This window comes from Pseudarthrobacter arbutini (assembly GCF_054510915.1).
Genome location: NZ_JBTNDQ010000002.1, coordinates 170,803 through 228,095, shown reverse-complemented (window position 1 = coordinate 228,095; position 57,293 = coordinate 170,803). Strand labels below are relative to the sequence as shown.

General features: G+C 66.1%; 52 protein-coding genes and 1 pseudogene (2 of these 53 only partly in view). 36 read left to right on the top strand and 17 right to left on the bottom strand.

The features are described 5' to 3' along the window. Together ACX80V_RS03115 and xylA are read right to left on the bottom strand one after the other, a co-directional pair. On the bottom strand, nt 1–741 hold the 5' end (the start) of the coding sequence (locus tag ACX80V_RS03115) for a xylulokinase (RefSeq protein ID WP_485842054.1). Its footprint begins 852 nt before the window's first position; 741 of the gene's 1,593 nt are visible here — the first part of the coding sequence; the start codon lies at nt 739–741; its stop codon lies off the left edge, out of view. A 19-nt stretch (nt 742–760) separates the two neighbouring features. Continuing rightward, complete coding sequence (gene xylA / locus ACX80V_RS03110) at nt 761–1,951, bottom strand: xylose isomerase (protein WP_485841896.1); 1,191 nt, start codon at nt 1,949–1,951, stop codon at nt 761–763. A gap of 239 nt (nt 1,952–2,190) precedes the next feature. Here xylA and ACX80V_RS03105 point away from each other — a divergent pair, with 239 nt between their 5' ends. From ACX80V_RS03105 to ACX80V_RS03075, 7 genes are all read left to right on the top strand, one after another. Next, entirely contained in the window at nt 2,191–3,465 is a 1,275-nt protein-coding gene (locus ACX80V_RS03105) for an FAD-binding protein (protein ID WP_485841895.1), read from the top strand. Nucleotides 3,466–3,476: 11 nt separating this feature from the next. After that, complete coding sequence (locus ACX80V_RS03100; RefSeq protein ID WP_485841894.1) at nt 3,477–4,697, top strand: ROK family transcriptional regulator; 1,221 nt, start codon at nt 3,477–3,479, stop codon at nt 4,695–4,697. A gap of 108 nt (nt 4,698–4,805) precedes the next feature. Beyond that, nucleotides 4,806–5,819, top strand: coding sequence for a LacI family DNA-binding transcriptional regulator (locus ACX80V_RS03095; RefSeq protein WP_485841893.1), 1,014 nt, complete (start codon nt 4,806–4,808; stop codon nt 5,817–5,819). A 107-nt stretch (nt 5,820–5,926) separates the two neighbouring features. Further along, the gene (gene araB, locus ACX80V_RS03090) at nt 5,927–7,684 is read left to right on the top strand and encodes a ribulokinase (RefSeq protein ID WP_485841892.1); all 1,758 of its coding nucleotides are present in this window, start codon (nt 5,927–5,929) and stop codon (nt 7,682–7,684) included. Beyond that, nucleotides 7,681–8,385, top strand: coding sequence for an L-ribulose-5-phosphate 4-epimerase (locus ACX80V_RS03085; protein ID WP_485841891.1), 705 nt, complete (start codon nt 7,681–7,683; stop codon nt 8,383–8,385). The genes araB and ACX80V_RS03085 overlap by 4 nt, the downstream gene beginning before the upstream one ends. A 45-nt stretch (nt 8,386–8,430) precedes the next feature. Beyond that, nucleotides 8,431–9,951 (top strand): L-arabinose isomerase, encoded by a 1,521-nt coding sequence (gene araA / locus ACX80V_RS03080; RefSeq protein ID WP_485841890.1) that lies wholly within the window; start codon nt 8,431–8,433, stop codon nt 9,949–9,951. Further along, nucleotides 9,948–10,850 carry an aldose 1-epimerase family protein gene (locus tag ACX80V_RS03075; protein WP_485841889.1) on the top strand — a complete coding sequence of 301 codons (903 nt, stop codon included), beginning with the start codon at nt 9,948–9,950 and terminating at the stop codon, nt 10,848–10,850. The genes araA and ACX80V_RS03075 overlap by 4 nt, the downstream gene beginning before the upstream one ends. A 117-nt stretch (nt 10,851–10,967) precedes the next feature. Here the strand turns inward: ACX80V_RS03075 and ACX80V_RS03070 are convergent, their stop codons facing one another. Further along, a complete protein-coding gene (locus ACX80V_RS03070) occupies nt 10,968–11,594 on the bottom strand; it encodes an RraA family protein (RefSeq protein WP_485841888.1) in 627 nt (208 codons plus the stop codon). Nucleotides 11,595–11,627: 33 nt separating this feature from the next. On the opposite strand from ACX80V_RS03070, the pseudogene ACX80V_RS03065 reads away from it, so the two are divergent. After that, nucleotides 11,628–12,356 (top strand): annotated as a pseudogene (locus ACX80V_RS03065) (M20/M25/M40 family metallo-hydrolase); the annotation flags it as partial. A gap of 103 nt (nt 12,357–12,459) precedes the next feature. Then, the gene (locus ACX80V_RS03060; protein WP_485841887.1) at nt 12,460–13,410 is read left to right on the top strand and encodes a tetratricopeptide repeat protein; all 951 of its coding nucleotides are present in this window, start codon (nt 12,460–12,462) and stop codon (nt 13,408–13,410) included. Nucleotides 13,411–13,781: 371 nt separating this feature from the next. Here ACX80V_RS03060 and ACX80V_RS03055 read toward each other — a convergent pair whose 3' ends face one another. After that, the gene (locus ACX80V_RS03055; RefSeq protein WP_485841886.1) at nt 13,782–13,925 is read right to left on the bottom strand and encodes a triose-phosphate isomerase; all 144 of its coding nucleotides are present in this window, start codon (nt 13,923–13,925) and stop codon (nt 13,782–13,784) included. A 7-nt stretch (nt 13,926–13,932) separates the two neighbouring features. Here ACX80V_RS03055 and ACX80V_RS03050 point away from each other — a divergent pair, with 7 nt between their 5' ends. The 4 genes from ACX80V_RS03050 (at nt 13,933) to ACX80V_RS03035 (ending at nt 18,273) form a co-directional block, all read left to right on the top strand. Next, nucleotides 13,933–14,871, top strand: a complete 939-nt coding sequence (locus tag ACX80V_RS03050; protein WP_485841885.1) for a DUF5605 domain-containing protein — start codon at nt 13,933–13,935, stop codon at nt 14,869–14,871. A gap of 72 nt (nt 14,872–14,943) precedes the next feature. Beyond that, nucleotides 14,944–16,389, top strand: a complete 1,446-nt coding sequence (locus ACX80V_RS03045) for a short-chain fatty acid transporter (protein WP_083510516.1) — start codon at nt 14,944–14,946, stop codon at nt 16,387–16,389. A 287-nt stretch (nt 16,390–16,676) separates the two neighbouring features. Beyond that, on the top strand, nt 16,677–17,666 hold the full coding sequence (locus tag ACX80V_RS03040) for a hypothetical protein (protein ID WP_485841884.1): 990 nt from the start codon (nt 16,677–16,679) through the stop codon (nt 17,664–17,666). 7 nt (nt 17,667–17,673) lie between these two features. Further along, nucleotides 17,674–18,273, top strand: a complete 600-nt coding sequence (locus ACX80V_RS03035) for a DUF4389 domain-containing protein (protein WP_485841883.1) — start codon at nt 17,674–17,676, stop codon at nt 18,271–18,273. A 4-nt stretch (nt 18,274–18,277) separates the two neighbouring features. On the opposite strand, the gene rsgA is transcribed toward ACX80V_RS03035, so the two are convergent. Both rsgA and ACX80V_RS03025 read right to left on the bottom strand, forming a co-directional pair. Next, nucleotides 18,278–19,468, bottom strand: coding sequence for a ribosome small subunit-dependent GTPase A (gene rsgA / locus ACX80V_RS03030; protein ID WP_485841882.1), 1,191 nt, complete (start codon nt 19,466–19,468; stop codon nt 18,278–18,280). 290 nt (nt 19,469–19,758) lie between these two features. Beyond that, on the bottom strand, nt 19,759–20,298 hold the full coding sequence (locus tag ACX80V_RS03025; protein WP_485841881.1) for a dihydrofolate reductase family protein: 540 nt from the start codon (nt 20,296–20,298) through the stop codon (nt 19,759–19,761). 154 nt (nt 20,299–20,452) lie between these two features. Between ACX80V_RS03025 and ACX80V_RS03020 the strand changes: the two genes are divergently transcribed. Next, nucleotides 20,453–20,575 (top strand): hypothetical protein, encoded by a 123-nt coding sequence (locus ACX80V_RS03020; protein ID WP_485841880.1) that lies wholly within the window; start codon nt 20,453–20,455, stop codon nt 20,573–20,575. A gap of 5 nt (nt 20,576–20,580) precedes the next feature. Here ACX80V_RS03020 and ACX80V_RS03015 read toward each other — a convergent pair whose 3' ends face one another. Together ACX80V_RS03015 and ACX80V_RS03010 are read right to left on the bottom strand one after the other, a co-directional pair. Continuing rightward, nucleotides 20,581–21,165 (bottom strand): histidine phosphatase family protein, encoded by a 585-nt coding sequence (locus ACX80V_RS03015; protein WP_485841879.1) that lies wholly within the window; start codon nt 21,163–21,165, stop codon nt 20,581–20,583. A 63-nt stretch (nt 21,166–21,228) separates the two neighbouring features. Then, a complete protein-coding gene (locus ACX80V_RS03010) occupies nt 21,229–22,044 on the bottom strand; it encodes an alpha/beta fold hydrolase (protein ID WP_485841878.1) in 816 nt (271 codons plus the stop codon). A 353-nt stretch (nt 22,045–22,397) separates the two neighbouring features. Here ACX80V_RS03010 and ACX80V_RS03005 point away from each other — a divergent pair, with 353 nt between their 5' ends. Beyond that, nucleotides 22,398–23,333 (top strand): 5'-3' exonuclease, encoded by a 936-nt coding sequence (locus ACX80V_RS03005; RefSeq protein ID WP_485841877.1) that lies wholly within the window; start codon nt 22,398–22,400, stop codon nt 23,331–23,333. Between the two features lie 200 nt (nt 23,334–23,533). Continuing rightward, complete coding sequence (locus ACX80V_RS03000; RefSeq protein WP_485841876.1) at nt 23,534–23,680, top strand: hypothetical protein; 147 nt, start codon at nt 23,534–23,536, stop codon at nt 23,678–23,680. A 5-nt stretch (nt 23,681–23,685) separates the two neighbouring features. Here the strand turns inward: ACX80V_RS03000 and ACX80V_RS02995 are convergent, their stop codons facing one another. Further along, nucleotides 23,686–25,026 (bottom strand): HNH endonuclease signature motif containing protein, encoded by a 1,341-nt coding sequence (locus ACX80V_RS02995; protein ID WP_485841875.1) that lies wholly within the window; start codon nt 25,024–25,026, stop codon nt 23,686–23,688. A gap of 151 nt (nt 25,027–25,177) precedes the next feature. Then, complete coding sequence (locus ACX80V_RS02990) at nt 25,178–25,756, bottom strand: hypothetical protein (RefSeq protein WP_485841874.1); 579 nt, start codon at nt 25,754–25,756, stop codon at nt 25,178–25,180. A gap of 162 nt (nt 25,757–25,918) precedes the next feature. Here ACX80V_RS02990 and ACX80V_RS02985 point away from each other — a divergent pair, with 162 nt between their 5' ends. From ACX80V_RS02985 to ACX80V_RS02975, 3 genes are all read left to right on the top strand, one after another. Next, a complete protein-coding gene (locus ACX80V_RS02985; RefSeq protein WP_485841873.1) occupies nt 25,919–28,078 on the top strand; it encodes an elongation factor G-like protein EF-G2 in 2,160 nt (719 codons plus the stop codon). A gap of 38 nt (nt 28,079–28,116) precedes the next feature. Beyond that, nucleotides 28,117–29,373 carry an MFS transporter gene (locus ACX80V_RS02980; RefSeq protein ID WP_485841872.1) on the top strand — a complete coding sequence of 419 codons (1,257 nt, stop codon included), beginning with the start codon at nt 28,117–28,119 and terminating at the stop codon, nt 29,371–29,373. Between the two features lie 104 nt (nt 29,374–29,477). After that, on the top strand, nt 29,478–31,349 hold the full coding sequence (locus tag ACX80V_RS02975; protein WP_485841871.1) for a gamma-glutamyltransferase family protein: 1,872 nt from the start codon (nt 29,478–29,480) through the stop codon (nt 31,347–31,349). Between the two features lie 48 nt (nt 31,350–31,397). On the opposite strand, the gene ACX80V_RS02970 is transcribed toward ACX80V_RS02975, so the two are convergent. After that, on the bottom strand, nt 31,398–31,658 hold the full coding sequence (locus ACX80V_RS02970) for a hypothetical protein (RefSeq protein WP_485842053.1): 261 nt from the start codon (nt 31,656–31,658) through the stop codon (nt 31,398–31,400). Nucleotides 31,659–31,753: 95 nt separating this feature from the next. Here ACX80V_RS02970 and ACX80V_RS02965 point away from each other — a divergent pair, with 95 nt between their 5' ends. Then, on the top strand, nt 31,754–34,534 hold the full coding sequence (locus ACX80V_RS02965) for an ATP-dependent RNA helicase (protein ID WP_485841870.1): 2,781 nt from the start codon (nt 31,754–31,756) through the stop codon (nt 34,532–34,534). Between the two features lie 165 nt (nt 34,535–34,699). Further along, complete coding sequence (locus ACX80V_RS02960) at nt 34,700–34,843, top strand: hypothetical protein (RefSeq protein WP_485842061.1); 144 nt, start codon at nt 34,700–34,702, stop codon at nt 34,841–34,843. A 27-nt stretch (nt 34,844–34,870) separates the two neighbouring features. Here ACX80V_RS02960 and ACX80V_RS02955 read toward each other — a convergent pair whose 3' ends face one another. Then, nucleotides 34,871–35,548 (bottom strand): alpha/beta hydrolase family protein, encoded by a 678-nt coding sequence (locus tag ACX80V_RS02955; RefSeq protein ID WP_485841869.1) that lies wholly within the window; start codon nt 35,546–35,548, stop codon nt 34,871–34,873. Nucleotides 35,549–35,627: 79 nt separating this feature from the next. On the opposite strand from ACX80V_RS02955, the gene ligD reads away from it, so the two are divergent. Next, complete coding sequence (gene ligD, locus ACX80V_RS02950) at nt 35,628–36,650, top strand: non-homologous end-joining DNA ligase (RefSeq protein WP_485841868.1); 1,023 nt, start codon at nt 35,628–35,630, stop codon at nt 36,648–36,650. A gap of 17 nt (nt 36,651–36,667) precedes the next feature. Here ligD and ACX80V_RS02945 read toward each other — a convergent pair whose 3' ends face one another. Then, nucleotides 36,668–37,288, bottom strand: coding sequence for an L-threonylcarbamoyladenylate synthase (locus ACX80V_RS02945; RefSeq protein WP_058932553.1), 621 nt, complete (start codon nt 37,286–37,288; stop codon nt 36,668–36,670). Nucleotides 37,289–37,466: 178 nt separating this feature from the next. On the opposite strand from ACX80V_RS02945, the gene ACX80V_RS02940 reads away from it, so the two are divergent. Continuing rightward, a complete protein-coding gene (locus ACX80V_RS02940) occupies nt 37,467–38,222 on the top strand; it encodes a ZIP family metal transporter (RefSeq protein ID WP_248760744.1) in 756 nt (251 codons plus the stop codon). Between the two features lie 20 nt (nt 38,223–38,242). Here the strand turns inward: ACX80V_RS02940 and ACX80V_RS02935 are convergent, their stop codons facing one another. Further along, the gene (locus ACX80V_RS02935) at nt 38,243–40,216 is read right to left on the bottom strand and encodes an APC family permease (RefSeq protein WP_485841867.1); all 1,974 of its coding nucleotides are present in this window, start codon (nt 40,214–40,216) and stop codon (nt 38,243–38,245) included. Between the two features lie 178 nt (nt 40,217–40,394). Between ACX80V_RS02935 and ACX80V_RS02930 the strand changes: the two genes are divergently transcribed. The 7 genes from ACX80V_RS02930 to ACX80V_RS02900 all read left to right on the top strand — a co-directional run bounded on the left by ACX80V_RS02930 (nt 40,395) and on the right by ACX80V_RS02900 (nt 46,476). Next, nucleotides 40,395–42,347: a DUF4118 domain-containing protein gene (locus ACX80V_RS02930; RefSeq protein ID WP_485841866.1), complete on the top strand. Its 1,953-nt coding sequence runs from the start codon at nt 40,395–40,397 to the stop codon at nt 42,345–42,347. Next, the gene (locus tag ACX80V_RS02925; RefSeq protein WP_485841865.1) at nt 42,344–43,063 is read left to right on the top strand and encodes a response regulator; all 720 of its coding nucleotides are present in this window, start codon (nt 42,344–42,346) and stop codon (nt 43,061–43,063) included. Before ACX80V_RS02930 ends, ACX80V_RS02925 begins: the two co-directional genes overlap by 4 nt. Before the next feature lie 111 nt (nt 43,064–43,174). Continuing rightward, nucleotides 43,175–43,606, top strand: coding sequence for a VOC family protein (locus ACX80V_RS02920; RefSeq protein WP_058932548.1), 432 nt, complete (start codon nt 43,175–43,177; stop codon nt 43,604–43,606). Between the two features lie 174 nt (nt 43,607–43,780). Continuing rightward, a complete protein-coding gene (locus ACX80V_RS02915; protein ID WP_485841864.1) occupies nt 43,781–44,296 on the top strand; it encodes an HAD domain-containing protein in 516 nt (171 codons plus the stop codon). A gap of 147 nt (nt 44,297–44,443) precedes the next feature. Beyond that, nucleotides 44,444–45,661, top strand: coding sequence for an inorganic phosphate transporter (locus tag ACX80V_RS02910; protein ID WP_485841863.1), 1,218 nt, complete (start codon nt 44,444–44,446; stop codon nt 45,659–45,661). Continuing rightward, the gene (locus tag ACX80V_RS02905; RefSeq protein WP_485841862.1) at nt 45,658–45,879 is read left to right on the top strand and encodes a hypothetical protein; all 222 of its coding nucleotides are present in this window, start codon (nt 45,658–45,660) and stop codon (nt 45,877–45,879) included. The genes ACX80V_RS02910 and ACX80V_RS02905 overlap by 4 nt, the downstream gene beginning before the upstream one ends. Nucleotides 45,880–45,918: 39 nt before the next feature. After that, nucleotides 45,919–46,476 (top strand): dihydrofolate reductase family protein, encoded by a 558-nt coding sequence (locus ACX80V_RS02900; RefSeq protein WP_485841861.1) that lies wholly within the window; start codon nt 45,919–45,921, stop codon nt 46,474–46,476. Nucleotides 46,477–46,496: 20 nt separating this feature from the next. Here ACX80V_RS02900 and ACX80V_RS02895 read toward each other — a convergent pair whose 3' ends face one another. Beyond that, complete coding sequence (locus ACX80V_RS02895; protein WP_485841860.1) at nt 46,497–46,970, bottom strand: hotdog fold thioesterase; 474 nt, start codon at nt 46,968–46,970, stop codon at nt 46,497–46,499. Between the two features lie 193 nt (nt 46,971–47,163). On the opposite strand from ACX80V_RS02895, the gene polA reads away from it, so the two are divergent. The 4 genes from polA to rpsA all read left to right on the top strand — a co-directional run bounded on the left by polA (nt 47,164) and on the right by rpsA (nt 53,541). Next, complete coding sequence (gene polA / locus ACX80V_RS02890) at nt 47,164–49,806, top strand: DNA polymerase I (protein ID WP_485842052.1); 2,643 nt, start codon at nt 47,164–47,166, stop codon at nt 49,804–49,806. Nucleotides 49,807–49,848: 42 nt separating this feature from the next. Beyond that, a complete protein-coding gene (locus ACX80V_RS02885) occupies nt 49,849–50,460 on the top strand; it encodes a GyrI-like domain-containing protein (RefSeq protein WP_485841859.1) in 612 nt (203 codons plus the stop codon). A gap of 78 nt (nt 50,461–50,538) precedes the next feature. Next, the gene (locus ACX80V_RS02880; protein ID WP_485842051.1) at nt 50,539–51,828 is read left to right on the top strand and encodes a GNAT family N-acetyltransferase; all 1,290 of its coding nucleotides are present in this window, start codon (nt 50,539–50,541) and stop codon (nt 51,826–51,828) included. A 234-nt stretch (nt 51,829–52,062) separates the two neighbouring features. Further along, nucleotides 52,063–53,541 carry a 30S ribosomal protein S1 gene (gene rpsA / locus ACX80V_RS02875; RefSeq protein ID WP_056339708.1) on the top strand — a complete coding sequence of 493 codons (1,479 nt, stop codon included), beginning with the start codon at nt 52,063–52,065 and terminating at the stop codon, nt 53,539–53,541. A 139-nt stretch (nt 53,542–53,680) separates the two neighbouring features. Here the strand turns inward: rpsA and ACX80V_RS02870 are convergent, their stop codons facing one another. Continuing rightward, nucleotides 53,681–54,205: a GNAT family N-acetyltransferase gene (locus tag ACX80V_RS02870; RefSeq protein ID WP_485841858.1), complete on the bottom strand. Its 525-nt coding sequence runs from the start codon at nt 54,203–54,205 to the stop codon at nt 53,681–53,683. After that, nucleotides 54,189–54,905: an IMPACT family protein gene (locus ACX80V_RS02865; RefSeq protein WP_485841857.1), complete on the bottom strand. Its 717-nt coding sequence runs from the start codon at nt 54,903–54,905 to the stop codon at nt 54,189–54,191. The genes ACX80V_RS02870 and ACX80V_RS02865 overlap by 17 nt, the downstream gene beginning before the upstream one ends. Nucleotides 54,906–54,927: 22 nt before the next feature. On the opposite strand from ACX80V_RS02865, the gene coaE reads away from it, so the two are divergent. Together coaE and uvrB are read left to right on the top strand one after the other, a co-directional pair. Next, nucleotides 54,928–56,142, top strand: a complete 1,215-nt coding sequence (coaE, locus tag ACX80V_RS02860; RefSeq protein WP_485841856.1) for a dephospho-CoA kinase — start codon at nt 54,928–54,930, stop codon at nt 56,140–56,142. Between the two features lie 80 nt (nt 56,143–56,222). After that, nucleotides 56,223–57,293, top strand: the 5' portion of a protein-coding gene (gene uvrB / locus ACX80V_RS02855; RefSeq protein WP_056339720.1) for an excinuclease ABC subunit UvrB. Its footprint extends 1,029 nt past the window's final position; 1,071 of the gene's 2,100 nt are visible here — the first part of the coding sequence; the start codon lies at nt 56,223–56,225; its stop codon lies off the right edge, out of view.

Here is a 57,293-nt window from a genome sequence, read left to right as displayed (position 1 = left end):
AACACGGCCGGCGGATTCGCCGGCGGCCAGCACGCGCGGCAGGATGACAGCCCCATCCAACGCGCGGGCAGCCGAAACCCGTGCAGCTCCAGCCGTTTCCGGCTCGTGACGTGCTTCGCGTGCGTCCCTGCCGAAGGCCAGCCGGAACAGGTCGAGGTCATAGCTGCCGGATGCGGGGCTCCAGTAGCCGGTCCCGCTGGCATCCGAGCGGTCCGTGGTGAGGGCGTCCAGATCCGGGCCCAGCGGGCTGGCCCCGGCCGGACCGTATCCGCGCAGACGCCAGCTCAGCCAGTCATGGGGGAGGGCGACGGCGGCCACCCTGGCCACATTTTCGGGCTCGTTGTCCCTCACCCAGCGGACCTTGGTGACCGTGAAGGACGCCACGGGCACCAGACCGGTCCGCCGGGCAAAATCCCCGGCCCCCACCTCGTCGATCAGTGCCGCTGCAGCTGCCGCGGAGCGGGTGTCGTTCCACAGGAGCGCGGGCCGCACCACGTTTCCGTCGCGGTCCAGCAGGACCATGCCGTGCTGCTGGCCCGCGACGGACAGCGCGTCCACGTCCGCCAGCCCGCCGGCGTCGTCGATGGCTTCGGCCAGGGCCCGCCACCAATGGTCCGGATGGACTTCCGTCCCGTCCGGGTGGCTCGCCCGGCCCTCGCGGACAAGGACACCGCTTTGGGCATCCAAGACCGCAACTTTGCAACTTTGGGTAGAGGAGTCAACCCCGGCAACAAGGTTCAAGGAAGCAGCCGCCACAGTATCAGCGCGCTCCGAGAAGGTGCTCAATGAAGAGCTGCTGGAGTTTTACGAATCCGAAGCCCTTGCCGCCAAAGTAGGCATCGGCGTCGAAATCCTCGTAGGAAGCACGGTCCGCGCGAAGCTGCTCGTAGCCTTCGCCCGGGTTGAGCGTGGGTTCGTTGATTTGGGCAACGCGGGAAGCCAGCAGCGCTTCCTGCACCTCCGGGTCTGCGCGGAAGGCCTTCGCGCGTTCCTTCAGCAGCAGGTAGGTCTGCATGTTGGCGGCGGCGGAGTCCCACACACCGTCGATATCCTCGGTGCGGCTGGGCTTGTAGTCGAAGTGGCGCGGGCCGCTGTAGGCGGGGCCGCCGTCGGGTCCGCCATTTTCGAGCAGGTCCACCAGGGAGAACGCGTTCTGCAGGTCGCCGTGGCCGAACACCAGGTCCTGGTCGAACTTGATGCTGCGCTGGCCGTTGAGGTCGATGTGGAACAGCTTGCCCTGGTACAGGGCCTGGGCGATGCCGTGCGTGAAGTTGAGGCCGGCCATCTGCTCGTGGCCTGTCTCGGGGTTGACGCCCACGAGTTCGGGACGTTCCAGGGTCTCGATGAACGCGAGGGCGTGTCCCAGGGTGGGGAGCAGGATGTCGCCGCGGGGTTCGTTCGGCTTCGGTTCGATGGCGAAGCGGATGTTGTAGCCCTTGTCTGTAACGTAGTCGCCGAGCAGATTCACGGCCTCACGGTAACGCTCCAGGGCGCCGCGGATGTCCTTGGCGGCGTCATACTCGCTGCCCTCACGGCCGCCCCACATCACGAACGTTTCGGCGCCGAGTTCAGCCGCGAGGTCGATGTTGTCCAGCACTTTGCGCAAGGCGAAGCGGCGGACGCCGCGGTCGTTGCTGGTGAAGCCGCCGTCCTTGAAAACCGGGTGGCTGAACAGATTGGTGGTGACCATGGGAACGATCATCCCCGTGGACTTGAGCGCGCCGCTCAGCCGGTCAATCTCACGCTGGCGATCAGCTGCCGAGCAGCCAAAGGGAAAGAGATCGTTGTCGTGGAAGGTGATGCCGTAGGCACCCAGATCGCTCAGCTTGTTGACGGCTTCGACCGTGTCCAGGGGCGGGCGGGTGGCGGAGCCGAACTGGTCCTGGGCCTCCCAGCCGACCGTCCAGAGGCCGAAGGAAAACTTGTCTTCGCGGGTGGGCTGAATCGTCATTGAATGCTCCGTTGCTAGGTTTGAAAGGAGTGCATGCCGCATCCTTTGGTGAGCCGCAGCTATTTTGTTCTGCACACAAACATATTATGAATATCCGTGATGTCAACCACTAACCACTTTGGAGCCGGGATGAGTGCCGGACGTCGACTCCCGCGAAATATCTGGTTTTGCGCGCTCGCAGCTGTTATGTTGTGCAGAACAGCAAACCGGATCACCAGACTCCATGGAGGACTCACGCCGTGACTGAACAGCGCGTGCAGGAACGGAACTGGGCCGGAAACCTCAGCTACCAGGCGGAACGGATCGCTCACCCCCGCACCGTGGAGGAGCTGCAGGAACTGCTGGCCGGAGCCTGGTCCATCCGCGCCCTGGGATCCCGGCATTCGTTCAACGACATCGCCGACACCTCGGGCACGCTGGCGGCCCTGGACCTGCTGGATCCGGCCATCACTGTCGATGCTGAGAACATGACCGTCACGGTGAGCGGAGGCACGCGGTACGGGACGCTCGCCGCGGAGCTGCAGCGGCAAGGCTTCGCCCTGCACAACTTGGCCTCGCTGCCCCACATTTCGGTGGCCGGTGCGGTGGCCACGGCCACGCACGGCTCCGGTGACGGCAACGGGAATCTGGCCACCGCCGTCGCCGGTTTGGAACTCGTGACCGCCGACGGCGGCATCCTCACCGCCCGCCGCGGCGAAACCACGGACTTTGACGGCATGGTGGTGGGACTCGGCGCCCTGGGAATCGTCAGCAGCGTGACCCTGGACATCGAGCCGGCCTTCCAGGTTGCCCAGCACGTTTTTGAGAACCCGGACTGGGAGGAGATGCTGGAAAACTTCGACGACGTGACGTCCTCCGCGTACAGCGTCAGCCTCTTCACCGACTGGAGCGGCAGTACCGTAGGGCAGGCCTGGCTGAAGAGCCGGGTGGCGGATCCGGGCGGGCCGGCCGGCAGGCAGGACTTCTTCGGCGGCACCCCGGCCCTGTCGGCCCGGCATCCGCTCCCGGGCGTATCCGGGAGCAACTGCACTGAACAGCTCGGCATGCCGGGGCCATGGTCGGACCGGCTTGCCCACTTCAAGATGGAATTCACGCCCAGCAAGGGTGATGAACTCCAGTCCGAGTACCTGGTGCCCCGGGAACACGCTGTGGATGCCATCCGCACACTACGCAGACTTTCCGGGCTCCTGACGCCTTTGCTGCTGGTTTCCGAGATCCGAACGATTGCTGCAGACCGGTTGTGGCTGAGCCCAAACTATGGTCGCGACGGCATCGGCCTGCACTTCACCTGGCGGCAGAACCAGCCTGCGGTCGAGGCGGTACTGCCACTGCTTGAAGCGGAGCTGGCGCCCTTTGGCGCACGGCCTCACTGGGGAAAGCTGTTCGACGGCGGTGCTGCCGCCGTCGGGCCCCTGTATCCGCGCTTTGATGACTTCCGGACACTGGCCGGCCGGCTGGATCCGGCCGGAAAGTTCCGCAACCGGTTCCTGGACTACGCGGTCTTCGGCTGCTGATATTGTCACGGATGATGTCCTCAGCAACCCGCCTCCCCGCAACGGCCAGCGACGCTGATCCGTCGCGGCGGAACAACCTTGCCCTGATCGCGACCCTGGTGCACCACCATGGCGTCCTCAGCCGAGCGGAGCTGACCAGACGGACGGGGCTGAACAGGTCCACGGTGGGGACGCTGGTGGGCCAGCTGGTGGCACTCGGACTCGTCTATGAAGCGGCGCCGTCGGGCGAGGCCCAGGTGGGCCGTCCCAGCCCGGACGTCCGGCCTGATCCGTCCACGGCGGCATTGGCCGTGAACCCGGAAGTGGACGCCGTCACCATCGGACTGGTGAGCCTGGGCGGAAAGGTCCAGAAGAAAATCCGCTTTGCCACGGAGCGGATCCCCACAGCCAGCGAAGCCGTCAACATCGCTGCCGCCGTCATTGCCGGGATGCGCTCGGAACTGGATTCCTCGTACCGGATCGTCGGGATCGGCATGGCCGTACCCGGCCTGGTCAACCGCGCGGACGGAGTGGTCCGGCGCGCCCCGCATTTGGGCTGGCGCGACGAGCCCGTGGCCCGGATGCTGGCCGAGGCCACCGGCTACACGTGTCTGGCGGACAACGATGCCTCCCTGGGTGCGGAAGCCGAGCTCATTTTCGGGGCCGGCGCCGGCCGCGGCAACCTGATCTACCTCAACGGCGGCGCCAGCGGCATCGGCGGCGGCGTTATTGCCGACGGGGCGCTGCTGCGCGGAGCCGCCGGATATGCCGGGGAACTGGGACACACCTTTGTGCGCACCGACGGCCAGACCTGCCATTGCGGTGCGTCGGGCTGCCTCGAAACCGAGGTATCACAGTCCCGGCTCTTTGACCTGGCAGGACTGGGCGGCGGCGACGCCGGCCAGCTCGAAGCGGCGCTCCGCGCGAAGGACACCGCCGAGCTGGCCGGGGAGATCGCCCGCCAGCTGGGCTACCTGGGCATCACGCTGCGCAACGCGGTCAACACGTTCAACCCGGACGCGATCGTCCTCGATGGGTTCCTGGGCATTCTGCATGAACTGTCCCCGAACACGCTGGACAACCTGCTCCGCACCCAGGCCCTGGACGAGGTTGCGGGCCGGGCCAGGATCTACCGTGCCGCGCTGGGCTCCGATCTCATGATGATCGGGGCTGCGGAGTTGGCCTTTACCCGATTGCTCGCGGACCCGGCAGGCATCAGCGCCCTGCCCGCACCACCCGCGAAGGTGCGCTGAGTGCACTCTGTAGCGACGACAGTACCGGGCTGACAGCGCAGCTTTCCGCATCGATCACGGCCATAGAATGTTGGACACCACCTTGTCTTCCACCGAAGGGTTCCTCACATGGGCAACACCATTGACCGACGCCAGCCACGCCTGGAAGACGTGGCAGCGCGGGCAAAGGTGTCCCACCAGACGGTCTCGCGTGTCATCAACAACCACCCCAATGTCAGCAGCGCCACCCGGGAAAAGGTGGAGGCGGCCATTGCGGAACTCGGCTACCGGCGCAACACCGCCGCCAGGAGCCTGGTCACCCGGCGTTCGCAGACCATAGGTGTGCTCGCGGCCGAAATGGGGCAGTACGGTCCTGCCAACACCCTCCTCGGAGTCCAGCAGGCTGCCCGGGAGGCTGGCTACTTTGTGAGCATCGAGGGCATCAAGGAGGCCGGAGCGGGTGCCATCTCGGACGCCGTCCGCCATCTCACGGACCAGGGCGCGGACGGGATAATCGTCATTGTGCCCCACGACGGTACCGTTCAGACGCTGGAGGGCTTGACCCTGGATGTTCCCGTGATCCTTGTGGGTGCGCCGGGCGGGGGGCTCTTCAGCGGAGCGTTGGTGGACCAGAAGCTTGGAGCGCGCCTGGCGGTCTCGCACTTGATCGACCTGGGCCACCGCCGGATCGGCCATGTTTCCGGGCCCCAGGACTGGGTGGACGGCAGGTCACGTGCCGAGGGGTGGGGTGAGCGGCTCCGCGAAGCCGGCCTGCCTGATGACGTCTTGATCGAAGGCGACTGGAGCGCCGGCAGCGGGTACCGGATCGGCCGGCAGCTTGCCGCTGAACGCACGGCTACGGCCCTGTTCGTTGGCAATGACCAGATGGCCCTGGGCCTGCTGCGCGCCTTCAGCGAAGCGGGGGTCCGCGTGCCCGACGACGTCTCCGTGGTGGGCTTCGATGACCAGCCTGAGTCGGGCTACTTCACGCCGCCGCTGACCACCGTCCGCCAGGACTTCGAGGAACTCGGCAGGCGCTGCATGGGCGTTATGCTGAGCGCCCTTGAGGGCGGCGCGGGCGCAGGCACCATCATGGTGGAGCCGGAGCTGGTTGTCCGCAGCAGTACGTCCGCTCCCGCCTGATTCTCTCCTGATCTTCCCAGCCATAACCCCGACACTTGACGTCCCAATTGTTAGCGCTCACAATTGAATCAATCCGCGCTCACCGGACCAGCTATTTGGAGGACTTCATGGACGTCACAGTGGACGGCACAGACAACTACGTCATCGGGGTGGACTACGGAACGCTTTCGGGACGGGCCGTTGTGGTCCGGGTCCGTGACGGCAAGGAACTGGGCAGCGGTGTCTTCGACTATCCGCACGCCGTGGTCACGGATGCCCTGCCGGCGGATGTAGCGGGCGTTGCGGGCGACGGCGGCGCCCGGCTTCCCGGGGAATGGGCACTTCAGGTGCCGAACGACTACCGCGACGTCCTCCGCCACGCCGTCCCCGCAGCGATCGCAGACGCCGGGATCAACCCGGCAGCCGTCGTCGGAATCGCCACTGACTTCACGGCCTGCACCATGGTGCCGGTCAAGGCCGACGGCACCCCGCTCAACGAACTGCCCGGCTTTGCCAGCCGCCCGCACGCCTATGTGAAGCTGTGGCGGCACCACGCCGCGCAGCCGCAGGCGGACCGGATCAATGCCCTGGCCGCCGAACGCGGCGAAGCCTGGCTGCCGCGCTACGGGGGACTGATTTCCTCCGAGTGGGAATTCGCCAAGGGCCTGCAGCTGCTGGAGGAGGACCCGGAAGCCTACGCCGCCATGGACCACTGGGTGGAGGCGGCCGACTGGATCGTCTGGCAGCTTTGCGGCCAGTACGTTCGCAACGCCTGCACCGCCGGTTACAAGGGCATCTACCAGGACGGCCGTTACCCCTCCGAGGACTTCCTCGCCGCGTTGAACCCGGAGTTCAAGGATTTCGTCAGCACCAAACTCGAGCACATCATCGGCCGGCTCGGCGATGCCGCCGGCTACCTCACCGCCGAAGCCGCCGCCTGGACGGGCCTGCCGGAGGGCATCGCCGTGGCCGTCGGTAACGTGGACGCCCACGTGACGGCCCCGGCAGCCAAAGCCGTGGAGCCGGGGCAGCTGGTGGCCATCATGGGCACGTCCACCTGCCACGTCATGAACGGTTCGGAACTTCGCGAGGTGCCTGGCATGTGCGGCGTGGTGGACGGTGGGATCGTCGACGGCCTCTGGGGCTATGAGGCAGGACAGTCCGGCGTGGGCGACATCTTCGGCTGGTTCACCAAGAACGGTGTCCCGCCGGAATACCACCAGGCGGCCGCTGCAGCAGGGCTGGGCATTCACGAATACCTCACCGAGCTGGCCGCAAACCAGGCAATCGGCGAGCACGGACTCATCGCCCTGGACTGGCACTCCGGCAACCGTTCTGTACTGGTGGACCACGAACTCTCCGGCGTGGTGGTGGGCCAGACCCTCGCCACCAAGCCCGAGGACACCTACCGGGCACTGCTGGAGGCCACGGCCTTCGGGACACGCACCATCGTGGACGCCTTCCGCGATTCGGGCGTGCCCGTAAAGGAGTTCATCGTGGCGGGCGGCCTGCTGAAGAACAAGCTGCTGATGCAGATCTACGCGGACATCACCGGACTGCAGCTCTCCACCATCGGCTCAACCCAGGGCCCGGCGCTGGGCTCCGCCATCCACGCGGCCGTGGCGGCCGGGAAGTACGCCGACATCCGTGAAGCCGCGGCGGCCATGGGCTCGGAACCCGGCGACGTCTACACGCCGATCCCGGAAAACGTTGCCGCCTACGAGGAGCTGTTCCAGGAATACCGCACGCTCCACGACTACTTCGGCCGGGGCGCCAACGACGTGATGCACCGGCTCAAGGCCATCCAGCGCAGGTCCGCCGCAGCGTCCCGCGCCGGAACCGCAGCAGTACCTGCCGCCCCCGCAACCGTTGGAGCCTCCGCATGAGCACCGCGACCGCAAAAACACTGGACACCATCGCCGGGATCCGCCGCGAAGTCTGCACCCTGCATGCCGAGCTCACCCGCTATCAGCTGGTGGTGTGGACCGCCGGCAACGTCTCCGCCCGCGTACCCGGCCGCGACCTGATGGTGATCAAGCCGTCCGGCGTTTCCTATGATGACCTCACGCCCGAACAGATGGTGGTCACCGACCTTCACGGGGTGCCGGTGGATGGCGATGCGGACGGTGAGTGGGGCAACCCGCCGCTGTCGCCGTCGTCGGACACGGCCGCGCACGCCTATGTCTACCGGCACATGCCCGACGTCGGCGGCGTGGTGCATACGCACTCCACCTACGCCACGGCGTGGGCCGCTCGGGGCGAGTCGATCCCGTGCGTGCTGACCATGATGGGTGATGAGTTCGGCGGCTCCATCCCGGTGGGCCCGTTCGCGCTGATCGGCGATGACTCGATCGGCCAGGGCATCGTGGAGACGCTGAAGAACTCCACCTCGCCCGCGGTCCTGATGCAGAACCACGGCCCGTTCACCATCGGCAAGGACGCCCGTTCCGCCGTGAAGGCCGCCGTGATGTGCGAGGAAGTGGCGCGTACCGTCCATGTCGCCCGCCAGCTCGGCGAACCCATCGCCATCGACCAGACCCGGATCGATTCCCTCTACGCCCGCTACCAGAACGTCTACGGCCAGTAACTGCCCCTCGTCGGCCCACCCCCCAAACTTTCGCAGGAGAAACCCATGAACAACGCCAACAGCACGTCCCTCGGCCACTACGAGGTCTGGTTCCTCACCGGTAGCCAGCATCTCTACGGCGAGGACGTCCTCAAGCAGGTCGCCGCCCAGTCACAGGAGATTGCCGCCGCACTGAACGCCTCCTCCGACGTCCCGGTCAAAGTGGTCTGGAAACCCGTCCTCACCGATTCGGACGCCATCCGCCGCACCGCGCTGGAAGCGAACTCGGACGATTCCGTGATCGGCGTGACGGCGTGGATGCACACGTTCAGCCCGGCCAAGATGTGGATCCAGGGCCTGGACCTGCTGCGCAAGCCACTCCTGCACCTGCACACCCAGGCCAATGTTGAGCTGCCCTGGGCGGACATCGACTTCGACTTTATGAACCTCAACCAGGCAGCGCACGGCGACCGCGAATTCGGTTACATCCAGTCTCGCCTGGGCATTCCCCGCAAGACCGTGGTGGGCCACGTGTCCAACCGGGAAGTCTCGCGGCAGGTGGGCGTGTGGCAGCGGGCGTCTGCGGGCTGGGCCGCGGTCCGGACCCTGAAACTGACCCGCTTCGGCGACAACATGCGCAACGTGGCCGTCACTGAGGGTGACAAGACCGAAGCGGAGCTGCGCTTCGGCGTCTCCGTCAACACGTGGTCCGTCAACGAGCTCGCCGACGCCGTGCACGGCGCCGCAGAGTCCGACGTCGACACCCTGGTGGCGGAATACGAGCGCCTCTACGAGGTGGTCCCGGAGCTGAAGGCCGGGGGAGCGCGGCACGAGTCGCTGCGCTACAGTGCCCGCATCGAACTGGGCCTGCGCAGCTTCCTGGAGGCGAACGGCTCAGCCGCTTTCACCACCTCCTTCGAAGACCTGGGCGAACTTCGCCAGCTGCCCGGCATGGCCGTGCAGCGGCTTATGGCCGACGGCTACGGTTTCGGCGCCGAGGGCGACTGGAAGACGGCCATTCTGGTGCGCGCCGCCAAGGTGATGGGCGCCGGCCTGCCCGGCGGCGCCTCCCTGATGGAGGACTACACCTACCACCTCACCCCCGGCGCAGAGAAGATCCTGGGTGCGCACATGCTGGAGGTCTGCCCGTCCCTGACCGCTACGAAGCCGCGCGTCGAGATCCACCCGCTGGGCATCGGCGGCAAGGAAGACCCGGTCCGGATGGTGTTCGACACCGACGCCGGCCCAGGCGTTGTGGTGGCGCTCTCTGACATGCGCGACCGGTTCCGGCTCGTGGCGAACGCCGTCGACGTAGTGGACTTGGACGAGCCACTGCCGAACCTGCCGGTGGCCCGGGCCCTCTGGTCGCCGAAACCCGACTTCGCCACCTCGGCCGCCGCGTGGCTCACCGCAGGCGCTGCGCACCACACGGTACTGTCCACGCAGGTGGGGCTGGACGTGTTCGAGGACTTCGCCGAAATTGCCAGGACCGAGCTCCTCACCATCGATGAAGGCACCACCATCAAGCAGTTCAAGAAGGAACTCAACTGGAACGCCGCCTACTACAAGCTGGCCGGCGGCCTGTGAACGGCGTCGACTTTCAGCTCGTCTCGGGGGACTACACCGCCGCCGTCGTCCAGCGCGGCGGTGCCCTCAGGCGGCTGGCTTTCCAGGGCCGGGACCTGGTGGTGCCGTTCGACGCCGATGCGCCCATCCCGGACTACCGGGGGATCGTCGCTGCACCGTGGCCCAACCGGATCGCCGATGGCACGTACCGGTTTGCCGGCGTCGAGCACCAGTTGCCCATCAACGAACCGGAGCGGGGCACGGCACTGCACGGGCTCGCGTTCGACCGTTTGTGGACCGTTGAACGCAGCGGTGCCGACGCGGTGAGCCTGTCCTGTGAGATCGCCGGGACCCCAGGGTATCCGTTCCACCTTCGGCTCCACGTCGATTACACGCTGGACGACGCCGGGCTGCACACCACTGTCACGGCAACCAACGCCGGCGACGAGGCGGCTCCATACGGGGTTTGCCCGCACCCATACCTGCTGGCCGGACCCGCGCCGCTGGATGAGTGGACCGTCCGGATCCCTGCGGGGTCTTTCCTTGAGGTCACGCCGGACCGGCTGCTGCCGGTCGCCACCCGGAAGGTGGAGGGCCACCAGTTCGACTTCCGGGCGCCGCGGGCAATCGGCGGCACACAGATCGACCACGCCTTCACCGACCTTGAGTTCGACGACGGCGGCCGCGCCCAGCTGATCGCCAGGGACCCCGGCGGAACCGGGGTGGGTATGGCCTGGGACCGGACCTGCCCCTGGTTGCAGATACATACTGCAGACAAACCCGCCCCTGTACCCAACAGGCTGGGCCTGGCGGTTGAGCCGATGACCTGTCCACCGGACGCCTTCAACAGCGGCCAGGACCTCGTGCAGCTGGAACCGGGCAGCAGCCATCAGGCCGGCTGGAGCATCTTCGCCGCCTGATGCCGCGTGGTGGTGGCGTTGACACGCACAGAAGCGGCCGGCCCCGGCAGTTAGCCGGGGCCGGCCGCTTCAATGGACAAGCTGGTCAGTGCACAATCAAGTCAGTGCATGCACGGGTCAGTGCGCCAGCAGCGTCTTGAGCGGTTCTCCCGCCGCAATCCGTGCCAGCAGCTCCGGCTCGGCCGCATCGGAGTCGAGCGCCTGCTCCAGGACAGCTGCCGCCTCCCGCGGGGACAACACAATTACGCCGTTATCGTCACCCAGCACCCAGTCGCCGGGGGCCACGGCCACGCCCCCGCATGTCACGGGAAGGTTGACCGCAGACTCGGTGCCGTGCAGGCACTTGGTGGTGAGGCATGACGTGCCGCGGGCGAAGACCGGCAGGCCGGTGCTCCGCAGCTCCAGCAGGTCCGTTGCCACCCCGTCCACCACGATGCCGGCGGCGCCCTGGGCCTTGGCGGCTGCGGCCGTCACCGCGCCGACGGGGGCATGACGGCGATCGCCGTCCATGTCCACCACCAGCACTGCGCCGGGGTACAGCTCCAGCAGCGCCCGGTTCATGGCGATCGCGTCATTGCCGACGATCCGGACGGTGACCGCAGGCCCGGCCACCTTCACGCCGTCCAGCAGCGACTGGATGGCCGGGTCAACGAATCCGTCTTCGAGGAAATGCCCGATGGTGGGGTAGCTGACGGCCTCCACGCCAGCAAGGACCTGCGTGCCTGCCAGGACCTTGCTGCTCACTGTCCCGCCTCAGCCAGGACCGCAACACATTTCGGCTGCCGGGGGGACTACGACGGACCTGCGGCCGCTTACTGCGCCGAAATCCACATCGAGCAGGGCCGCAGCATGGAGCGTGATGGCATCACCATCGGCCTGGTGCAGTCCAGCTGGGCGGCCAACAAGTACGAGTTTGTGGTCCACGGCGAGCAGGCCCACACGGGTTCCACCGTGATCGCGGACAGGAAGGACGCCCTCCTGGGCGCCGCCATGCTGGTGGTGGCCGCCCGCGAACTGGCCGACAGGTTCCCCGGCGTGCTGCACACCTCCGTGGGTGAGCTGACCGTGTACCCCAACTCGCCCGTGGTGGTCCCGTCCCGGGTCAACCTCCTGCTGGACCTGCGCAGCGCGGACGAGTCCGTCCTGGCCGAGGCCGATGCCCTGCTTCACGAACGCATCCCGGCGATTGAACAAGCCGCCAACATCAGCGTGGAGCGGAACCACTCACACTCGTGGCCGGTCACCCCGTACCAGACCGAAGGCGTGGAGCTCGCAGCGAAGGTTGCCGCGGACCTGGGACTGTCCAGCAAGCAGGTCATGACTCTCGCCGGACACGATTCGATCAACATGAAGGACCTGGTGCCCACCGTCATGCTGTTCGTCCCGAGCGTGGACGGAATCTCCCACAACGAACACGAATACACCACCGACGAGGACATCGTGGCCGGACTCGCCATGCTGACCGAAGTGGTCAACCGTCTCTGCAACGGGGTCCTGGAGGACTAGGGGAGACGGATCTCGGCGAAGTGGATGCCCTGATACCCCGGCCGCGTTGATTCGTGCTGCGCGTGGCGTCCCGGCATAGCTGGGCGAGCTGCATATTGTTCGAATGGTGGAACGAACCTGGATGGGATTTAGGAAGAAGCGGTCACCTCACGTCGTGTGGTCAGCCTGGAAGGCTGCGGATGAGGCCAGAGACGTCGGCCTAGCGGCAGCGCTGGCCTCCGAGCTGCTGGAGCTGACACCGAAGTCCTATTACAGCTGGTTTCAAGCCGGTCTGCTGTCCAAGGCCGTTGGCAACTGGCCGGAAAGTCTGGAGCGCAACAAACGGGCGCTGGAACTCTTCACTGCGAAGGATGGTGAAGAGTTCAACGGAGCCAACCCGGCGGCCTGGAACCTGGGCATCGCATCAACAGCCGTGGGTGACTGGTCCACCGCCCGGCACGCGTGGGTCGCTTACGGACTGGACAAGTTTCGGGCTGAAGCTGGACCCATCGACGTCGACTGCGGCATGGCTTCGGTCCGGCTCAACCCCGACCAGCCCAGCCTCCCTCACCAGGTGCTGTTTTCGGCCGGGAATGCTGAGGTGGTCTGGTGCTGGCGCCGGAGCCCGGCCCATGCAGTCATCGCGAGCGTTCCGCTGCCGGAGTCCGGCCATCGGTTCCGAGACGTTGTCCTGCACGACGGTGAACCCAAAGGGACCCGACAGCTCGACGGACAGGACGTGTCGGTCTTCGACGAGCTTGGACGTCTCGAAGTATCCGGCCTGCCGACATGGCAGGCCCAGGTAGTCGGTGCGACCGCCAACGATTTTCAGGCAATATCGGACCTCCTAGAGCAGCGGGGACTCGGACTCGACGATTGGTCCGGGATCCGGTTGATGTGCTCGGAATGCTCGCACGGTGCACAGCAGGATGGACACGACCACATCCCCGCAGCGTCGGACGAAGTGAAACGACTTGGACTCGCTGGCCACGAATCAGACCTCGCCGAAGTAATAGAGACATGGCTGTCCGGGAGGCACGGAATCCAGGTGCTCAACCTCGACTTGCTCTGGTAATCCTCGATCGCTAAGGAAGGGGCGGATAATGTTCGGTCTATTCAAGAAAAGAAAACCAGCGTTGTTATCGCCACGCTGAATGCCCGCCTGCAACCCCCGGACCGGGCAGCCCTTGAAGAAGCCTTCGAGGCCGCCATGACAGGGCGCGGTCACCGAATCCGCGTTGTTGGCGGGGGGAACCCAAATGGCGACCAACGGTGAGGTCATTGAGTGTGATATCGAAATTGAGATTGACGAACTGCCCGAGCTGACGGTCGATGCCGTGACCGAAACCCTTGCCACAATGTTGGCCCCCAAGGGTTCCACCCTGTACCTATCAGAACAAGACCGTCGGATCGATTTCGGCGCACATGAAGGATTGGCCCTCTACCTCAACGATGTAGTCCGGGGGTGGCGGGTTCCGGGGCGCCGATGGCCCATTGCGGCTCGTAGGCCACGATGGTCCGTCCGGCGGGTCCCAGCGACTGGGCGCGGTTGAGGGCGGCATCGATCTCGTCGGTGCACTGCGCAAACAAGATGCGGATGTGCGTCTTCCCCAAGTCGTACCTGTTCAATGAGAACGAACCGGACCTGTACCCGTTCGAGGGCTCCCTGGCAGCCGGCTTCGACTACGAGCGGCCCAACCCTGCCTTCTACCGCCACCTCGAACAGCGCATCAGCCAGCTGGACGAGCTCGGCATCGAAGCCGACCTCATCCTCTTCCACGCGTACGACCGCTGGGGCTTCTCCACCATGACCCCGGGCCAGGACGACCGCTACCTCAAGTACGCGGTGGCCCGGCTGGCTTCACACTGGAACATCTGGTGGTCCCTGGCCAACGAATACGACCTGCTGTTCCGCAAAAGCACTGAGGACTGGGAGCGCTTCGCCGGCATTGTCCAGGCCAACGACCCGAGCGGGCATCTGATGTCCATCCACAACTGCCAGGACTTCTTCGACTACAGCCGGCCGTGGGTCACGCACAGCAGCATCCAGCGCCAGGATGTGCATAAAACCGCTGAGTTCACGGGGGAGTGGCGGGACCGCTGGCAGAAGCCGGTGGTCATCGACGAGGAAGGTGCCGTCCGCGGCGGCTATGTGGGCCACGGCGAAATATACATGCACGAACGAGACGTCTTGTGGTGGGCCAAGGGCGGAGACTTCCACGGCAGCAGCCCCGAGCGCATCGCCTTCCTTCGCCGCATCCTGGACGAGACCCCCGGCGGTTTCCTGGAACCGCTGCCCAGCTCCTGGGACGTCCCCACGGCCGGCATCCGGTACGAATGCGAGCTCAACTACTTCGGCTTCAACCAGCCCACGTACAGGGACTTCGTGATGCCCGCCGGGCGAAAGTACCAGGTGGACATCATCGACACCTGGAACATGACCATTGACACCCTGCCCGGCACGGTGACGGGGCGGTTCCGGGTGGAGCTTCCGGGCCGCCATTTCATCGCCGTCAGGATCCGCGCCGTCAGCTAACCGAGGTTCCCAAAGGAACGGAACTAGACTCCCTCGGGTACGCAATTGCACTCAATGGAGAGGTAGTCCGCTGTGGCTGACACAGTCCTGACCAAGACCGGAACCGAAGAACGCGGGCTCGCCAGAGTAGCTCAACGGATGGCGGCCTGGACCGAGAAATGGTTCCCGGATGCCTACATCTTTGCCCTGGCCGGTGTGGTCATCATCGCCGTCGCCGCCTTGGCGATCGGTGCTTCACCGCAGTCGATCGCCGACTCTTTCGGCAACGGCTTCTGGGATCTGACGGCATTCACGCTGCAGATGGCCATGGTGGTCCTGACCGGTTATGTGGTGGCCACGTCGCCGCCGGTGGCGAAGCTCATCAACCGGCTGGCGCTGATTCCTGCCACGGCACGCACCGCGGTCAGCTTCGTGGCGTTGATGTCGATGTCCGTGTCCTTCCTGAACTGGGGTCTGAGCCTCATCTTCGGTGGACTGCTGGCCCGGGCCATTGCGCGGCGCAAGGACCTCACGGTGGACTACCGTGCACTGGGCGCGGCGGCGTTTATGGGCCTCGGAGCTGTCTGGGCGCTGGGGCTGTCCTCGTCCGCGGCCCAACTGCAGGCCACCGCTGCCTCGCTGCCGCCTGCCCTGCTGAAAATCACCGGCATCCTGGACTTCGGGACAACGATTTTCACCTGGCAGTCACTGCTCACCCTGGCCATCCTGATGGCCCTCACCACTGTGATCGCACATTTCTCCGCGCCCCAGGGCGGCGCGATCCGCACAGCTGAGGATCTCGGCGTCGACCTCGACGACGAACCCAGCGAATCGGCGCCCCGTTCACGCCCGGGCGAGTGGCTCGAATACAGCATGATCCTGCCGATCCTTGCGGGCATCCTGACCCTGGGCTGGTTGGTCTCCCAGTTCCTGACGAAGCCGTTCCTGACCGTGGTCAGCAGCCTCAACGGCTACCTGCTGGTCTTCCTGATCCTGGGCCTGGTGCTGCACGGGACACCACGGAAATTCCTGCAGGCCGTTACCAAGGCTGTTCCGGCTACCGCCGGGATCCTGGTCCAGTTCCCGCTGTACGCGGCCATGGCGGCGATCCTGACCAAAGCCACCGGCCACGGCGGGATGACCATTTCCGCGCATCTGGCAGAGTTCTTCTCGGACATCGGCGGTGGGGGCGCGTTCGCTGTGGTCATTGCGCTCTACACCGCCGTGCTGGGCCTGCTGGTCCCGTCCGGCGGCGGTAAGTGGCTTGTGGAGGCGCCCTATGTGATGCAGTCCGCGACCGATGTGCAGATGAACCTCGGCTGGACCGTGCAGATCTATAACATCGCCGAGGCCCTGCCCAACCTGATCAACCCGTTCTTTATGCTTCCGCTGCTCGCAGTGCTGCGGCTCCGGGCACGGGACCTCGTGGGCTTCACCTTCCTGCAGTTCCTGTTCCACCTGCCGGTGGTACTGCTGCTGGTCTGGCTGCTCGGGATGACATTCCAGTTCGTGCCGCCGGTGATGCCCGCAGGGCAATAGCGGGGCCAAAACCCCCAATCAGGCTGCGGAACCTAGATGGCCGTCCCCTGCAGGCGTAGTCTGTTTTCACCGGCAGCAGCCCGGTCCACCGGCCCGCGTGGATGCCGTTCCATCGGAAGGCGGTTTTCAGAGAACCAGCCCCCAGACAGCCGGGGCTGCCCGTGTTCCAGCAGTCATTGTTTTGGAATCCCGGCAACAGTGGTGCCCTCAGGCAGGACTCCGGCGGGACTGAAGCGGGGCGGGCCGGCGCCCAAATAACCGGAAAACGACGACGAGGGAGGACTCCCATGCGTGCTCGTTCCATCACAATGCTCATTCTCGGCATTTTGTTATCGATGCTGGGCGGTGGGCTGCTCTTCGGGGGAATTGGCGCTTCGTGGGTCAACTCGCTCCAGGACGACGGAGGCTACCTCACCTCTCCGAGGGAACGCTTTGCTGTCGATTCCACAGCCATCGTTTCCGCCAGGGCGGACAACATGCGAGGGGACTCCTACCCCGGACCCCTGCCCTTCGACGTGGGCAGCATCCGGATAGGGGCTGAGTCTGCCAATACAGGCAAAGACATTTTTGTCGGCATAGCGCCCAGGGCGGACGTTGACCGCTACCTCGCCGGCTCCAACTACTCCGAATTGCGGGATGTGGAGTTCCGGCCGTTCCGCGCCGAGTACCGCGAGGTGCAGGGCACAACCCAATTGTCAGCCCCCGCCGACCAGGACTTCTGGGCGGCTTCCACAGCGGGCAGCGGCCAACGGAACCTGGATTGGAAAATCGAGGCAGGGGACTGGTCTGTGGTGGTTATGAACGCGGATGCCAGCGCCGGAGTTTCGGCGGATCTGCAGGCCGGGTTCCGGTCCGAGCTGTTCGGCCCGATTGCCGCCGGCCTGCTCACAGCGGGCGTCATCCTGTTGGTTCTCGGCGTGCCACTACTGATCTTTGGCGCCCAGGGGCTGGGCAGGCACACACCGTCACCCACCGCTGCGGTGCCGGCCGCGTATCCCGGCGCCGCAACGCCGTCCGCCTACCAGGGCCCCGCCAGCCAGGCTCCAAACGTCCAGTCCCCAAACGTCCAGTCTGCCGCCGGGCTGTCGCCGTACCCGGCGCGGCTTCGCGGTGAACTCGACCCGGTGCTCTCCAGATGGATGTGGCTGGTGAAGTGGTTCCTGGCCATCCCGCATTTTGTTGTGCTGTTCTTCCTGTGGTTCGCGTTTGTGGTGGTCACCATCATTGCCGGGTTCGCCATCTTGTTTTACGGGCCGCTATCCACATTCCCTGTTTAACTTCAACGTGGGAGTGCTGCGTTGGGGCTGGCGGGTGGCCTTCTACACCTACGGGGCGCTGGGCACGGACAGGTATCCGCCCTTCACCCTTGCCAGGACGGACTACCCTGCTGATTTCGAGGTGGATTACCCGGAACGGCTGTCCCGGGGGCTTGTGCTGGTCAAGTGGTGGCTCCTTGCCCTACCGCACTTCGTGATCATTGCTGCGCTGACCGGCACCAGCACCGTCCGTTGGACCGACCCCCAGACCCCAGGGATCAGGTATGAGACCGGGACGGGATTTTCACTGTTCGGCTTCCTGGTCCTTGTTGCGGCGGTAATACTGCTGTTCAGCGGCCGCTACCAGCGCCCACTGTTCGACCTTCTCATGGGCTTCAACCGCTGGATCTACCGCGTCATCACCTACGCAGCCCTGATGCGCGATGAATATCCGCCGTTCCGCCTGGACCAGGGCCCATCAGAACTCCAGGCGTGGCAGCCAGGCACCGGCGAAGGCGCCAGGCTGCCTGCCCCGGCCCCGCCGGCCGGCCCCCTTCCGCCGGCAGGCCCGCCGCCGGGTGGACCCCCGCCGCCGTCGGATCCTACAGTGCGCAATCAGGGTCAATGACTGCTCAGCGCCGCTTGCGTTTGGACCGTTGCTCCTCCCGCCGCTCGGAACTGTCACGTTCAGCGGCACGCTGCGATTTCCCTGCCACCACCACCTTCTGGTGCCACTCGCGCTGGTAGGCCCGGCGGGCGGCGGCATCGGTGCGGCGGGCCAGGGCGGCGAGTTCGCGCTGGAGTTTGCCGTAGCTCAGCCAGCGGCGCTCACCGAGTGTCCCGTCCGCCAAAGCCGCCTGCACGGCGCAGCCGGGCTCCTGCTGGTGCGCGCAGTCAGCGAACCGGCAGCGGCTGGCCAGTTCCTCCACGTCCCCGAACATCTCACCAAGGCCTTCACCGGCGTCGAACAATCCGAATCCCCGGACGCCCGGAGTGTCCATGAGGACGGCTCCGTTCGCCAGCGGCACGAGTTCCCGGGACGTGGTGGTGTGCTTGCCTTTGAAGTCACCGGACCGGACCTCACCGGTGTGCTGGACCTCGCGACCCACCAGCGCGTTGATGAGCGTGGACTTGCCGGCGCCCGACGGGCCGAGGAGGACCAGCGTGCCGTGCGGCGGCAGGTGCTCCAGCAGCGCATCGATCCCGTCGCCGTTCTCGGCTGACGTGGTGACCACGTCCACGCCCGCCGCCTGCAGGATGACCTTCCCGACGACGTCGTCCGCTATGTCCGCAAGGTCGGCTTTGGTGATGATCACCAGCGGAACCGCGCCGGAATCCCAGGCTGCAACGAGCGTGCGTTCGAGGCGGTTGTGCGTGAGCGGCCGGTCCACCGGGACCACCACACCCACCACATCCATGTTCGCGGCCAGCACCTGCGCCTCCGAGGAATCTTCAAAGGCGCGCTTCCGGCTGAGCTCAGACCGGCGCGGGAGGATCCCGGTGATCTGGCGGCCGCCCGCGCGGTTGGGCCCGATCCAGACCCAGTCGCCGGTGACCGGAACGCCGGCGTCGAGCGGGTACGGCAGGTGGAGAAGTTCGCCGCCGACCGCTGTGAGCACGAGGTTGCGGTCCAGGCGCACCACCCGTCCGCGCTCGCTGTGTTGGTTCGCTGGGTGGCGGGTCCGGTGTTGGGGTTGGTGGGCGTCAAAATAACCCGCGACGGCGGGGGAGTAGCCGTACGTTGTGGGCCCTTCGGGGCCGGGGATCGAGTCGGAGGTTGATGGGGAGTAGCTGTCCAGGCTGGTGCCTGAGGAATTGTTCAAGGTGAGTCCTCGGGAGAGGTCTCCAGACTTCCGGAATCAGCGCAGCCCTGCGGCCGTTGGGCCTGTCCGTTGCTGTGTTGGGCGCTTACGCCGTGCGGATGCTGGAGACGGTGGTGATTGGTTTGATGCGTGCGGGGCGCTCTGGGCGCGGGGCTGTAGCAGTCATCAAAACCACCTCCGTTTCTCTCCAGATGTCCGGATGCTGTCACGGACTCTCGGCTCTGAGTGTAGCTGGCCGGGGTTGAGTTGAATAGGGCAGCTTCCGTTTCGTTCGGCCGCGCCGGTTCCCGTTAGCCGGTGGGGCCGGTCAGTTGGTAGTCCAGCAGCACGATGCCGGACGGAAAGGAGCGGCACTCCCGGAGCGCAAGCTTTTTCCATTCGCTGATCCTGCCGAAGAACGGCACTCCGCCGCCGAGGATGACCGGCACGACGGCGACGGCCAGTTCGTCCAGCAGACCTAACTCGATGAATTCAGTGATGAGCTGACCGCCGCCGAACACGCAAATGTCCTTCTCCTCAGGGATGGCGGGCTTTATCCGGGCGACAAGATCGCGCAAATCGCCGGAGTACAGGTGCGTGTTCCGTCCCGTGGTCAGAGTTTCATCGTGGGAGAGAACATACGTGGGAACCGCGGAGCCCCGGCCGCCCATTGCCGCCATTTCCCGGTAGGTATTGGCACCCATGACATAGGCTCCGGTTCTGCGCTCAGTTGCCTCGAATCCGTAATCCTCATTCTTGGCCATGGCATCGTTCAGCCATGACAGGTCCCCGTTCTCTGAACGGATGTAGCCATCGAGGCTGACCGCCATGCCGCCAAAGATGGTGCTCATAGTCGCGACGCTATCCAGCGCCGATGTCACGGTCAAGACCACCGTGGCGCCTGCCGGCAACTCTGGCTTACGCCCTTGTGGTGGCGGCTCATGGGTCCGTGCGGCGAGCAATAGAGTGGAGCAGCCCATACTTTCCACAGCGAGGAATGCCGATATGTCAGAGACGTACTTCCAGGTGGTAGTCCGCTACCAGGTGAAACCGGAAGAAACGGAAACGGTCCTGGGCCTGCTGGGCGAAATGGCCGCAGCCACGTTAGAGGTTACGGCGGACGCCTAGGTTTATCAGCCCTGGGCTGCAGCCACTACGCGCTCACCGTTGAAGTATTCGAGGTGCCAGCCCTCGGTGGCATGGTAGTGGGCCAGGTTCAGCACCGCGTTGTCGATCCCGTGCAATGTGCGGCCGATGGCGCGGTTAAGGCTCACCCGGAGGAGTGTGCCGTGGGCGACCACAAGGACGCGGCGGGCGGGGAATTCTTCGGCTAGCGCTTCCAGTGCACCCAACCCGCGCGCGGCCGCGTCTTCCTCGCTTTCGGCGCCGCGGTAACCACCGGGTATGCGCAGGGCCTCCAGCTCGGGGCCGGCCTGCAACCCCTCTGCCGGTCCGAAGCTGCGTTCGGCGAGCGCCGGAATGTGCCGCGTAACGCTCAGCCCCAGCCCGTCCGCAATCACGCTGGCGGTTTCCGCGGCGCGGCTAAGCGGCGAGGACACGATCGCATCCCACTCGTAGTCTGACAGGACGTCGACGGCGTCGCGTGCCTGGCCGCGGCCGACGTCATTCAGCGGAATGTCGGTGGCTCCCTGGAGCCGACGCTGCGCATTCCAGTCTGTCTGGCCATGGCGGATCAGGGCGAAGGTCGTAAGGGTCATGCTGTCTATTCTGCCCTGACGGCCGGCACGGTCCGGGCAGCCGCCAGGATCAAGGCAACCTTTCTAGGCCCAAGGGTCCGGTCCGGCGTTGCGGTCGATGAAGTCCAGGACAGCCGGATGGGCGGGATCAATGAGATGCCCGCCCGGGACCAGAACCGTATGGGTAAAGGGCAACGCACCCGACAACCGTGCGTTCACGGACCGGCAGGCCTCGGGGGAGTCCTCGGCGGAGACGATCAGGGCGGGCCGGCGGATCCCGGCGAGTTGCTCCTCGTTCAGTTCCAAAGCATCGTCGCTGAGATCCAGGCCGTGGCCGTTGATTTCGGCCAGGACAGCGTGGCTCGTGCCAGCAAACATCTGTTTGAGCCCGGGGGGAAACGACTCCCATGTCGCCTCCCCAAGGGCTTCCCGAATTACAACCTCGGCGGCAAGCCCGGGCTGACCGTTCGTGCGCTCGAGCACATGGCGGCGCAGGCCGCGGGCCCACGCGTCCGCATCCGGAGCGATGGTGAACAACGCCGGTTCCAGGAGGACCAGGGCTTTGACTTTGTCCGGGAAACGGCGGGCAAGTTCGACGGCGATCAGGCCGCCTGTGCTGCGGCCGATCACGATTGCCGGCCCGGCATGGAGCGCCGCCAGGACTGCCGCTGCGTCGTCGACATGATCCACCAGATCCAAGGTCGCGAACGGCCGCGGCGGGGCACTGCGGTGGAAACCCCTGCGGTCGTAGATGATGCAGCGGCCATGCCGGGCGAGTTCGGTTGCCGCGTCCGCCCACATCACAGCCGAACTGGGTGTTCCGTGCACGCCTAGTATTGGTGTCCCTTGGCCGCTCTCTTCGTAGTAGAGATCAACACCGTTGACGCTGAGGTGGGGCATGTCGTCAGCCTGGAGTTCGCGCGCTCATCGCAGGACACCACCCGGGCTCAGGGGCCCGGCCAGTGCTCTCGGTCGAATCCATAGGGGTTGGGAGCAGCTTTCCGGTCAGCCGCTGCGGCGGGGTCGTTCCGTTCGTCGTCGTGATGACGTGGCAGCGCGTGCGGGTCCGAAGCCTGCTTCAAGGGCACGCGGGGTGCGGTCTTTACGGGTGCATCTTCGGCCAAGGGGAAACCTCACAAACACAGAAGGTTGGCCCGCTGCTTGAACCGATAGAGGCATCCTAACCCCAAGGGAGCGTTCTGTCGCTGGTAAATGCTCGTAGCCCGGCAGCTGCTTCCGTGTCAGGATCAGGTATGCCACACCGCCTGATGCTGCTTGATACTGCGTCACTGTACTTTCGCGCCTTTTATGGCTTGCCGGACACGATCCGCCGTGCTGACGGAACGCCGGTGAACGCGGTTCGCGGTCTCCTGGACATGATCGCCCGCCTCACCACGGAATACGGGGCAACGCATCTGATTGCCTGCTGGGACGACGACTGGCGTCCGCAGTGGCGCGTGGACCTCATCCCGACCTACAAGTCGCACCGGGTTGCCGAGCTTGTGCCGGATGCCCCTGACGTCGAGGTCGTCCCGGACGCGCTCGAGGCGCAGCTTCCGATGATCCGCCGCGTGCTCGAGCTCGCCGGCATCGCCATCGTGGGGGCGGCGGAACACGAGGCCGATGACGTCGTCGGGACCTATGCCAGCCACGCGGACCTACCCGTGGATGTGGTCACCGGCGACCGTGATCTTTTCCAGACCGTCAATGATGACCGTCAGGTCCGGGTGATCTACACCGCGCGGGGCATGAGGAACCTCGAAGTCGTGACGGACGTCGTCGTCGTCGGGAAGTACCGCGTGCTGCCCGAACAGTATGCCGATTACGCGACCCTTCGCGGCGACGCCTCCGACGGGCTGCCGGGTGTTGCCGGTATCGGTGAGAAGACCGCCGCGTCGCTCCTGGGCGAGTACGGCACGCTGGAGAACTTGCTCGCTGCGGCTGCTGACGGGGGAGGCGGGGTATCCGCGTCCGTGCGGTCAAAGCTCGCCGCGGCCGCGGACTACCTGACGGTCGCGCCAACGGTGGTGAAAATTGTGCGCGACCTCCCGCTTCCCACCCTCGAGGAAGCGGGTGCGCAGCTTCACCCCGTCGACGGGGAATCGCGCGCCGAACTGGAGCGTCTCGGCGTCGAATGGAACCTTGGAGGCTCGGTCAAACGGCTGCTCGACGCGCTTGACCGGCAGTAGCGGTGATTGCTGCATACGCGGACTGGAGCGTCCGGTCCCGACGCCGCAGCCGAGCCCCGGAGGAGCTAGACCATCTGAGGGACGCCCCACTCCGGCCATGGTTCGTCGACTGGTGCCTGTTGCCAGCTCCAAGCCGGAAGGGGATCTTCAGGCCTGGCCGCGCCAAGACATGGTTCAAGCTCGTCAGGTGGGAACAGGTCATGCGGCAGATCGTCCGGGGCAGGATCGTCGAGCGGCCACTGCAGCCAGACCCACTCCGGCATGGGATCTACCTGGCGCAGACCTTCAAGCCGTTCGCCCGGCAGGGAGTCTCCGGGCAGGGCAGGACCAAGTTCCCGGTGCCATAGTTGGTTCAGGATTTCGGTGGCCAAACGGGTGGTTCCCAGTCCTGTTGTTCGCTGGCGTACTGACGGCCTGTCGGTGAAATCCAGCCGGGTGGCTTGTCGGTGGTCGCCCCAGTGGGTGTCCAGCCGCTGGTGTGTTTCAGCCTGTGGTGCTTGGGGCATGGCTGCCCGAGGTTAATGATGCCGGTGGTGCCGCCGTCGGCCCAGGAGAGAAGGTGGTCGGCGTCATTGTCCAGAGACTGGTTGCTGCAGCCGGGGAACGGGCATTTCCCGTCCCGCAGACGGAGCCATTGCCGCATGCTGACGGGGATGCGGTAGCTGGTCCGTCCGATCTCCAGCGGCGCCCCGTCGCGGGGATCAGTCAAGACACGGTGGAACGACGAGGAACTTTCGGCCATCAGACGGCTGGCCATCGACGCCGGGATGGGGCCGTACCCATCGAGCATTGCGGGTTCCTCGGTGAGGCCCATGAGGGCGAACACCGGCACGGTCACGAGCACCTGCGCCGACGGTGACGTCACGCGCTCCGCAGTGCCGCCAAGGAGCCATTTGGCGGCCACGTCGGCGCGGATTTGGCTCAGGTTCCGGTCCTCATGGGGTCCTTGGAGGGCGCGGGCGGCCGTGGTGGTGCGGTCCCAGATTCCGGCCGCCTGGTCCGCGGGGAGGTACGCGCTCAGCCAGGCCATGCCGTCCCGGTCCGGGGCGAACTCCAGCCGGCGGTCCAGGGCGCTTTTGGTGTGGCGTTTTTCGATGCTGTCCGGATGGTGGCGTTCGCGCCAGGTCCGGGCTTTGCGCCGGAACAGGGACGGCACGAGTTCCCCCGCGGGGCAGCCTTGTGCAGGGTTGGGTGCGTCGGGGTCCAGAAAGTGGGCTTCCAACGCGGCGGCGCCGGCTGGGTCCAAGTTCGCGGTTTCGTCGACCATGGCCCGGGCGTGCTGCCACGAAATGCTCCCGTCCTGCAGGGCGGCCAGCGTCAGCGGGAGGGTGGTTGTCAGTTCGTGGGCCTCGGACAGGAGCGCACCGGCCGTCCGTTCGCTGACCGTCAGGACGCACGCGACCTCAGCGACTACCGCCATCTCCTGAGCGATGCGGCCCTGCGGCAGCGCGTTCGGGGAGGCCATCACCCGTGTGGTGTCTGCGAACCCTGCGGCGGCGTGGACTACCAGGGCAGCCGCGGCAGCTTGCAGCCGGGCAGCCTCCGCGAGGGTGTCCAGCCAGCCGTCAGACTGATGCCGCAGCGGATCCTGTTCCCCTTGACCGGTGGGGCCTGTGCCAGGGATCACCAGAGCAAGCGCAGCGACAGAAGCCTTAATGGCCTCCAACGCCTCCACCCCGGTTGTCCTTGTCATACTCACATCATCTTGCGAGGCACTGACATTAAAGGTCCCCTCTAGCCAGTGACGAGAAATACTTTGGGAAAGTTTTTCGCGTGGGGCCTCAAGTGTCCGTTCGCGCAGCGTGCGGGCCTGGAACGGTGCCGCGCTCTGACGCGTTGGCAGCTCAGCCAGCCGTGAGGAACCGTTCGTTCCTGATCCGCGACGGGCTAAAGACGAGGGTCAGCGGGGCAATCGTCCGCGGCCGGTGATCCCGCGACAGGGGACGGCCGACGGCGACATGGGGCACCCAGTGCGGGTACCGGTAGCCCAGTGCCGGTGAGCTGAGGATGAAGTCGTCCACATTGTCCACGAGGAGCCGGTCCAGCAGATCATGCAGGCCCTGCACCAGGGACACCTGGTAGTCGTGCACGCGATCGGGCACATCTACTTCGAGCCCGGAGATGCCGCCGCCACCTAGCACGATCACTTGTTCCGAGGTGCCCGCAAACCCGTCAATTACGGGCAGGCCCTGCAACCAGCCCGTCGTGCGGCGGGCGGCTTCACCGGCCGAGGTGTTCCCCTTGGTCCAGTCGGCGACGTCCTGCGCAAAATCCGCCAGGATGCCGATATGCAGCAGCGTCATGTGCAGCCCCTGCGGCCTGCGCAGGGCATTGACATAGCTGGCCAGCGCCTCGTAGTCGGACGGGCCCGCACCAACCGTGAGGACGGGAACCTCCACTGTGATGCGCGGAACCGGCTGCATGGGACCCCCTCACAGTGGCACGGACTCTTGGGCTCTGGCTGCCATTATCCTCCGCTGCGGCCACCTCGTCCCGGCGCGTGCTCTTGCCCTTGCGCCCGCCAGGGTGTCGAATCAGAGAACACGATTCGGCCCGGTGCATGGCAAAGACGCCAGGAGGTTCCCATGTCAGTGAAAGCCGCAAAGGACGCAGCACGGACACCGGGGCGGGGAGGACCGGAGGTGCGCCGGGCTGATGCTCCGCACGGCATCGCGGCAACAGATCCGGAACAGGTACGCAACGTGGCGCTCGTGGGGCATTCGGGCGCCGGGAAGACCCTGCTGATCGAAGCAATGCTGGCCGCCCACGGCATGATCTCACGCAAAGGCTCCATCGCGGAGGGCACCACCGTCAGCGATTCCGACCCTTCGGCCGTGCGGCAGCAACGGTCGGTCACGCTGTCCCTGGTTCCGCTGCTCGTCGACGGGACCAAGGTGAACCTGCTGGATACTCCGGGATATCCGGACTTTATCGGCGAACTTCGGGCGGGGCTCCGGGCTGCGGACGCCGCCCTCTTTGTTGTCTCCGCCGTTGACGGCATCGACGCCACCACTACGGCGCTCTGGGGCGAATGCCAAAGCCTCGGGATGCCGCGGGCTGTGGTCATCACCCGCCTGGACCACCCCCGGGCAGATTACGACGGCGTCCTGGCCGCCTGCCAGCAGGCGTTCGGCGACGCGGTGCTGCCGTTGTACGTCCCGGTCCGGTCCGGCGGCGAAACCAGCGGGCTGCTGGGACTGCTGACGGGCACAGTCTCTGACTACTCCGCCGGGGAGGCGGCCGCAGGTTCCCGGGACGTTGACGCCGGTGAGCGCGCGGCGTCGGACGCCGCCCGGGGCCGGCTCATCGAAGGGATCATCGCCGAGAGCGAGGACGAGACCCTGATGGACCGCTATCTGGGTGGTGAGGACATCGATACCGATGTCCTCATCGCGGACCTGGAAACCGCCGTCGCCCGCGGTTCCTTTTTCCCGGTGGTGCCGGCCTCGGCTGTCACCGGCCTCGGCACGGCGGAACTGCTGGAAGTCCTGACCCGGGGCTTCCCGTCGCCGGTGGAGGGCGGCCTCCCGGAGGTGACTGACCTGGCGGGCGCTCCAGCGGCGGCCTTGGCCTGTGACCCGGACGGGCCGCTGGCGGCTGAGGTGGTCCGCACCACCATTGATCCGTTCCTGGGGAGGGTCTGCCTGACGCGTGTATTTTCAGGTACTTTACGTGCTGATACTCCCGTGCACGTCGGCGGGCACGGGCTCGCGGACCGCGGCCATCAGGACCATGACACCGACGAGCGCGTCACCCACCTGTATTCTCCGCTGGGCCCCACCCTGCGCCCTGTCGCGCACTGCGTGGCCGGTGACATCTGCGCGGTGGCGAAACTCGGAAGCGCCGAAACCGGGGACACCATTTCGGCGAAGGACCAGCCGCTCCTGCTGGCTACCTGGGAGATGCCGGAGCCACTGATGCCGGTGGCAGTCGAGGCGGACTCGCGCAGTGACGAGGACGCGCTGGCCCGGAGTCTGGCGAAGGTGGCCGCCGGCGATCCCACGCTGCGGGTTGAGCGGAATGCGGAAACCCACCAGCTGATCCTCTGGTGCATGGGGGAGGCCCATGCCGAGGTGGTGCTGGACAGGCTGCGCGACCAGGGCGTGAAGCTGCACACCATTGACGTCGTGACGCCACTGCGGGAAACGTTCGCCGCCCCGGCGACGGGCCACGGCCGGCACGTCAAACAGTCCGGCGGCCACGGGCAGTATGCCGTCTGCGACATCGACGTGGAGCCGCTGGACCGTGGCGGCGGGTTCGAATTCGTCGACAAAACGGTGGGCGGGGTGATCCCCGGAACGTTCATTTCCTCCGTGGAGAAAGGGGTGCGTGCGCAGATGCAGAAAGGGCTGGCTGCCGGGTTCCCCGTGGTGGACCTCCGCGTCACGCTGGTGGGCGGCAAGGCCCACAGCGTTGACTCTTCCGACGCCGCCTTCCAGGCGGCGGGGGCCCTGGCGCTCCGGGAGGCTGCCGCGGCCGGTCGTATCCAGCTGCTCGAGCCGGTTTCCGCGGTCAGCATCACCGTGTCCGAGGCGCACGTGGGGGCCGTGATGAGTGACCTCTCAGCACGCCGCGGACGGCTCACCGGCACGGCCACCTCCGGTAGTGAGCTGACCGAAATCAGCGCGGAAGTCCCGGACCAGGAACTGCTGAAGTACGCTGTGGAGCTGCGGGCGCTGACTGCCGGGACCGGCCGGTTCCGGCGCCGGTACCTCCGGCATGACCCGGTGCCCAGCGGCTCATGAACGCCACGTTATGAACGGATCGTCATGAACGGATCGTCATGAACGCCGCCGCGCGGAAGATCCAGCGCATCTACCTCACCCTGACGCTGGGCAACACCCTTGCGGCCTCCTTCATCTGGGGCATCAATACGCTCTTTCTGTTGGATGCCGGGCTGAGCAACCTGGAAGCATTCGCGGCCAACGCCTTTTTCACGGCCGGCATGGTCCTGTTCGAAGTGCCTACCGGGGTCATCGCGGACGGTTGGGGACGCCGGGTCTCATTCCTGCTCGGAACGGTGACCCTGGCTGCCTCCACCTACCTGTACTACCTGCTCTGGCAGTTGTCAGCTCCCTTCTGGGCCTGGGCAGTGGTGTCGGTTCTGCTGGGCCTGGGCTTCACGTTCTTCTCCGGGGCCGTGGAGGCTTGGCTGGTGGATGCGTTGCGTTTCTCCGGCTACGACGGTGAGTTGGAGGCAGTGTTCGGGCGGGCATTGATGGTCTCTGGCATCGCGATGCTCGTCGGTTCGACGGCCGGCGGCGTGATTGCCCAGGCCACTGACCTCGGCGTGCCGTTCCTGTTGCGCGTGGGAGTGCTCCTGGCGATGTTCGGGGTGGCCTTTTGGCTGATGCGCGATGTGGGCTTCACTCCGGAACGTTCTCCCCATCCGCTCAAGGCGAGCCGGGACGTGCTGTCCGCCTCCATCGAAAACGGCCTGAAAAACCCGCCCGTACGGTACATCATGCTCGCAGCGCCTTTCAGCGCCGGCGTCGGGATCTATGTTTTCTATGCTCTGCAGCCCTACCTGCTGGAGCTCTTCGGTGACCCGCGCGCCTACTCCGTCGCCGGCCTCGCGGCGGGCATTGTGGCCGGCGCGCAGGTGGTGGGCGGCTGGCTGGCGCCCATGGTCCGGCGCCTGGTCCGCAAACGCACCACGGTCCTGGTAGTGAGCAGCAGCATGGGCGCCTTGATCCTAGTGGCCCTCGGCATTACGCGTGTGTTTTGGGTGGCGTTGCTGCTGCTGGTGCTGTGGGCCCTGATCTCAGCGGCGGGCACCCCGGTGCGGCAGGCCTATTTGAACGACATGATTGCTTCAAAGCAGCGGGCAACGGTGCTCAGCTTCGATTCACTCATGGGATCCAGCGGTGGAATTGTGGTGCAGCCGCTGATGGGCCGGGCAGCGGACGTATACGGCTATCCGTTGTCGCTGGCTATCAGCGGAGTGATCGAACTGTTCGCCGTGCCGTTCCTGCTGGCGAGCCGGCGGCGGCGCTCGCCGGCCGACACTGCCACCACCGAAGCCGGCACACCGGCCTGAAGCCATGGCCTCGGCACAAAAAAAGTTGAGCCTTGAGTGTCCCAACCCGGCGGAGTATCGTGGCGAAAACCCACCCTGCGCAACACCCTGACTTGGGAGAGATCATGCCTAGTGTGCGACGTCAATTGGCTGCTGTAACGGCTGTTCTGGCCTTGAGCGTGACGGGTGGGGCGGTGACCGGTCCCGCGTTTGCTGATCCCCGGGAAATCAAGAAGGAGGCGATGGCGACCGGGTACGGCGGGGCGGTGAGCACCGTTGACCCGGAGGCGTCCGCTGCGGCGATCGAGGTCCTGCGCGACGGCGGCAATGCGGCGGATGCCGCCGTCGCCGCGGCCGCGACCCTGGGTGTGACCGAGCCCTACAGCGCCGGCGTCGGCGGAGGCGGATACTTCGTGTTCTACGACGCGAAGTCCGGCAAAGTGGGAACCATCGATGGCCGGGAAACGGCTCCGGCAACGATGCCGACCACCGCGTTCGTGAATCCGGCAACCGGCGTCCTCTATACATTCGCCGAGCTGGTCTCGAGCGGTGTCTCGGTTGGTGTCCCCGGCACGCCTGCCACGTGGGAACGGGCACTGGAGCGGTGGGGAACTCTGGACCTCGCCGAGGCCCTCGAACCTGCCATTGAGGTCGCGAACCGCGGCTTTGTGGTGGACGAAACGTTCCGCCAGCAAACGCTTGACAATAAGGTTCGTTTCTCCGCTTTCACGTCGACGAGCGGCTTGTTCCTTCCCGGCGGCGACGCACCCGCCGTCGGCAGTGTTTTCCACAGCAAGGACCTCGCCAAGACGTACCAGCTCCTCGCGAAGGAAGGAACCGACGCCTTCTACGGCGGACAGCTCGCGACGGAGATCGCGGCAACTGTCAAGGACCCGCCGAAAGACCCCGCCTGGGTGCCTCCTGTGACTGTCCCGCCCACCAGCATTCCAGCCCTTCCGGGCTACCTGACGACGGCGGATCTCGCCGCATACCGGACGCTGGACCGGGAACCCACGCATGTGGAGTACCGCGGCTATGACGTCTACGGCATGGCGCCTTCCAGCAGTGGCGGGACCACCGTGGGCGAAGCGCTGAACATCCTGGAACCGTTCAACCTCGGTGAGATGCGTGAGCCTGACGGCAAGAATCCTGGCGCCCTGCACCACTACCTCGAAGCGACCGCGCTCGCCTTCGCGGACCGCGCCAAGTACCTGGGCGACCCGGCATTTGTCGACGTCCCCACCGAAGCGCTGACCAACCCGCTGTTTGGCAAGGAACGGGCGTGCGCAATCGACCCGAAGCAGGCGGCGACACCGAAGCCCGTCGCCGCCGGTGATGTTTCCGGGTTCGACGGCGTCTGCACGGTTTCGCCTGCAGCAGCCGCCAGCGAGACGGACACCGAAAACATCTCCACCACCAACCTCACGGTCGCTGATAAGTGGGGCAACGTGGTGGAATACACTCTCACCATCGAGCAGACCGGCGGGTCCGGCATCGTGGTTCCCGGCCGCGGGTTCCTGCTTAACAACGAGCTCACCGACTTCTCCTATACGTCGACCAATCCGGAGGACCCGAACCGGATCGAGCCGGGGAAGCGTCCGCGCTCGTCGATGTCTCCCACCATCATCCTTAAGGACGAGAAGCCGTTCCTGGCGCTCGGTTCGCCCGGCGGATCGACCATTATCACTACGGTGCTGCAGACCATCCTCAACAGGGTGGACCTGGGTATGGGCATCCTGGACTCGCTCGCGGCCCCGCGGGCATCCCAGCGCAACACCCTCAATGTCACGGCCGAGCAGGGCTTCATCGACGAACATGGGAAGTCGTTGGCACTATACGGTCATACCCTGGTACTAGCAGGTGACGCCTTCACCTCAGCTGCAGAAATTGGCGCCGCGACAGCCATCGAGTTTGGACCCGGCAAGAGCATGACGGCTGTTGCCGAGCCCGATCGGCGCGGTGGCGGTTCGGCGATGGTGGTCAAACCGTCGCCGTGAGCCTACCTGGCGCGGTGAGCCGGGAGCCGCTTGGCGCGGTGGGCCGGGTTACTGGCCCATCCCAGGACGGACGGGGACAAACTCGATAGTGGTCTGCACCTTTTTCTGCGGACCACGGGAAAAACCCTTGGCATCAAGCTGGTTCTGGGCGCGGTACACGGCCAGGGCGTCGTCGTAGATCTCGTTGAGCCGGCGGCCGGAGAACTCCTCCTGGGAGCCGTCGCTGAACGTGACAGTCACGGTGGCACTGGCGGGAAAGTGCCTCTTCATGCGGATGAAGCCTTCGGAGTCCTGCTGGAGGTTGATCAAGGGAAGTCCTGCTTTCATGGTGGATGACCTCCAGTCTGACCTATCCAGGCCCACCTGCGCTGACGGCGGTGGGGGATTGCGGCGACAATGGACGGGTGATAAGGCCACCCGACTCCGCCGCCGTCCCCGCCGGCATCTCTGGTACCGCCACCTTTGATCTGGCGGCCATCGGCACGGGTCTGGCCTTTGCTGAGTCGCTCGCGGAGTTGTCCACCGTGCTGCGCGCCGGCGGTGCGGCGGGTACGGCAGTGGTGCGGGCGCCGCCCGGCACCGGCAAAACAACGCTGGTGCCGCCGCTGCTCGCCAACCTCTCCGCGCCTGCAGGAATGGCCAAGCGGGTGGTGGTCACCCAGCCGCGGCGGGTCGCCGCGCGTGCCGCCGCCCGGCGACTGGCCTCATTGGACGGCAGCCGGATCGGAGACCGCGTGGGGTACACCGTCCGCGGTGAACGCCAGGCCGGGCCCGCCACCCTGGTGGAGTTTGTCACGCCGGGCATCCTGCTGCGGCGCCTGCTCGATGATCCCGGCCTGGAAGGCACCGGCGCGGTCATCCTGGACGAGGTCCACGAACGCGGCCTCGAAACCGACCTGCTGCTGGGGATGCTCACCGAAGTGCGGCAGCTCCGCGGCGACCTCACGCTGGTGGCCATGTCCGCCACACTGGACGCGCCCCGCTTCGCCGCCCTGATCGGGGGCGCAGCCGCGAATGCAGGGACCGGACAGCCAGGGACAGCGGACGACGGCGGCGGGCCGGCTCCCGTCGTCGACTGCCCCTCAGCGCTGTACCCCCTGGTAGTGGAGTGGGCACCCGCCGCCGTCGCGCGGTTGGATGACCGTGGGGTCACGCGCGGATTCCTCGACCACGTGGCCGATGCAGCCGCGCAGGCCCATACCACCGCGGTGGGGCAGGACGCGCGCACCGATGCGCTGGTCTTTGTCCCGGGAGCCTGGGAGGTCTCCTACGTGGCTGCCCGCCTCCGCGGCCGGGCTGCTCCCGGAACGGAGGTGCTGGAGCTCCACGGCCAGGTCAGCCCAGCCGAACAGGACCAGGCCGTTTCGGGGCGCCGGCCGGGCGGCCCGGCCCGGATCATCGTGTCCACGGATCTGGCCGAGTCATCCCTGACCGTCCCCGGAGTGCGCCTCGTCATCGATTCCGGGCTGACCCGCGAACCCCGCCGTGATGCCAGCCGCGGTATGTCCGGGCTGGTCACGGTTTCCTGCTCCCGGGCATCAGCCGAACAGCGGGCTGGCCGGGCCGCGCGGCAGGGCCCGGGCCGGGTGGTCCGCTGCTACGACCAGCGGACCTATGGTGCCGCGCCGGCGCATGTGACGCCGGAGATCGCGGTCGCGGACCTGACCGGTGCTGCGCTGGTCCTGGCCTGCTGGGGATCACCGGGCGGCACCGGGCTGGCGCTGCCGGATGCACCCCCCGCGGCAGCCATGGGCGAGGCTATAGAGGTGCTGCGCGAACTCGGAGCCGTGGCCCGCGACGGGCACGCCACTGCGCTGGGGCGGACGCTGGCAAGGGTCCCGGCCGATCCACGGCTGGCCCGGGCACTGCTCGACGGTGCAGCCGCCGTAGGTCACCGCGTCGCAGCGGAAGCCGTGGCACTGGTAGCCGGGGACCAGCGGGCCCCGGGGGCCGACCTCACGCGGCTCCTGTCCGGCCTGCGCGCCGGAAAGGACCCCGCCGCCAGGCGCTGGGCGGAGGATGTCCGCAGGCTGGAGACAATCGCGCGGAAGGAGGGCGCCGCCGTCGGCACGTCCGGCATCGCCTCCCTGGTCAGTACCGCGCCGGTGACCGCTGCGGAGGCGGTGGGCGTCGTCGTCGCGCTGGCGTTCCCGGACCGTGTGGCCCGGCGTGTCCCGGGCGATGGCCCGGCGCGGTACCTGCTGTCGTCCGGCACCCGTGCGGGATTGCCGGCGGGCAGTCCGCTCACCGGGCATGAGTGGCTGGCCGTGGCGGAAGTTTCACGCGCCGCCGGCCGGGACGCAGCCGGTACCGGCGCGGTGATCCGGTCCGCCGCGCCGCTGAGCGCCGACACCGCCGAGGCCGCCGCCGGGCACCTCCTGACCGACACGGTGGAAGCGCAATTCAGCCAGGGCCGGGTGAAGGCCAGACGGGAACGACGGCTGGGTGCCATCAGCCTGTCCTCCACCCCCGTCCGCCCCTCCGCCGAGGAGGGCCGTGCCGCCGTGGCCCGTGCCCTCGCCACGGCGGGGCTGGGAACCATCGGATGGTCGACGGCGGCCGATGCGTTGCGCCGCCGCCTCGCCTTGCTGCGCCGCGAATTGGGTGAGCCGTGGCCCGATGTTTCCGAACCGGCCCTGCTGGCCCTGCTGGACTCCTGGCTGGGACCGGAGCTTGAGGCGCTGGCCGGCGGCGCCGCCACCAACAGCATCGACCTCACCAACCCCCTGCGGCGGCTGCTGCCCTGGCCGGAGGCGGTCCGCCTGGCGGAGCTGGCACCGGAGGCACTGAAAGTTCCCAGCGGATCGATGGTGCGGATCGACTACCCCGAGGTTTCGGACAAAGCGGCGCCAGGCCGTGCCGGGTCAGATGGTGCCGCGTCGGACCAGGCAGGACCCGGGCAGGCACACGCGGACGACAGCGGCCGGCCGGTTGTCGCGGTCAAGCTGCAGGAGTGCTTTGGCTGGGCTGAGACGCCGCGGCTGGTGGACGGCAGGGTTCCTGTCCTCTTCCACCTGCTGTCGCCCGCGCGGCGGCCGCTCGCCGTGACGGACGACCTGGCATCGTTCTGGTCCGGGCCGTACGCGCAGGTGCGGTCCGAGATGCGTGGCCGCTACCCCAGGCATCCCTGGCCGGAGGATCCCTGGACGGCACTGCCGACGGCCCGGACCAAAGCCCGCATGTAGCGCCGGCCCGCCGGCGGCCTTTCTTTCGCTGGTTGCACAGGTGAGATGTCCGATACGTCGCCGAAACGTTGCGTCGACCCGCTGAAACATCGTGCAGTTAGGCTCGTTCCTACTTGGACAACGTGGTCCAGACCACCACACGAAGGGACACACATAATGTTGCTTTTGAGTAGCCTGAACTTCCTCTTTGACGCCGGCCGCGGAGAGGGTAGCCGCCCGCACAATGGCGGGATCGGGAACACCGATTTCCCCACCGGCCGGCTGACCTCCACCGCCTGGGAAGGCTGGTGGCACGAGGACGCTGCGTAACCGGGCCGTTACGGCTGGCCGGATGGGTTAGCCGCGGCTCCGCATGAACTCGGCCACCTTCGGCGCCAGCGACGCTCCGATCTCTGCAGCGTCGCGTTTCTTTCCTGCGACGGCGAAGGAATGGTCACCGCCGGCGATCCAGTCCAGGACAGCGGACGGACCGATCCGGGAGACCACACCCTCCAGCAGATCCGGCGTCGCAAAGGTGTCGCGCGTGCCCTGCAGGAACAACATGGGGAGCGTGAGCCCGTAGAGGTGCTCGTCGCGGAGTTTTTCAGGCTTTCCGGGCGGGTGGAGGGGATAGCCGAGGTAGACGAGTCCGGCACTGTCCATTCCCTCGGCAACTGCCATGGACGCCATTCGGCCGCCAAACGATTTGCCGGCAGCCCACACCGGTCCGGTGTCACCGTGCTCGGTTCCTCGCCGCATTGCTTCATGCATGGCGGCGCGCCAGGTGGCGATGGCTGCCGGCGGCCGGTCCGGGAATTTTCGGCCGGCCTCGCGGTAGGGGAAGTTGAAGCGCAACGTGGCAACGCCGTCGTCGTTCAGTCCACGGGTGAAACCGCTCATGAACGGGTGCTCCATACCGGCGCCTGCCCCGTGCGCCAGCACCAGAGTGGCGAAGGGGCTGTCCGGGCGGGCGTAAACGCCGGAGACCTCAGCGTCGCCGACGGGAAAGGTGACAGGTGATTCAGCTACGGCCATAGGTCCATGATGCCGGATCACCGGCAGCCCTGGGTGCCGAGGTGCTGACGCCACGCGTGGCGCAGGGTAGGTTGTCCCCATGGCGAGCGAACAGACCACCCTCACTGTCCCGGGACCGCACGGCGAGCGCGAGATGCGTGTTTCCAGCCCCAGCAGGGTGCTTTGGCCGGAGCTGGGTCTGACCAAGCTGGACCTGGCACGCTACATGGTGGATGTGGGGAAGGCGTTCATTGCCGCGAACGGTGACCGGCCGGTGGCGCTGCAGAGGTACTCGGACAATGTCGAGGGGGACCAGTTCTTTTCGAAGAACCCGCCCAAGGGAACACCTGACTTCATCCGCTCAGTGAAGGTGACGTTTCCGAGCGCACGCTCGCACCCCATGCTGGTCCTGGACGAACCCGCCGCGGCCGTATGGGCCGTGCAGATGAATACAGTGGTCTTCCACCCGTGGCCGTCCCATACAGCGAACACCGATAACCCGGACCAGCTGCGCATCGACCTTGACCCGCAGCCGGGCACAGACTTCGACGACGCCGTCCCGGCTGCCCTGGCGCTGAAGGAGGTGCTGGCGGAGGCCGGGCTGGACACGTTCATCAAGACATCGGGGAACCGCGGCTTGCACGTCTACGCTCCCATCGAGCCCAACCACGAATTCCTGGACGTCCGCCACGCGGTGATCGCTGCGGCCCGCGAGTTGGAGCGGCGGATGCCGGACAAGGTCACCACGGCCTGGTGGAAGGAGGAACGCGGCGTGAAGGTGTTCCTGGACTTCAACCAGGCGAACCGGGACCGGACCATCGCCGGCGCGTACAGCCCCCGTGCGCTGGCCCATGCACCGGTCTCGTGCCCCATCGGCTGGGACGAACTGGGCAGCGCGGATCCCAAGGACTTCACCATCCTGACGGTCCCCGAGCGGCTCAGGACCAAAGGCGATCCCTGGGCAGACATGAAGGCGCATCCGGGCACCCTCGACGTGCTGTTGGAGTGGTGGGAGCGGGACCTCAAGGCCGGGCTCGGCGAACTGCCGTTCCCGCCGGATTACCCGAAGATGCCCGGTGAGCCCCCGCGGGTGCAGCCGAGCCGGGCCCGCAAACAGGACTAAGTCCGTTCGAGCCCGGGCTACTCGAACCGGGACGGGTCGCCGGTGCCGCGACGCACCACCTCGGCTACTCCGCTGGAATAGTCGATCACCGTGGTGGGCTCTGCCCCGCAGTCGCCGGAATCGATGACCGCGTCCACCTCGTGCTCAAGCCGTTCCTTGATTTCCCAGCCCTGGGTCAGCGGGTCTTCCTCGTCCGGGAGCAGCAGGGTGCTGGAGAGGAGGGGCTCGCCGAGTTCGGCCAGCAGCGCCTGGACCACGCGGTTGTCCGGGATGCGCACGCCCACGGTCTTTTTCTTCGGGTGCAGCAGCCGGCGCGGCACTTCCTTGGTGGCAGGCAGGATAAACGTGTAGCTTCCCGGCGTGACGGCTTTAATGGCGCGGAAGACGTCGTTGCCGATGTTCACGAACTGGCCCAGCTGGGCAAAGTCCTTGCACACCAGCGTGAAGTGGTGCTTGTCGTCGAGCTTGCGGATATTCCGGATCCGGTCCAGGGCATCCTTGTTGCCCAGCTGGGCCCCGAGGGCGTAGCAGGAGTCCGTGGGGTAGGCGATCAGCCCGCCGTCGAGCACGATCTTCACGGCCTGCGTGATGGCGCGGGGCTGGGGATCCTGGGGATGAACATCAAAGTATCTGGCCATGCTCCTGAGCCTACGACAATTGGCGCCCTGGCCAGTAGACAGGCAAGGCCCAGTAGACAGGCACGGCCCAGTAGACAGGCACGGCGCCGTGCGTGCAACGCCGAGGGAGGATAGGTTCAGGGCCTATGGGTTCAGTCAGCAGGGTGAGTCCTGTGCGGGGCGAACGAAAGGTGGCAGCATGCCGGTGTGGCTTCAGGCGTTGATGTGGGGAACCGTGGCCGGTGCCGCCCTGGTGCTGGGGGCCGCCGCGTCGTGGAAATGGGCCATTCCGTCCAAACTGGTCTCCTCGATCATGTCCTTTGGGGCGGGCGTGCTGATTTCGGCACTGGCGTTCGAGCTCGTCGCTGAGGCGGTTGATGGTGGGGGCCTGTGGCCCACCGTGACCGGATTCCTGGCCGGCTCCGTGGTCTACGTGGGAGCGAACATGCTCCTCACCCGGGCCGGCGCAAAACACCGCAAACGCTCAGGCAGCCAGCAACCGTCGGAGCAGGACAGCCCGGGCAGCGGCACGGCCATCGCCTTCGGCGCCCTCCTCGACGGGATCCCGGAGTCGATAGTGCTCGGCGTCGGACTCGTCACCGCGGGATCGGTCAGTCCGGCCATGCTTGCGGCTGTCTTCATTTCCAACGTTCCCGAGGGTCTTTCCGGAACTGCCGGGATGAAAAAGGCAGGACGGAGTACCGGCTACATTTTTGGGGTGTGGGGAGGCATAGCCGTCATGTGCGGGTTCGCTTCACTGCTCGGGTATGTGGCGCTGGAGAACGCTCCGGACGCCGTCATCGCCTTCATTACCGCGATCGCGGCAGGCGGGATCCTGGCGATGCTCGCCGACACCATGATCCCCGAGGCGTTCGAAGAGCACCACAACCTCACCGGACTGACCGCATCCGTCGGGTTCCTAACGGCCTTCACAGTCCACCAGCTCGGGGGGTGAAGTCCCGCCGTCGTCAACGGTCAGCCCACGTGCACCCACGGCCGCTTGGTGACATCAGGTTCGGCCTCGCGCAGGATCTCGCGTGTCACGGGGGCGATCTCGCCTTCGCCCAGCACCAGGAACTTCAGGAGGTTCACGGCAGGATTTCCTTCGGTCCAGCGGAAGTAGACGTGCGGCATCAGCCCGGTCACATCGCGGATGTGCAGGAGCACCGAGGCGATGGTGTTGGGCACAACCGGTCCATGGACTTCCAGGACGGCGAACCCGTGCCGCACCACACCCCGGACCTCCAGGGCCGTCTCGAAGTCCGAGGAATCGTCCACAGTGACTTCCAGGAACAGGGGCCGGTAATCAGAGGGGAAATGGCTTGCCTCGGTGGATGACGCCAGTTTCTGCCGGTAAGCGTCCGCCGACTGGCGAAGCGGTTCGTGGGCGATGATCCCGATCGGCCCGCTCAGATTCTCCGCCATGAACTCCAGGGCCTGGGTGTCCAGCCGGACGTGCGTGGCGTGCAGTTCGAAGGACCGCAGCACCCTCGAGAGCAGCGAGATGCTGATGATCCCCAGGATGAAGAAGCCGGCAATCCGGATGCCTTCGGGACGTTCAAAGATATTGGCGACCGTTGTGTAGACAAACAGCACCGTGATGATGCCAAAGCCGATGGTCCGCTTACGCTGCTGAAGCCGGCGGGCCGAGAGTGTCACGGCCACGGCAGCCGAGGTCATCAGCACCAGGACGCCGGTGGCGTACGCCCCGCCCTGGGCATCGACGTCGGCCTCAAACAGCCAGGTGATCAGGAACCCGATCAGCGTGAAGACAAGCACGAGCGGCCGGACTGCCTTCGCCCATGCAGGGGCCATGCCGTACCGCGGCAGGTACTGGGGGACCAGGTTCAGCAAGCCGGCCATCGCGGACGCACCGGCGAACCACAGGATGGCGATGGTGCTCACGTCATAGACCGTGCCGAAGCCTGGCCCGAGGTACTCGTGGGCCAGGAACGCCAGCGCCCTGCCGTTGGCTTCGCCGCCCGGCAGGAACTCAGCCTCGGGGATCAGGACAACCGTGGTGAAGCTGCTGGTCACGAGGAAGGAACTCATGACCAGGGCGGCGGTGGTCAGCATCCGCCGGGTCCCCTGGATCCGCCCGGCCGGGTTCTCCTGGGTATCGCCCGCGCCGCCGCGGACCTGCGGCATCACCGCCACACCGGTTTCAAAGCCGGACAGCCCCAGCGCCAGCTTGGGGAAGACGAGCAGGGCGATGGCCACCGCCATCAGCGGATTTCCGTGGGAGGTGTTAAGAGTCTGCCACCAGTCACCGACGGCCACTGGGTGGGCGGCTGCCTCCGCGAGCGACCTCGCGATGACCACCACGTTGAGTCCCAGGTACAGGATCACCAGCACAACGGCGACGCCGATGGCCTCCTTGAACCCGCGCAGGAAAACGGCAGCGAGCAGGGCAAGCAGGACCAGCGTTACGGCCACCTCCTGGCCGTGCAGGGCGTCCGGTGCAAACGGATTCTCGATCAGGTGTGCCGTGGCATCGGCGGCGGACAGCGTCATGGTGATCATGAAGTCGGTGGCCGCGAAACCCAGCAGCACCAGCACCAGGAGCTTGCCCCGCCACTTGGGGAGCAGCCGCTCCAGCATGGCAATGGACCCTTCGCCGCGGTGGCTCTCGCCGGCAACCCGGCGGTAGACGGGGAGGGCGCCGAACAGAGTCACGGCCACCAGGACAAGCGTTGCCAAGGGGGAGAGGGCACCGGCCGCGAGCGCCGCGATGGCCGGCTGGTAGCCCAGCGTGGAGAAGTAGTCCACGCCGGTCAGGCACATCACCTGCCACCAGTGGTGCTTCTTTTGTTCGTCCGCGAGCCCGCCCGGCCCCTGGTGGGTGCCCTTGGAATCCTCCAATCCATGCAGCAGCCAACTGCCAAGGGCCTCCTTCCGCGTCGCACGGAGTGCCGAGGGATCGGCAGGGGGTCTGCTCATGGTGGTCATGAAAGCCTTTCAGTCTGCGGCACAGCACCGCGGGCACAGCCGAATCTAGTACTGGGGAGACTGGCCGGAGCCGAATTCGGGCGGATCTTGACGCATCCTTAACGTCCGTATGACCACAGCCACCAACCCCGGGAAATGCCGGCACGGGACGTGGGGATCCGGGTGGGAGAATGGCGGCATGGCACGGGAACGGATAGTCATTGGCCTCAACGGCAGCGATGACGCAGAACTGCTCATCCGGCGCGCCGCCAGGATTCTCGAAAGGACCGACGGCGGCGAGCTGGTGGCCGTCCACGTCCGCACCACGGGGGGTACCGCGGGCGAGTCTCCCCAGGTTTTGGAGGCACAGCGGCGGCTGGTCAATGACCTGGGCGGGACCTACCACACCGTTTCCGCGACGGATCCGGCCCGGGCCCTGCTCGATTACGCCCGCAAGTCCAGTGCCACCCATATTGTTGTGGGGCAGTCCCGCCGCGGACCGCTTGCCGGTGTGCTGGCAGGGTTGTTCGCCGGCGGCACCGTGGAAGCCCGGGTGGTCCGCGGTGCGGGCGACATTGATGTCCAGGTAGTTCCCCGCGTCCCGCCCCAGCGGAACGCACCACGCCGGCGGCCTGACCTGGGCCGCACCAGGGTTGCCATTGGCTTTGCGCTCGCAGCAGCCCTGCCCGCCCTGCTGCAGCTGCTGCTCGCAGCGTTCGACCACAGCGTTGCCACCGCCGTCCTGATCCAGCTTGCCGGCGCCGTTGCGGTGGCGCTGGTGGGCGGGTTGTGGCCTGCCGTCGTCGGCGCGCTGTGGAGCAGCGTGTTGGTGAACTACTTTTCCACGCCGCCCCTAGAGGACCTGGCGATCAGTGATCCCCAGGACCTCCTGTCCCTGGCCGTTTTTGTGGGGGTGTCAGTGGCGGTCGCCGGGGTGGTGGACGGATCTGCCCGCCGGTCCAAGGAGGCTGCCCGCGCGCAGGCGGAGGCGGCGACGCTGGGCGACCTCGCCCTGGGCGCCTCCCGTTCGGAGGACACTCTGGACGGGATCCTGGCGGAGGCCTTGGACGTTTTTGGTGCCACCGGGGCCGGTGTGTACAGCAGCCGGGAGGGCACAGCGCAACGTTCCGGTCCGACGTCGGGACTCTCCGGAGTCCGCGGCGCGGACGGCAGGATCTGGTCGCTCGTGGCCGGCGCGGGGGAGACCGCCGGGTGGGAGCATGGCGTCACCGGACTGCCGGGCAGCACCGCGGAACCGGTCGACGATGACACCCGGCTGGTGCTGTTCGGCCGGGAGGTGCCGGCAGTGGAAAGCCGGTTGCTGGGTGCGTTTGCGGTCCACGTGAAAGCCCAGCTGGAACGCCGCCAGCTGGCCGTCAGCCAGCGCGAGGTGCTGCGGCTGGCCGAAGGGAACTCCATGCGCACGGCGATCCTGCGGGCGGTGTCCCACGACCTGCGGACCCCCCTGGCGGGGATCAAGCTCGCCGCCGGTGGCTTGCTGCAGCGGACCGTCACCTATACGCCCGCGGAAGAACGGGAGCTGCTGGAAACCATTGACGAATGCACGGACCGGCTGGACCAGCTGGTGGGAAACCTCTTGGACATGTCTAGGATCACCGCCGACTCCGTCCGGCCGCTGCTGGGACCCGTGCGGTGGAGCGAGGTTGTGGCCCCGGCCCTGCGCGGGCTCCCGGACGGTACAGTCCGGGTGGAGCTGCCCGCCAACATGCCCACAGTGGAAGCCGATCCGGTGCTACTGGACCGCGTGATCGCGAACATTGTGGAAAACGCCGTCAAATACGCGCCGGGTTCGGGGATCACCATCACAGGCGCTTCCGACGGCATGGGTGCAGCCACGCTGGATGGCTATCCGTCCGGCGAACTGCGGATCATCGATCACGGCGCCGGTGTGCCCGCCGGGAAGGTGCTTGAGATGTTCCAGCCGTTCCAGCGGCTCCACGACCGGCCCCAGGCCACCGGAGTGGGACTGGGCCTGGCCGTCGCCGACGGGTTCGTCAGGGCCATGGGCGGCACGCTGACTGCACAGGAAACTCCCGGCGGCGGGCTGACCATGGTGATCAGGCTGGCCCTTTCCACCGGCTCGCCGGGCGCGCGCCACGCGGCCGGCCAGCCGCGTCAGGAGGCCACGTGAATTCGGACCAGGCTGGTTCTTCCGGCATTCAAGGCGGCCGCCGGACCAGTGTGCTGGTTGTCGACGACGATCCCCACCTGCTGAAGGCACTCCGGATCACGCTCCAGGCCCACGGCTACGCCGTGGAGTCAGCGGCCGACGGCGGCACAGCCTTGCGTGCCGCTTCCCACCGTCCGCCGGACGTGATGATCCTGGACCTCGGACTGCCGGACCTGGATGGAGCAGAAGTCCTGCGGGAACTCCGTCGATGGAGCAACCTGCCCGTACTGGTGCTGTCTGCACGCCACGGCTCATCGGACAAAGTCGACGCCCTGGATGCAGGTGCGGATGACTACATCACCAAGCCGTTCGGACTCGATGAGCTGTTGGCCCGACTGCGGGCGCTCCTCCGCCGCGTTCCGGATCCGGCGTCGGCACCCACGGTGGCCGCATCCTCCTTCACCGTGGACTTGGCCCAGCGGCAGGTCACGAGGGACGGGGACGTTGTACGGCTGACGCCGACCGAATGGAACATCCTGGAACTGCTGGTCCGGAACCCTGCCCGGCTGGTGACCCAGCAGCAGCTGCTGCTGGACGTCTGGGGACCGGCCTACCAGACGGAAGCCAACTACCTGCGTGTGTACATGGCCCAGTTGCGGCGGAAGCTGGAGGCCGATCCCGGGAAACCCCGCCACCTCCTCACCGAACCTGGTGTGGGATACCGCTTTATGCCCTGAAAACTGCGGGGCATCAGGTTGCCGTGAACCCCTATGAACGCGGCAGGAAGTGCGGCAGGATGTTGACTGTTCCGATTCCGTTTCAGTTCCGCATCACAAGGAGAACCGGCCATGCCAACGACGCTCAACCCCTACCTTGGCTTCCGCGAGAACGCCCGCGAGGCGATGACCTTCTACCAGTCCGTCTTTGGTGGCGACCTGGCCCTCAGCACGTTCGGGGAGTTCCACGCCAGCGAAGATCCGGCGGAAGCCGACAAAATCATGCACGGCATGCTGACGGCCAGCAATGGCCTGGTCCTGATGGGGGCGGACACGCCGAACGGCATGGACCTCGCGACCGGTAGCTCCATTTCGGTTTCGCTCAGCGGCGACGACGAAGCTGAGCTGCGCGGCTATTGGGAGAAGCTGTCCGCCGACGGCGGCACGGTCACCGTTCCCTTGGAGCCGGCGCCCTGGGGCGACATCTTCGGCATGTGCACGGACCGGTTCGGGACTGCCTGGCTGGTCAACGTCAATAACCCCCAGGCCGCTCCCGCGTCATAGGCTCCCACGTCAAACCAGGACAGAGAACGACGGACCAAAGGCGATCTCTGCCGAGGAGACACCGCTTATCCGCGAGTCCTTGAGCAGGGCTGCACGCAATGCAACCATTGATGCGTGCAGCCCCTCAATCATTTAAGGGCCGTTCCGGGCCTGCCGGCCTGACCGGGAGCGGCAATGCGGAACGTCACCTTGTACCTGGACGTCGACGGCGTCGTTTGCCCGTTCGGAGCAACGGGCACGACGCCATGGGGTTCCGGCTGGATACTTGCGAACGCCGGCGTGCTCGAAGTGGCGTATGCGGGCCAGCTGGTTGACGGGCTGAACGGGCTTTCCCGGTTGCCTGGAGTCCGGTGCGTGTGGCTCACCAGCTGGGAGGAGATGGCCGCGGAATACTTATGCCCTGCCATCGGACTTGCAGGCGGCCACTGGCCTTGCCTGACAGCGGATGGTGCCGGAACGGGGGAGGGCTGGTGGAAGCTTGCCGCCCTCCAGGAGGACCTGGAGGCCAACGCCCCGGATGGCATCGTGTGGATTGACGACCAGCTCCGCTATGAACAGGAAGCACTGGCGTGGGCCGGATTCCTGGGCCGACGCATCCTCACGGTGTCGCCCGATCCGCGCCGGGGAATCTCTCCCGCCGAACTGGCCGCCGTCGGTGGGTTTGTCACGGAGCAGCTGTTTTTGACCTGATGCCATGGACGCGTACGATCGATAGGGTTTCACGCCGGTTCTGTTAACTCCACAGGTCATTTCACATGAACTGCAGGTGAATAATGCGTTGCAGGGCACGTCGGGTAGTGGAACTGCTGAACGTCGACTCTGCAGATTGGGCAACAGGTGGATATCACCTTTATGGTGGCGCTGGTCATCGGACTGGCATTATTTTTCGACTTCACGAATGGATTCCATGACACCGCGAATGCGATGGCTACGCCCATCGCCACCGGTGCCATTAAACCGAAGACCGCTGTGACGCTCGCCGCAATCCTGAACCTGGTCGGTGCCTTCCTCTCGACGGAAGTGGCCAAAACAGTCTCCGGCGGCATCATCCGGGAAGGCTCCGACGGTGTCCAGATCACGCCGGACATTATTTTCGCCGGCCTTATGGGCGCCATCCTCTGGAACATGATCACCTGGCTCAAAGGCCTGCCGTCCAGCTCATCCCATGCACTCTTCGGCGGGCTGATCGGCGCAGCCATCGCCGGCATCGGGTTCAATTCCGTGAACCTGGAAACCCTGCTGCAGAAGGTCATCCTGCCCGCCATCTTCGCCCCGCTGATTGCCGGCCTGGTGGCGTACCTTTGCACGCGGCTCGCGTATGCCCTGACGTCACGGCACGATCCGGAAACCGGCAGCAAGCTGACGCAGAAGCGCGGCGGGTTCCGCACCGGCCAGATCTTCACGTCCAGCCTCGTGGCGCTGGCCCACGGAACCAACGATGCACAAAAGACCATGGGCATCATCACCCTGGTGCTGATTTCCGCCGGCACCCAGTCCGCGGGTTCGGGCCCGCAGTTCTGGGTCATCACGGCATGCGCCCTGGCCATCGCCGTTGGCACCTACGCAGGTGGCTGGCGCATCATCCGGACCATGGGTTCCGGGCTCACCGAGGTCAAGCCTGCCCAGGGATTCGCAGCCGAGACCAGCACCGCCTCTGCCATCCTTGCGTCTTCCCACCTAGGCTTCGCCCTGTCCACTACCCAGGTGGCGTCAGGGTCCGTCATCGGGTCCGGAATGGGCCGTAAGGGCACCACGGTGCGGTGGAACATGGTGGGCAAGATCGCCCTGGGCTGGCTGTTTACACTTCCCGCCGCCGGCGTTGTGGGCGCGCTGACCGCGCTGCTCGTGAAGACCGGCGTGGTGGGTGTGGTGATTGCCGCCGTCGCCGGCACCGCCGCGGTGCTGTTTATGTTCGCCTACTCCCGCAAGTCCGCGGTGGGCCACCACAATGCCGTGGAAGTCGAAGAAGCGGGCCAGACCGTCCGCTTTGCCAAGAAGAAAGCCTTCGCCCGGGCCCGCGCCAAGGCGAACCAGCACAAGGATGTTCTGCGATGAAGTGGTTGGAACTCTTGACAGTGGCCGGCGCCACCCTGGTGTCCGCGGTGACCGTTGTGATCCTGTATTCATTGGGCGTGCGGCTGACGGCCATCGCCGGTGACGCCCGGCAGGCCTCACCCCGCACCAAGCGCTACTTCGCCTACACCTGCTTTGGCCTCTGCGGCGTGGCTGTGCTGTTCGGGCTTTACCTGATCATTCCGTACTTCAGCAAGTAGGCCTTCAGCGCGTCAACGCCGCAGGGCTAATCTGGTTCCATGTCAAGGATCCAGTATTTTGTCGCGGCCTCCATTGACGGGTTCATCGCCACCACCAAGGATGACCTCGCCTGGCTTCTAGAGTTCGATGGCTTCGAGGGCGGCAAGGAAAGCTACGAAACCTTCATCGCCGGCGTCGGCTGCATCGTGATGGGCGGCGAGACGTACGCCTGGCTGATGGAGCATGAACCCGGCAACTGGCCGTACCCTTCCACGCCGTGCTACGTGTTCACGCGACACGAACACGTTGCACCGGCTGGCACAGACATCACCTTCGTCCGCGGACCCGTCCAGGAGTTCATCCAGGACTTCAAGGATCACGCCAGCGGCATGAACGTCTGGGTGGTGGGCGGCGGCAACCTCGCTGCGCAGTTCGCCAACGCAGGACTGCTGGATGACCTCATCCTTTCTGTCATCCCCGTGGTCCTGGGCGACGGCAAACGGCTGCTGCCATTGGAGGGCCCGACGTCGCCACTTGAGTTGACGGCGTCCCGCACCTTGGGTCGGGGCATAGTGGAGCTCCGCTACACCTTCACGTCCCCGGTTCCGGCCGGTTAGGAGCTTCCCGCCTGAGGCGCTTAGGCCTCCGTGGGCTCGTTGTCCCGCAGCATGTTGGTGAGGCGTGCGGTGGAGAGGCGGCGGCCTTGTTCGTCGGTCATCACGATTTCATGCGTTGTCAGTGTCCGGCCCAGGTGGATCGCGGTGCAGGTACCTGTCACGGTGCCGGCGGCGATTGCACGGTGGTGTGTGGCGCTCACTTCGATGCCCAGGGCATGCCTGCCGGCGCCGGCGTGCATCCCGGCGGCGAAGGACCCCAGGGTTTCGGCCAGCACCACATGGGCGCCGCCGTGGAGGATGCCCGCCACCTGGGTGTTCCCTTCCACCGGCATGGTGGCCACCGTTCGTTCCGGGCTCATCTCCAGGAAGTGGATCCCCATCTTCACCACCAGGGCGCCGATGCCCAGGCGGCCGAGCCAGTCGTGGAGGTGCGCCGGGATGCCTGCTGTGACCAATTCCTCAGTGAAGGGCCCGGGCGTGAAATTGTCCATCATGGGAACTAGGCTGGCACCTGTGAGTGAAACTACCAAACCGGCCCCCTTCCCGTCCGAGACCGCAGTGCTTGACGCTGATGCTGCCCTGCAGGACATCAACGTACTGCCGGCCGGAGGCCAGGTTTCCGCCACGGAAGCCCCCGTGGTTCCCATCACCGGACAGCCGCGGCTCCTGGTGCTGGACGGCCACTCGATGGCTTTCCGCGCGTTCTTCGCCTTGCCGGCGGACAAGTTCTCCACCGCCAACGGACAGCACACCAACGCCATCCACGGCTTCACGTCCATGCTCATCAACCTGATCAAGGAACAGAAGCCCACCCACATTTGTGTCGCCTTCGACGTCTCGGATGACACCACGCACCGCAAAGCCGAGTACAGCGAGTACAAGGGGGGACGCAACGAAACACCCCGTGAGATGAGCGGCCAGATCGACCTCATCGACAAGGTCATGGGCGCCTGGGGCATCAAAACCATCAAACTGCCCGGTTATGAGGCCGATGACATCCTGGCCACCCTCGCCGCCATGGGGGAAAAGGCCGGCTTCGAGGTGCTGCTCGTCTCGGGCGACCGTGACGCCTTCCAGCTGATCACGGACAACGTTTTTGTGCTGTACCCGCGGAAGGGCGTCAGCGACATTCCCCGGATGGACGCGGCAGCCATCCAGGAGAAGTATTTTGTGACGCCCGCCCAGTATTCGGACCTTGCCGCGCTGGTGGGGGAGACCGCGGACAACCTTCCGGGCGTTCCGGGCGTCGGCCCGAAAACCGCGGCCAAGTGGATCAACCTTTACGGCGGACTTGAGGGGGTCCTCGAGCACCTGGATGCGATCGGAGGCAAAGTGGGCGATGCCCTCCGGGAAAACGTGGAGGACGTCAAACGCAACCGACGCCTGAACAGGCTCCACACGGATCTCGAACTTCCGCTCACCTTGGATGATCTCGCGGAACCGCGGCCGGACGAAGCCGCGCTGGAGGCTTTGTTCGACGAACTTGAATTCAAGACCATCCGTACCCGGCTCTTTGCCCTGTACGGCAGTGAAGAGGTGGAATCTGCGGAGCGCGAAACCATCGCCGCGCCGGACTTCGTGACTCCCGCAGGGGCAGCCGAGCTGGGTGCCTTCCTGGCGGCCGGCGCTGGCAAGACGTCCGCAGTCGCCGTCGACCTGGTGCCCGGGCGGATCGGCGAGGACGCCGCCGCACTGGCCATCGTCCGTGACGATGCCGCCGTCTATATCGACCTCGCCACGCAGGACGCCGCAGCCGAAAACGTCCTGGCGGACTGGCTGCGCGATGAAAGCTCGTCAAAGGTCATGCACGGCTACAAGGCTGCGTTGAAGGCCCTGTCCAGCCGTGGCCTGGGACTGGAAGGTGTGGTGGATGACACCTCAATTTCCGGATACCTCATCCAGCCGGACCGCCGCACCTATGAACTCGCCGAGTTGGCCCAGCACCACCTCAACGTCAGTGTTCCGTCCGAGACCTCCAAGGCGGGCCAGCTGGAGCTGGCGTTCGACGGCGACGACGCCGCCGCTGCCGGCGCGCTGGTCCAGGTGGCGGCCGTGGTCCAGGCCCTGAGCCGGCACTTCGCATCAGAACTCACCGAACGCAAGGCGGGGGACCTGCTGACCACCCTGGAACTGCCCGTCAGCCGCGTGCTGGCCGACATGGAAACCGCGGGCATCGCCATCGACCTGCCGCGCATGGACGAGCAGATCGCCGATCTGGCCAAGGTGATCGACAACGCGCAGGAACTTGCTTTCGCCGCGATCGGCCACGAGGTTAATCTCGGATCGCCCAAGCAGCTGCAGACCGTGCTCTTTGACGAACTCGAATTGCCGAAAACGAAGAAGATCAAGTCCGGCTACACCACCGATGCCGCGTCGCTGAAGAACCTGCTGGAAAAGACCGGGCACGAATTCCTGGTCCAGCTGATGGCGCACCGGGAGTCCTCCAAGCTGCGCCAGATGCTGGAGTCGCTCAAGAAATCCGTGACCGAAGACGGCCGGATCCACACCACCTACGCGCAGAACGTGGCGGCGACGGGCCGGATCTCCTCCAACAATCCCAACCTGCAGAACATCCCCATCCGCAGTGAGGAAGGCCGTCGCGTCCGCGGCATCTTTGTGGTCAGCGACGGCTACGAATGCCTGCTGTCCGCGGACTACTCACAGATCGAAATGCGGATCATGGCGCACCTTTCGGGCGACGCAGGCCTGATCCAGGCCTACCAGGACGGCGAAGACCTCCACCGGTTTGTGGGCTCGAACATCTTCCATGTGCCCACCGAAGAAGTCACCAGTGCCATGCGCTCCAAGGTCAAGGCCATGTCCTACGGCCTCGCCTATGGCCTGACCTCGTTTGGCCTGTCCAAGCAGCTGGAAATTTCCGTGGACGAGGCCCGCACCCTGATGAAGGACTACTTCGACCGGTTCGGCGCCGTCCGGGACTACCTCCGCGGCGTGGTGGATCAGGCCCGGGTGGACGGCTACACGGCCACCATCGAGGGGCGTCGCCGCTACCTGCCGGACCTCACCAGCACGGACCGGCAGCTGCGCGAAAACGCGGAGCGCATCGCGCTGAACTCACCCATCCAGGGATCGGCCGCAGACATCATCAAACGCGCCATGCTGGGCGTGCACGCTGAACTGGCGGCCCAGGGCCTGAAGTCCCGCATGCTCCTGCAGGTCCATGACGAACTGGTGCTTGAAGTCGCCGCCGGCGAACGTGTTGCGGTGGAGAAGCTCGTCACCGAGCAGATGGGCTCGGCCGCGGACCTCAGCGTCCCGCTGGATGTCCAGATCGGTGTGGGCCCCAGCTGGTACGACGCCGGCCACTAGGCTGCTGGGAGCGGGCCGCTGGGAACGGAAGGGCGGGGCGCGATGGACAAGTACGACGTCAAGAAACAGTTCAAGGATCTGTACGCGCCCCGTGCCCGGGACTTCGAGCTGGTCACAGTCCCTCCGCTGAGCTACCTGATGCTGGACGGGCAAGGTAATCCGGGGAAGGCCCCCGCCTACGCCACCGCCCTCGAGGCCCTGTATTCGGTGTCCTATGCCGTCAAGTTCGCCAGCAAGCACGCGGGCCGGGACTACGTCGTCGGGCCGCTGGAGGGCCTGTGGACAGCAGACGATCCGGACGCCTTCACCCGGGGCGAGAAGGACAGCTGGAAGTGGACCATGATGATCCATCAGCCAGGCTGGATCGGCGCCGCCGAGGTGCAGGACGGTATCGCGAAGGCGGCGGCGAAGAACGTTCCGGGGCTGGACCTGCTCCGCCTTGAGACCCTCCATGAAGGCCTCTCGGTGCAGATCCTGCACATCGGCAGCTACGACGACGAGGCCCCCACGCTGCGCCGCCTGCACCATGAATACATGCCGGCCAACGGCTTCGGCTTTGCCGGCCTGCACCACGAGATCTACCTCAGTGACGCCCGCCGGGTGGCACCGGAGAAGCTCAAAACCATCCTCCGCCAACCTGTGCGGCGGCCCTGAGCCATTTCCTGCCGGTGCGGGCGTGTTGCTGCTGGCCAGGCCCCGGATTCATTGGTTAGGCTCGGCGTTGTGGCTGAACTGAGTGATGACTATGAAATCCGGCGCTTCCCAGCGGCATCCCAGGGCGAGGCTGGTTATCCCGACGCCGAATCATGGGTGAAGGCGGTCGCCTTTGGCTTCCACGAATCCACGCGGACGCCGGAGCATGTTGCCAAATCCTTGGAGACCTACGCAGCTGACCGGCGGATCTTCACCGGCGCCTACCAGACGCGGGAAGTTGCGCCTGGGTCGCTCCCTGTGGACGTACCGGTGGCAACCTTCGGCACCCTGCGCAAAACACTCAACATCGGCTTCGGCAGGCTGCTGGAAACCCAACTGGTCACCGCAGTAACGGTCCGGACCTCGCATCGGCGGCGCGGCCTGCTGCGCCGGATGATGTCCGAGGACCTGGGTATGGCGAAGGAAGATGGCCTGGCAATGGCCGCCCTGACAGCGTCAGAAGGCTCCATCTATGGGCGCTTTGGCTACGGTGTGGCCAGCTTCGAACGGACCGTGAAAGTGGACACCACCGCCCGGTTCCGGCTCAACCACCACGCCGTCGGTACCGTGGACGTCGCGGACCCGCGCGTGCTGCTGGACCTGGCGCCGGTCGTCTTCGACCGCGTGCACCGCCTGACGCCGGGATCGATCGGCCGCCAGGACTGGTACCGCCAGCTGGCTTCAGGGTCCTTGGGCCGCGAGGGCAAGGAAGATCCTGCCGTCAAGGCGGCACTGCACTACGGACCCGACGGCGCCGTGGACGGCTACGTCTCCTACAAATTCCTTGGCTGGGACACCGAGCCCTACACCATGCAGGTAGTGGACCTCGTGGCGGCCACGAACGAGGCGTACCTGGAGCTCTGGCAGTTCCTGGCCGCCATCGACCTGGTGGAACGCGTCACGTGGGAGGAAGCACCGCTGGATGACCCGCTCACCTGGGCACTGGCCGATCCCCGCTGCATCGATTCCTCAGACAGCCGGGACATGCTCTGGCTCCGCATCCTGGACGTGGCCCAGGCGCTGGAAGCCCGGCATTACCCGGTGGACGGAAGGCTGGTGCTCGAGGTGCAGGACCCGCTTGGCCTCACGGCGGGAACGTTTGCCGTGGACGTCAGTGGCGGCGAGGCCGCCGTCGTGCGTCTGGAAGCTGTGCAGGATCCGGACCTGACGCTGGATGTCTCCGCACTGTCATCCATCTACCTCGGCGCCGTCAGCCCTGTGACCCTGACGGCGGCGGGCCGGATCCGTGAACACACCCAAGGCGCGGCGCTCCGGGCACGCGGGATGTTCGCGGTGGAACGCGCCACGCACTGCCTCACGCACTTCTGAGCCCCGGCATTGCAGGCACGCTCAGCCAGGCCGGTCATTGCCATGCGCTTTGACCCTCGTTGGCCGCTGCGACTAGAATAAGTGGGCGCGTACTACGTGCGCGTTTCTAGAATCCACAAATCAGGAAGACCCGGAAGATCCCTGCGATCGCCCGAAGACCTGCGCCTGCGTTCCATAACGCGGGCGCGGCGGTTTGCCTGACCGACTAACTATCCACAACGGAGCCCCTACTACATGACCATCACCTCCACCGAGAAGCCCGGTACCCCCGTAGTCGCCATTAACGACATCGGTACCGCTGAGGACTTCCTCGCAGCAGTCGACGCCACCATCAAGTACTTCAACGACGGAGACCTCGTCGAAGGTACCGTCGTCAAGGTCGACCGCGATGAAGTTCTGCTCGACATCGGTTACAAGACCGAAGGTGTCATCCCCTCCCGCGAGCTGTCCATCAAGCACGACGTTGATCCCGGAGACGTTGTCTCCGTTGGCGATCTCGTCGAAGCCCTGGTGCTCACCAAGGAAGACAAAGAAGGCCGCCTGATCCTCTCCAAGAAGCGGGCTCAGTACGAGCGCGCCTGGGGCGACATCGAGAAGGTCAAGGAAGAAGACGGTGTTGTCACCGGTACCGTCATCGAGGTTGTCAAGGGTGGTCTTATCCTCGACATCGGTCTGCGCGGCTTCCTGCCCGCATCCCTCGTCGAGATGCGCCGTGTGCGCGACCTCGCTCCGTACATCGGTCAGAAGATCGAAGCCAAAATCATCGAGCTGGACAAGAACCGCAACAACGTTGTGCTGTCCCGCCGTGCCTGGCTCGAGCAGACCCAGTCCGAGGTTCGCTCCACGTTCCTCAACAAGCTGGAAAAGGGCCAGGTTCGTCCCGGCGTCGTTTCCTCCATCGTCAACTTCGGTGCATTCGTGGACCTGGGCGGCGTAGACGGCCTCGTTCACGTTTCCGAGCTGTCCTGGAAGCACATCGACCACCCGTCCGAGGTTGTCGAAGTTGGCCAGGAAGTCACCGTCGAGGTTCTCGAAGTCGACCTGGACCGCGAGCGTGTTTCCCTGTCGCTCAAGGCTACGCAGGAAGATCCGTGGCAGACCTTCGCCCGCACCCACGCCCTCGGGCAGGTTGTTCCGGGTAAGGTCACCAAGCTCGTTCCGTTCGGTGCGTTCGTACGCGTCGAAGACGGCATCGAAGGCCTCGTGCACATCTCCGAACTGGCAGTCCGCCACGTGGAGCTGGCCGAGCAGGTTGTCTCCGTTGGTGACGAGCTGTTCGTCAAGGTCATCGACATCGACCTCGAGCGCCGCCGCATCTCGCTCTCCCTCAAGCAGGCTAACGAGGGCGTTGACGCCGAGTCCACCGAATTCGATCCGGCTCTCTACGGCATGTCCGCTGAGTACGACGAAGAGGGCAACTACAAGTACCCGGAGGGCTTCGACCCGGAGTCCAACGAGTGGCTTGAAGGCTACGAGAACCAGCGCGCCGTTTGGGAGCAGCAGTACGCTGACGCCCAGACCCGCTGGGAAGCACACAAGAAGCAGGTTGCCCAGCACGCTGCCGACGACGCTGCAGCTGCAACGTCCGGTGACAGCGATTCCGGCACCACCAGCTACTCCTCGGAGCCTGCTGCTGAGTCCAACGCCGGTGCAGGCACGCTTGCATCCGACGAGGCTCTTGCTGCTCTGCGCGAGAAGCTGACCGGCAACTAATTGCCACCGGCCCGGGGCTTCCCGGGCCAACACAGCGGGCCCCTGCGAAAGCAGGGGCCCGCTGTGCTTAATGCGCCATCCGTGGTTGGCCGGCCATCTGACCAGCACTTAACGCTCCCAAGCGCGTGTTTCAGTGCGTCTACAGCGAGTCAGTTGAGAGTACGACGACGGCACAGACCGCGCCGCCGTCGTCGTGCGTCAGGACCGCGCCAGCGGCGGTGAGGAGCCGCTGCGCGCCGATGTTGGCTGCCGTGGTTTTGGCCACGACCTGGTGCAGTCCGGCGCGGAGGGCTTCCGCGAGTACCAGCCGCAACGCGGCGCCGCCGACACCGTGGCCGCGGTAGCTCCGGCCCAGCCAGATGCCCGTCTCAGCTGTTTCGTGTTGCGCCGTTTCCGCGTCCGTCAGCTTGAGCCTGATCGCGCCGGCCGGGCTGCCGTCGCAGAGCACTGCCCAGCTCTTTTCCGCGGCCGGTCCCTCCAGTCCCGCGGCTGCAGACCGGTGGTAAGCGAGGAACCAGTCGATGCGTTCGACATTCCAGCCCGTCCGGTTGCCCAGCGGCGGCGTGACGTCATCCGCGGACGCATCCAGCTGTGCCAGCTCCAGCAGCCGCTCCAGCATGGGGTCGTCGACGTCTGCCAGACGGACCTCAGGGGAGCGGGACATCGAGCCACTCCGTTCCGGCCGCCGTCAGCACGGTTCTCCCGGCGGTGAGCGACAACACGCGATCGGTGGCGGCAGAAACTTCCGCGGCATCGTCAGGCACGGCCAGGCGAAGGACCGTGTCCTGCGCTCCGTAGGTGGTTTCCGCCATCACAAACCCGGCCGCGCGAAGATCGTTCTCCAGCCGTCCCGCGGCGGCGTGCGGCACCGACGCCGAACAGATCCGCAGCCGGCTGCGGCGAACCAGCGGGGCCCGTTCCAGGGCCGCGGAAACCGACTCGGAATACGCACGCACCAGCCCACCCGCCCCCAGCAGGATGCCGCCGAAGTAGCGGACGACGACGGCGCTGACGTCGCTGATGTCCGTCACCCCCGGTGTTGTTTCCCTCTTGATGATGGCCTCCAGCATGGGGATGCCGGCCGTGCCGGAGGGCTCGCCGTCGTCATTGGAGCGCTGGATGTCCCGGTCCGGCCCCAGGACGAACGCCGAGCAGTGGTGGCGGGCATCGTGGAACTCGCGGCGCAGGGCGGCCACCAGGTCCCGTGCGGTGTCCTCATTCTCGGTGCGGCGCAGCACGGTAATGAACCTGGAGCGTTTGATCTCGATCTCGTGCCGGAACTCCGGCCCCAACGCGAGCGTGGTGTAGGCGGTGGCCCTGCTGTCTGCGGCGTCCGTGCTCTGTGTATCCGCTGTTTGTGCCACGTCTTCAGTCTAGGGTGGTGGGATGCTGAAGATCGGTTTGACGGGCGGCATCGCCTCAGGGAAGTCAGTGGTCGCCACACGCCTTGCCGGGCTCGGCGCGGTGCTGGTGGACGCGGACGCGCTGGCCCGGGACGTGGTGGAGCCGGGAACGCCCGGGCTGGCCAGCGTGGTGGAAGCGTTTGGAGCGGAAATGCTCGACGGCGACGGCCGGCTGGATCGGGCCAGTCTGGGTTCCGTGGTGTTCGGCAATCCTTCGCAACTGGCCGTGCTGAACGGCATTGTGCACCCGCTGGTCCGGCAGGCAGCGGCCGGCATCATCGCCGCAGCCCCGGCCGGCGCCATTGTGGTCCAGGACATTCCACTGCTGGTGGAGACGGGCCAGGGGAGCGGCTTCCATCTTGTCCTTGTGGTGGACGCGCCCGATGACGTCAGGATCGCCCGGATGCTCGAACACCGCGGCATGACGGCCGAGGACGCCCGGTCACGCATGGCTGCCCAGGCCTCGCGCGAGGCGCGGCTGGCCGCTGCCGACGTCGTGCTGGACAACTCCGGATCGCTGGCGGACGTGACGGCGCAGGTGGACCGGCTCTGGGCCGAACGACTGGTGCCGTTCGCGCGCAATCTCCGGCGCAGCGTCAGGGCTGTCAGGGCAGGCATGGCAGTCTTGTCGGTGCCGCAGCAGGATTGGGCGGTCCAGGCTGCACGGCTTGGCGCCCGAATCCAGGCCGCAGCACCGGACGACATCCTGGCTGTGGACCATATCGGCTCCACAGCCGTGCCTGGCCTGGCCGCCAAGGACGTAATCGACCTCCAGGTCACGGTGTCCGATCTCAACGCCGCGGACCGGATCGCACCGCTGCTGGCCGCTGCTGGCTTCCCGGCCGTGCCGGGGGTTGGCTTCGACACTCCGAAACCGACGGATCCGGACCCGGCGCAGTGGCAAAAACGCTTCCACGCCAACGCGGACCCCGGCCGCCCCGCCAACGTGCACGTACGGGCGGCCGGATCGTCCGGCTGGCGCTACGCGCTGCTCTTCCGCGACTGGCTCAGGAACGACCCGCAAGCCGCCGCCTTGTATGAAGACCATAAACGCGCGTTGTCCGAACAGTTTGCCGGGAGTAAAGGTACCCACGCCTATGCGGAGGCGAAGGAGCCGTGGTTCACGGACGTCGCCTGGCCGCGTATGGACGGTTGGGCCGCTGGCACGGGGTGGGTGCCGCCGTCGTACGCGTCCTGATCCTGTTCGCCCGTTTCGGGTGCTGTTCGCCGGTAACTGATCCGGCTTTCACTGTCGGTCCCCGGTTGTAGATTAGATGCATGAGCCTTGCCCAGGAGATCAACCGCGTCGTCGCTCCGTTTGAAGTCATCAGCGAGTTCCAGCCGGCCGGCGACCAGCCTGCGGCCATCACCGAACTCACGGAGCGGATCAGGAACGGCGAAAAGGACGTTGTCCTGCTGGGCGCCACCGGTACCGGCAAGAGCGCCACCACGGCCTGGCTCATCGAACAGGTCCAGCGGCCCACGTTGGTCATGGTGCAGAACAAGACCCTGGCCGCCCAGCTCGCCAACGAATTCCGTGAACTCCTGCCCAACAACGCGGTGGAGTACTTCGTTTCGTACTACGACTACTACCAACCTGAGGCCTACGTAGCGCAGACGGACACCTTCATTGAGAAGGACTCGTCCATCAACGAGGAAGTGGAACGGCTCCGCCACTCCGCCACCAATGCGCTGCTGACCCGCCGGGACGTTATTGTGGTGGCCACGGTGTCCTGCATCTACGGCCTGGGCACGCCGGAAGAGTACATTGCCGGCATGGTCACGCTCCGCAAAGGGGCGCAGATGAACCGCGACGACCTGCTCCGGAAATTCGTCTCCATGCAGTACGCGCGCAACGACATGGACTTCCACCGCGGCACATTCCGGGTCCGCGGCGACACCGTGGAAATCATCCCGATGTACGAGGAACTCGCCATCCGCATCGAATTCTTCGGAGACGAGATTGAGAACATCCACACTCTCCATCCGCTGACTGGCGAACTGATCCGGGACGAAGAGGAAATGTACGTCTTCCCCGCCTCGCACTATGTGGCCGGGCCCGAGCGGATGGCCCGGGCCATCAAGCGGATCGAGGACGAACTCGCCGAACGCCTGGCCGTCCTGGAAGGCCAGAACAAGCTGGTGGAAGCCCAGCGGCTCCGGATGCGCACCACATACGACCTCGAAATGATGCAGCAGATGGGCTTCTGCAACGGCATCGAAAACTACTCGTCGCACATCGACGGCCGTGCCCGCGGGACCGCTCCGCACTGCCTCATCGACTACTTCCCGGACGACTTCCTGCTGGTGATCGACGAATCCCATGTCACCGTGCCGCAGATCGGCGCC

Coding starts and splice junctions, on each gene's coding strand:
- ACX80V_RS02975 (WP_485841871.1), top strand. CDS start 29,478: ATGCCTAGTGTGCGACGTCAATTGGCTGCTGTAACGGCTGTTCTGGCC.
- ACX80V_RS03100 (WP_485841894.1), top strand. CDS start 3,477: ATGATGTCCTCAGCAACCCGCCTCCCCGCAACGGCCAGCGACGCTGAT.
- ACX80V_RS03000 (WP_485841876.1), top strand. CDS start 23,534: ATGCGGCAGATCGTCCGGGGCAGGATCGTCGAGCGGCCACTGCAGCCA.
- ligD (WP_485841868.1), top strand. CDS start 35,628: ATGGCGAGCGAACAGACCACCCTCACTGTCCCGGGACCGCACGGCGAG.
- ACX80V_RS03020 (WP_485841880.1), top strand. CDS start 20,453: ATGTCAGAGACGTACTTCCAGGTGGTAGTCCGCTACCAGGTGAAACCG.
- ACX80V_RS03050 (WP_485841885.1), top strand. CDS start 13,933: ATGTGCGTCTTCCCCAAGTCGTACCTGTTCAATGAGAACGAACCGGAC.
- ACX80V_RS02940 (WP_248760744.1), top strand. CDS start 37,467: ATGCCGGTGTGGCTTCAGGCGTTGATGTGGGGAACCGTGGCCGGTGCC.
- ACX80V_RS02935 (WP_485841867.1), bottom strand. CDS start 40,216: ATGACCACCATGAGCAGACCCCCTGCCGATCCCTCGGCACTCCGTGCG.
- ACX80V_RS02955 (WP_485841869.1), bottom strand. CDS start 35,548: ATGGCCGTAGCTGAATCACCTGTCACCTTTCCCGTCGGCGACGCTGAG.
- ACX80V_RS02920 (WP_058932548.1), top strand. CDS start 43,175: ATGCCAACGACGCTCAACCCCTACCTTGGCTTCCGCGAGAACGCCCGC.
- ACX80V_RS02930 (WP_485841866.1), top strand. CDS start 40,395: ATGGCACGGGAACGGATAGTCATTGGCCTCAACGGCAGCGATGACGCA.
- ACX80V_RS02885 (WP_485841859.1), top strand. CDS start 49,849: ATGGACAAGTACGACGTCAAGAAACAGTTCAAGGATCTGTACGCGCCC.
- xylA (WP_485841896.1), bottom strand. CDS start 1,951: ATGACGATTCAGCCCACCCGCGAAGACAAGTTTTCCTTCGGCCTCTGG.
- polA (WP_485842052.1), top strand. CDS start 47,164: ATGGCTTTCCGCGCGTTCTTCGCCTTGCCGGCGGACAAGTTCTCCACC.
- ACX80V_RS03010 (WP_485841878.1), bottom strand. CDS start 22,044: ATGCCCCACCTCAGCGTCAACGGTGTTGATCTCTACTACGAAGAGAGC.
- araB (WP_485841892.1), top strand. CDS start 5,927: ATGGACGTCACAGTGGACGGCACAGACAACTACGTCATCGGGGTGGAC.
- ACX80V_RS02945 (WP_058932553.1), bottom strand. CDS start 37,288: ATGGCCAGATACTTTGATGTTCATCCCCAGGATCCCCAGCCCCGCGCC.
- ACX80V_RS02980 (WP_485841872.1), top strand. CDS start 28,117: ATGAACGCCGCCGCGCGGAAGATCCAGCGCATCTACCTCACCCTGACG.
- ACX80V_RS02870 (WP_485841858.1), bottom strand. CDS start 54,205: ATGTCCCGCTCCCCTGAGGTCCGTCTGGCAGACGTCGACGACCCCATG.
- ACX80V_RS02985 (WP_485841873.1), top strand. CDS start 25,919: ATGTCAGTGAAAGCCGCAAAGGACGCAGCACGGACACCGGGGCGGGGA.
- ACX80V_RS03095 (WP_485841893.1), top strand. CDS start 4,806: ATGGGCAACACCATTGACCGACGCCAGCCACGCCTGGAAGACGTGGCA.
- ACX80V_RS03015 (WP_485841879.1), bottom strand. CDS start 21,165: ATGACCCTTACGACCTTCGCCCTGATCCGCCATGGCCAGACAGACTGG.
- coaE (WP_485841856.1), top strand. CDS start 54,928: ATGCTGAAGATCGGTTTGACGGGCGGCATCGCCTCAGGGAAGTCAGTG.
- ACX80V_RS03085 (WP_485841891.1), top strand. CDS start 7,681: ATGAGCACCGCGACCGCAAAAACACTGGACACCATCGCCGGGATCCGC.
- ACX80V_RS02895 (WP_485841860.1), bottom strand. CDS start 46,970: ATGATGGACAATTTCACGCCCGGGCCCTTCACTGAGGAATTGGTCACA.
- ACX80V_RS02995 (WP_485841875.1), bottom strand. CDS start 25,026: ATGACAAGGACAACCGGGGTGGAGGCGTTGGAGGCCATTAAGGCTTCT.
- ACX80V_RS03005 (WP_485841877.1), top strand. CDS start 22,398: ATGCCACACCGCCTGATGCTGCTTGATACTGCGTCACTGTACTTTCGC.
- araA (WP_485841890.1), top strand. CDS start 8,431: ATGAACAACGCCAACAGCACGTCCCTCGGCCACTACGAGGTCTGGTTC.
- ACX80V_RS02900 (WP_485841861.1), top strand. CDS start 45,919: ATGTCAAGGATCCAGTATTTTGTCGCGGCCTCCATTGACGGGTTCATC.
- ACX80V_RS02905 (WP_485841862.1), top strand. CDS start 45,658: ATGAAGTGGTTGGAACTCTTGACAGTGGCCGGCGCCACCCTGGTGTCC.
- ACX80V_RS03060 (WP_485841887.1), top strand. CDS start 12,460: ATGGTGGAACGAACCTGGATGGGATTTAGGAAGAAGCGGTCACCTCAC.
- ACX80V_RS02915 (WP_485841864.1), top strand. CDS start 43,781: ATGCGGAACGTCACCTTGTACCTGGACGTCGACGGCGTCGTTTGCCCG.
- ACX80V_RS03040 (WP_485841884.1), top strand. CDS start 16,677: ATGCGTGCTCGTTCCATCACAATGCTCATTCTCGGCATTTTGTTATCG.
- ACX80V_RS03025 (WP_485841881.1), bottom strand. CDS start 20,298: ATGAGCACCATCTTTGGCGGCATGGCGGTCAGCCTCGATGGCTACATC.
- ACX80V_RS02990 (WP_485841874.1), bottom strand. CDS start 25,756: ATGCAGCCGGTTCCGCGCATCACAGTGGAGGTTCCCGTCCTCACGGTT.
- rpsA (WP_056339708.1), top strand. CDS start 52,063: ATGACCATCACCTCCACCGAGAAGCCCGGTACCCCCGTAGTCGCCATT.